Origin of the sequence: Nocardia brasiliensis NBRC 14402, assembly GCF_000308475.2 — a bacterium.
Taxonomy (GTDB): Bacteria; Actinomycetota; Actinomycetes; order Mycobacteriales; family Mycobacteriaceae; genus Nocardia; species Nocardia brasiliensis.
Window position 1 is genome coordinate 1 of the sequence record NZ_BAFT02000010.1, and the last position, 56,633, is coordinate 56,633.

Annotated in this window: 54 protein-coding genes and 1 pseudogene; 29 read left to right on the forward strand and 26 right to left on the reverse strand. The window is 68.6% G+C overall.

The features are described from left to right. Window positions 1-2,159 (reverse strand): sensor histidine kinase (locus tag TY25_RS01655; RefSeq protein ID WP_042253630.1); only part of this gene is annotated, 2,159 nt, incomplete at its 3' end. A gap of 316 nt (window positions 2,160-2,475) precedes the next feature. Here TY25_RS01655 and TY25_RS01660 point away from each other — a divergent pair. The 5 genes from TY25_RS01660 to TY25_RS01680 all read left to right on the forward strand — a co-directional run bounded on the left by TY25_RS01660 (window position 2,476) and on the right by TY25_RS01680 (window position 8,417). Further along, entirely contained in the window at window positions 2,476-4,512 is a 2,037-nt protein-coding gene (locus TY25_RS01660; protein ID WP_042253555.1) for an AMP-binding protein, read from the forward strand. Between the two features lie 157 nt (window positions 4,513-4,669). Further along, on the forward strand, window positions 4,670-5,062 hold the full coding sequence (locus tag TY25_RS01665; protein WP_042253556.1) for a hemophore-related protein: 393 nt from the start codon (window positions 4,670-4,672) through the stop codon (window positions 5,060-5,062). A 27-nt stretch (window positions 5,063-5,089) separates the two neighbouring features. Next, window positions 5,090-5,803: a response regulator transcription factor gene (locus TY25_RS01670; protein WP_014981569.1), complete on the forward strand. Its 714-nt coding sequence runs from the start codon at window positions 5,090-5,092 to the stop codon at window positions 5,801-5,803. Continuing rightward, window positions 5,800-7,173 (forward strand): sensor histidine kinase, encoded by a 1,374-nt coding sequence (locus TY25_RS01675; RefSeq protein WP_081868617.1) that lies wholly within the window; start codon window positions 5,800-5,802, stop codon window positions 7,171-7,173. Before TY25_RS01670 ends, TY25_RS01675 begins: the two co-directional genes overlap by 4 nt. Before the next feature lie 74 nt (window positions 7,174-7,247). Then, a complete protein-coding gene (locus TY25_RS01680) occupies window positions 7,248-8,417 on the forward strand; it encodes a YhgE/Pip domain-containing protein (RefSeq protein ID WP_042253560.1) in 1,170 nt (389 codons plus the stop codon). A gap of 54 nt (window positions 8,418-8,471) precedes the next feature. Here TY25_RS01680 and TY25_RS01685 read toward each other — a convergent pair whose 3' ends face one another. The 4 genes from TY25_RS01685 to pdxH all read right to left on the reverse strand — a co-directional run bounded on the left by TY25_RS01685 (window position 8,472) and on the right by pdxH (window position 12,461). Further along, window positions 8,472-8,831 (reverse strand): FKBP-type peptidyl-prolyl cis-trans isomerase, encoded by a 360-nt coding sequence (locus TY25_RS01685; protein WP_029899899.1) that lies wholly within the window; start codon window positions 8,829-8,831, stop codon window positions 8,472-8,474. 44 nt (window positions 8,832-8,875) lie between these two features. Then, window positions 8,876-10,189, reverse strand: coding sequence for a citrate synthase (locus tag TY25_RS01690; RefSeq protein WP_081868618.1), 1,314 nt, complete (start codon window positions 10,187-10,189; stop codon window positions 8,876-8,878). A gap of 192 nt (window positions 10,190-10,381) precedes the next feature. Then, window positions 10,382-11,662 carry an MFS transporter gene (locus TY25_RS01695; protein ID WP_042253635.1) on the reverse strand — a complete coding sequence of 427 codons (1,281 nt, stop codon included), beginning with the start codon at window positions 11,660-11,662 and terminating at the stop codon, window positions 10,382-10,384. 70 nt (window positions 11,663-11,732) lie between these two features. After that, complete coding sequence (pdxH, locus tag TY25_RS01700) at window positions 11,733-12,461, reverse strand: pyridoxamine 5'-phosphate oxidase (protein ID WP_042253562.1); 729 nt, start codon at window positions 12,459-12,461, stop codon at window positions 11,733-11,735. A 124-nt stretch (window positions 12,462-12,585) separates the two neighbouring features. Between pdxH and TY25_RS01705 the strand changes: the two genes are divergently transcribed. Further along, window positions 12,586-13,734, forward strand: a complete 1,149-nt coding sequence (locus TY25_RS01705) for a citrate synthase 2 (RefSeq protein WP_014981562.1) — start codon at window positions 12,586-12,588, stop codon at window positions 13,732-13,734. 123 nt (window positions 13,735-13,857) lie between these two features. Next, complete coding sequence (locus TY25_RS01710; protein WP_226887072.1) at window positions 13,858-14,739, forward strand: polysaccharide deacetylase family protein; 882 nt, start codon at window positions 13,858-13,860, stop codon at window positions 14,737-14,739. A 9-nt stretch (window positions 14,740-14,748) separates the two neighbouring features. Here TY25_RS01710 and TY25_RS01715 read toward each other — a convergent pair whose 3' ends face one another. Beyond that, window positions 14,749-15,429 (reverse strand): hypothetical protein, encoded by a 681-nt coding sequence (locus TY25_RS01715; RefSeq protein ID WP_042253563.1) that lies wholly within the window; start codon window positions 15,427-15,429, stop codon window positions 14,749-14,751. A gap of 180 nt (window positions 15,430-15,609) precedes the next feature. Here TY25_RS01715 and serC point away from each other — a divergent pair, with 180 nt between their 5' ends. The 3 genes from serC (at window position 15,610) to TY25_RS01730 (ending at window position 19,199) form a co-directional block, all read left to right on the forward strand. Beyond that, window positions 15,610-16,734 (forward strand): phosphoserine transaminase, encoded by a 1,125-nt coding sequence (gene serC / locus TY25_RS01720; protein ID WP_042253564.1) that lies wholly within the window; start codon window positions 15,610-15,612, stop codon window positions 16,732-16,734. 211 nt (window positions 16,735-16,945) lie between these two features. Continuing rightward, on the forward strand, window positions 16,946-18,022 hold the full coding sequence (gene sepH / locus TY25_RS01725) for a septation protein SepH (protein ID WP_042253566.1): 1,077 nt from the start codon (window positions 16,946-16,948) through the stop codon (window positions 18,020-18,022). 433 nt (window positions 18,023-18,455) lie between these two features. Next, window positions 18,456-19,199, forward strand: coding sequence for a DUF6928 family protein (locus TY25_RS01730; RefSeq protein WP_042253638.1), 744 nt, complete (start codon window positions 18,456-18,458; stop codon window positions 19,197-19,199). Here the strand turns inward: TY25_RS01730 and TY25_RS01735 are convergent, their stop codons facing one another. Then, complete coding sequence (locus TY25_RS01735; RefSeq protein ID WP_029899889.1) at window positions 19,200-19,484, reverse strand: DUF2537 domain-containing protein; 285 nt, start codon at window positions 19,482-19,484, stop codon at window positions 19,200-19,202. It lies immediately after the preceding gene. Continuing rightward, window positions 19,481-20,281 carry a TrmH family RNA methyltransferase gene (locus TY25_RS01740; RefSeq protein WP_042253568.1) on the reverse strand — a complete coding sequence of 267 codons (801 nt, stop codon included), beginning with the start codon at window positions 20,279-20,281 and terminating at the stop codon, window positions 19,481-19,483. The genes TY25_RS01735 and TY25_RS01740 overlap by 4 nt, the downstream gene beginning before the upstream one ends. Window positions 20,282-20,466: 185 nt before the next feature. Here TY25_RS01740 and TY25_RS01745 point away from each other — a divergent pair, with 185 nt between their 5' ends. After that, window positions 20,467-21,672, forward strand: coding sequence for a GNAT family N-acetyltransferase (locus TY25_RS01745; RefSeq protein ID WP_042253640.1), 1,206 nt, complete (start codon window positions 20,467-20,469; stop codon window positions 21,670-21,672). Between the two features lie 68 nt (window positions 21,673-21,740). After that, window positions 21,741-22,133, forward strand: a complete 393-nt coding sequence (locus tag TY25_RS01750; RefSeq protein WP_226887512.1) for a YccF domain-containing protein — start codon at window positions 21,741-21,743, stop codon at window positions 22,131-22,133. Between the two features lies 1 nt (window position 22,134). Here TY25_RS01750 and TY25_RS01755 read toward each other — a convergent pair whose 3' ends face one another. Further along, complete coding sequence (locus TY25_RS01755; RefSeq protein ID WP_042253569.1) at window positions 22,135-22,572, reverse strand: Rv0880 family HTH-type transcriptional regulator; 438 nt, start codon at window positions 22,570-22,572, stop codon at window positions 22,135-22,137. 107 nt (window positions 22,573-22,679) lie between these two features. Between TY25_RS01755 and TY25_RS01760 the strand changes: the two genes are divergently transcribed. After that, window positions 22,680-22,931, forward strand: a complete 252-nt coding sequence (locus TY25_RS01760; protein ID WP_042253573.1) for a DUF2530 domain-containing protein — start codon at window positions 22,680-22,682, stop codon at window positions 22,929-22,931. 3 nt (window positions 22,932-22,934) lie between these two features. On the opposite strand, the gene TY25_RS01765 is transcribed toward TY25_RS01760, so the two are convergent. Further along, window positions 22,935-24,992: a neutral/alkaline ceramidase gene (locus TY25_RS01765; protein WP_042253574.1), complete on the reverse strand. Its 2,058-nt coding sequence runs from the start codon at window positions 24,990-24,992 to the stop codon at window positions 22,935-22,937. 125 nt (window positions 24,993-25,117) lie between these two features. On the opposite strand from TY25_RS01765, the gene TY25_RS01770 reads away from it, so the two are divergent. Then, window positions 25,118-25,732, forward strand: a complete 615-nt coding sequence (locus TY25_RS01770; RefSeq protein ID WP_226887073.1) for a TetR/AcrR family transcriptional regulator — start codon at window positions 25,118-25,120, stop codon at window positions 25,730-25,732. 86 nt (window positions 25,733-25,818) lie between these two features. Here TY25_RS01770 and TY25_RS01775 read toward each other — a convergent pair whose 3' ends face one another. Together TY25_RS01775 and TY25_RS43820 are read right to left on the reverse strand one after the other, a co-directional pair. After that, entirely contained in the window at window positions 25,819-28,719 is a 2,901-nt protein-coding gene (locus TY25_RS01775) for a sacsin N-terminal ATP-binding-like domain-containing protein (protein ID WP_042253575.1), read from the reverse strand. Between the two features lie 979 nt (window positions 28,720-29,698). Then, window positions 29,699-30,431 (reverse strand): annotated as a pseudogene (locus TY25_RS43820) (DUF3027 domain-containing protein); the annotation flags it as partial. A 17-nt stretch (window positions 30,432-30,448) separates the two neighbouring features. Between TY25_RS43820 and TY25_RS01785 the strand changes: the two are divergent. The 3 genes from TY25_RS01785 (at window position 30,449) to TY25_RS01795 (ending at window position 33,839) form a co-directional block, all read left to right on the forward strand. Next, window positions 30,449-31,228: a glutaminyl-peptide cyclotransferase gene (locus tag TY25_RS01785; RefSeq protein ID WP_052382737.1), complete on the forward strand. Its 780-nt coding sequence runs from the start codon at window positions 30,449-30,451 to the stop codon at window positions 31,226-31,228. Between the two features lie 162 nt (window positions 31,229-31,390). Continuing rightward, window positions 31,391-33,262: an MFS transporter gene (locus TY25_RS01790; RefSeq protein WP_042253583.1), complete on the forward strand. Its 1,872-nt coding sequence runs from the start codon at window positions 31,391-31,393 to the stop codon at window positions 33,260-33,262. Window positions 33,263-33,326: 64 nt separating this feature from the next. Next, on the forward strand, window positions 33,327-33,839 hold the full coding sequence (locus TY25_RS01795; RefSeq protein WP_042253584.1) for a DUF2771 domain-containing protein: 513 nt from the start codon (window positions 33,327-33,329) through the stop codon (window positions 33,837-33,839). On the opposite strand, the gene TY25_RS42345 is transcribed toward TY25_RS01795, so the two are convergent. Together TY25_RS42345 and TY25_RS01800 are read right to left on the reverse strand one after the other, a co-directional pair. Beyond that, on the reverse strand, window positions 33,797-34,096 hold the full coding sequence (locus tag TY25_RS42345) for a hypothetical protein (protein ID WP_146154096.1): 300 nt from the start codon (window positions 34,094-34,096) through the stop codon (window positions 33,797-33,799). The two genes, TY25_RS01795 and TY25_RS42345, sit on opposite strands and share 43 nt — an antisense overlap. A 140-nt stretch (window positions 34,097-34,236) precedes the next feature. Beyond that, window positions 34,237-34,659 (reverse strand): cold-shock protein, encoded by a 423-nt coding sequence (locus TY25_RS01800; RefSeq protein ID WP_014981543.1) that lies wholly within the window; start codon window positions 34,657-34,659, stop codon window positions 34,237-34,239. Between the two features lie 201 nt (window positions 34,660-34,860). On the opposite strand from TY25_RS01800, the gene TY25_RS01805 reads away from it, so the two are divergent. After that, window positions 34,861-35,091 (forward strand): hypothetical protein, encoded by a 231-nt coding sequence (locus TY25_RS01805; protein ID WP_042253585.1) that lies wholly within the window; start codon window positions 34,861-34,863, stop codon window positions 35,089-35,091. A 405-nt stretch (window positions 35,092-35,496) separates the two neighbouring features. After that, a complete protein-coding gene (locus tag TY25_RS01810; RefSeq protein WP_029899875.1) occupies window positions 35,497-36,129 on the forward strand; it encodes a resuscitation-promoting factor Rpf1 domain-containing protein in 633 nt (210 codons plus the stop codon). 75 nt (window positions 36,130-36,204) lie between these two features. On the opposite strand, the gene TY25_RS01815 is transcribed toward TY25_RS01810, so the two are convergent. Then, window positions 36,205-36,393 (reverse strand): hypothetical protein, encoded by a 189-nt coding sequence (locus tag TY25_RS01815; protein WP_014981540.1) that lies wholly within the window; start codon window positions 36,391-36,393, stop codon window positions 36,205-36,207. Between the two features lie 100 nt (window positions 36,394-36,493). On the opposite strand from TY25_RS01815, the gene TY25_RS01820 reads away from it, so the two are divergent. Further along, a complete protein-coding gene (locus TY25_RS01820; protein ID WP_174484627.1) occupies window positions 36,494-38,896 on the forward strand; it encodes a helicase-associated domain-containing protein in 2,403 nt (800 codons plus the stop codon). Window positions 38,897-38,905: 9 nt separating this feature from the next. On the opposite strand, the gene TY25_RS01825 is transcribed toward TY25_RS01820, so the two are convergent. After that, window positions 38,906-39,415 (reverse strand): LppU/SCO3897 family protein, encoded by a 510-nt coding sequence (locus TY25_RS01825; protein WP_226887074.1) that lies wholly within the window; start codon window positions 39,413-39,415, stop codon window positions 38,906-38,908. A 313-nt stretch (window positions 39,416-39,728) separates the two neighbouring features. Between TY25_RS01825 and TY25_RS01830 the strand changes: the two genes are divergently transcribed. After that, window positions 39,729-40,547: a coiled-coil domain-containing protein gene (locus tag TY25_RS01830; protein WP_042253587.1), complete on the forward strand. Its 819-nt coding sequence runs from the start codon at window positions 39,729-39,731 to the stop codon at window positions 40,545-40,547. A 17-nt stretch (window positions 40,548-40,564) separates the two neighbouring features. Here TY25_RS01830 and TY25_RS01835 read toward each other — a convergent pair whose 3' ends face one another. The 4 genes from TY25_RS01835 to TY25_RS01850 all read right to left on the reverse strand — a co-directional run bounded on the left by TY25_RS01835 (window position 40,565) and on the right by TY25_RS01850 (window position 45,112). Next, complete coding sequence (locus TY25_RS01835; RefSeq protein ID WP_042253589.1) at window positions 40,565-41,968, reverse strand: M1 family metallopeptidase; 1,404 nt, start codon at window positions 41,966-41,968, stop codon at window positions 40,565-40,567. Between the two features lie 73 nt (window positions 41,969-42,041). Further along, a complete protein-coding gene (locus TY25_RS01840) occupies window positions 42,042-42,680 on the reverse strand; it encodes a LysE family translocator (protein WP_042253591.1) in 639 nt (212 codons plus the stop codon). 63 nt (window positions 42,681-42,743) lie between these two features. Continuing rightward, window positions 42,744-43,412, reverse strand: coding sequence for a DUF3239 domain-containing protein (locus tag TY25_RS01845; protein WP_042253592.1), 669 nt, complete (start codon window positions 43,410-43,412; stop codon window positions 42,744-42,746). A gap of 41 nt (window positions 43,413-43,453) precedes the next feature. Further along, the gene (locus tag TY25_RS01850) at window positions 43,454-45,112 is read right to left on the reverse strand and encodes a DNA repair helicase XPB (RefSeq protein WP_029900391.1); all 1,659 of its coding nucleotides are present in this window, start codon (window positions 45,110-45,112) and stop codon (window positions 43,454-43,456) included. 195 nt (window positions 45,113-45,307) lie between these two features. On the opposite strand from TY25_RS01850, the gene TY25_RS01855 reads away from it, so the two are divergent. The 4 genes from TY25_RS01855 to TY25_RS01870 are packed head-to-tail and all read left to right on the forward strand — an operon-like array spanning window position 45,308 to window position 48,043. After that, window positions 45,308-45,619, forward strand: coding sequence for a WXG100 family type VII secretion target (locus tag TY25_RS01855; protein WP_042253645.1), 312 nt, complete (start codon window positions 45,308-45,310; stop codon window positions 45,617-45,619). 12 nt (window positions 45,620-45,631) lie between these two features. Further along, window positions 45,632-45,934, forward strand: coding sequence for a WXG100 family type VII secretion target (locus TY25_RS01860; RefSeq protein ID WP_042253593.1), 303 nt, complete (start codon window positions 45,632-45,634; stop codon window positions 45,932-45,934). Next, entirely contained in the window at window positions 45,931-47,436 is a 1,506-nt protein-coding gene (locus TY25_RS01865; protein ID WP_042253594.1) for an IQM protein middle domain-containing protein, read from the forward strand. The genes TY25_RS01860 and TY25_RS01865 overlap by 4 nt, the downstream gene beginning before the upstream one ends. 13 nt (window positions 47,437-47,449) lie before the next feature. Continuing rightward, the gene (locus tag TY25_RS01870; protein ID WP_146154097.1) at window positions 47,450-48,043 is read left to right on the forward strand and encodes a hypothetical protein; all 594 of its coding nucleotides are present in this window, start codon (window positions 47,450-47,452) and stop codon (window positions 48,041-48,043) included. Window positions 48,044-48,089: 46 nt separating this feature from the next. Here TY25_RS01870 and TY25_RS01875 read toward each other — a convergent pair whose 3' ends face one another. Next, window positions 48,090-48,692 carry a GNAT family N-acetyltransferase gene (locus TY25_RS01875; RefSeq protein WP_042253597.1) on the reverse strand — a complete coding sequence of 201 codons (603 nt, stop codon included), beginning with the start codon at window positions 48,690-48,692 and terminating at the stop codon, window positions 48,090-48,092. Window positions 48,693-48,799: 107 nt separating this feature from the next. Here TY25_RS01875 and sigJ point away from each other — a divergent pair, with 107 nt between their 5' ends. The 3 genes from sigJ (at window position 48,800) to TY25_RS01890 (ending at window position 51,569) form a co-directional block, all read left to right on the forward strand. Beyond that, complete coding sequence (gene sigJ / locus TY25_RS01880; protein ID WP_042253598.1) at window positions 48,800-49,708, forward strand: RNA polymerase sigma factor SigJ; 909 nt, start codon at window positions 48,800-48,802, stop codon at window positions 49,706-49,708. Between the two features lie 68 nt (window positions 49,709-49,776). Beyond that, a complete protein-coding gene (locus TY25_RS01885) occupies window positions 49,777-50,949 on the forward strand; it encodes a pyridoxal phosphate-dependent aminotransferase (protein WP_042253599.1) in 1,173 nt (390 codons plus the stop codon). A 56-nt stretch (window positions 50,950-51,005) separates the two neighbouring features. Next, window positions 51,006-51,569 carry a dihydrofolate reductase family protein gene (locus tag TY25_RS01890; protein WP_042253600.1) on the forward strand — a complete coding sequence of 188 codons (564 nt, stop codon included), beginning with the start codon at window positions 51,006-51,008 and terminating at the stop codon, window positions 51,567-51,569. Here the strand turns inward: TY25_RS01890 and TY25_RS01895 are convergent. Together TY25_RS01895 and TY25_RS01900 are read right to left on the reverse strand one after the other, a co-directional pair. Further along, window positions 51,562-52,254, reverse strand: a complete 693-nt coding sequence (locus tag TY25_RS01895) for a trimeric intracellular cation channel family protein (RefSeq protein ID WP_081868620.1) — start codon at window positions 52,252-52,254, stop codon at window positions 51,562-51,564. The genes TY25_RS01890 and TY25_RS01895 overlap by 8 nt on opposite strands. Window positions 52,255-52,317: 63 nt before the next feature. Then, the gene (locus tag TY25_RS01900; RefSeq protein ID WP_042253648.1) at window positions 52,318-52,962 is read right to left on the reverse strand and encodes a LysE family translocator; all 645 of its coding nucleotides are present in this window, start codon (window positions 52,960-52,962) and stop codon (window positions 52,318-52,320) included. Between the two features lie 115 nt (window positions 52,963-53,077). On the opposite strand from TY25_RS01900, the gene TY25_RS01905 reads away from it, so the two are divergent. Continuing rightward, entirely contained in the window at window positions 53,078-53,620 is a 543-nt protein-coding gene (locus tag TY25_RS01905; protein WP_042253601.1) for a class I SAM-dependent methyltransferase, read from the forward strand. 54 nt (window positions 53,621-53,674) lie between these two features. On the opposite strand, the gene TY25_RS01910 is transcribed toward TY25_RS01905, so the two are convergent. The 3 genes from TY25_RS01910 to TY25_RS01920 form a co-directional block, all read right to left on the reverse strand. After that, window positions 53,675-54,739, reverse strand: a complete 1,065-nt coding sequence (locus TY25_RS01910; protein ID WP_042253603.1) for a 3-deoxy-7-phosphoheptulonate synthase — start codon at window positions 54,737-54,739, stop codon at window positions 53,675-53,677. A 254-nt stretch (window positions 54,740-54,993) separates the two neighbouring features. After that, a complete protein-coding gene (locus tag TY25_RS01915) occupies window positions 54,994-55,464 on the reverse strand; it encodes a carboxymuconolactone decarboxylase family protein (RefSeq protein ID WP_042253605.1) in 471 nt (156 codons plus the stop codon). A 154-nt stretch (window positions 55,465-55,618) separates the two neighbouring features. After that, on the reverse strand, window positions 55,619-56,497 hold the full coding sequence (locus TY25_RS01920) for an oxidoreductase (protein WP_042253606.1): 879 nt from the start codon (window positions 56,495-56,497) through the stop codon (window positions 55,619-55,621). Window positions 56,498-56,633 lie beyond the last annotated feature (136 nt).

Here is a 56,633-nt window from a genome sequence, read left to right on the forward strand (position 1 = left end):
CGGGCCGCAGCGTCGGACCCTGCGCATTCCCCTGTGTCGCGGCCAGTATTGCTGCCCGGCTGCCGCTGCGGCAGCCCGCCCGCGGCCGGAATCGGCGTGCTGGGCGAGGTGTTCGGCTTGCTGACCGGGATCGGTCCGCTCACCCCGGGATCGACGGTGACCATGACGTTGCCGCCGGGAGTGCGGGTGATCGCCCGCATCTGCATCGACGACGGACCGGCCGGGCGCGTGCGCTCGGGGGCCTGTGGCGACGGGGTGACGGGCTGGGCCGTGATCGGCTTGCCCGCGACGATCAGTCCCACCGGGACGTGCACGGTCACGGTGACGCCGGGATCGCGCGCGGTGTCGAAGGTGGGCCGCAGCCGCACGGTGAGACCGTGCCGCTCGGCCAGCCTGCCGACCACGAAAAGGCCCATGTGCCGGGCGGTGTCGGGACCGGGCTCGGCGGTCTGCTCGAGCCGCCGGTTGATTTCGGCCATCTCGGCGGGCGGCATACCGATACCGCGGTCGGCCACCTCGATGAGCATGCCCTGATCGTGCGCCTGCGCGAAGGTGAACTTCACGTCGGTCTCCGGCGGGGAGGCACGCAGCGCGTTGTCCAGCAGCTCGGCGAACAGGTGCGCCATATCGGAGGCGGCGGGCTCGACCAGCGAACCGCGCGGTGTGGCGCCCAGTTTCACCCGCTCGTAGTCCTCGACCTCGGAGATCGCGGCGCGCAGCACGTCGGCGATCTCGACCGGCGCGGACTTGGCGCGGCGCTGCCTGGTACCGGCGAGGATGAGCAGGTTGTCACCGTTTCGCCGCATACGCGCGGCGAGATGGTCCAGCCGGAACAGGTTTTCCAGCAGGCGCGGGTCCTTCTCGTCGTACTCCATCGCCTCGATCAGGCTGAGCTGATGATCGACGAGCGACTTGGAGCGCCGGGCCAGCGTCTCGAACATGTCGTTGACCTGCGAACGCATCTGCGCCTGGTCGCTCGCCAGGCGCAGCGCCTGGCCGTGGATGTCGTCGACGGCGCGAGCCAGCTGGCCGATCTCCTCGGTGCTGCGCACCGGCATCGGTTCCAGCGGCACCTCTTCCGGGGACGCGCCGTTGCGGAGCTGGGAAACCTCGTGCGGCAGGTCGCTTTCGGCGACCCGCAGCGCGGCGAGCCGCAGCCGGTGCAGCGGCACGATCATCGAGCGCGCCACGAATACCGCGAGCAACAGCGCGGCGAGGATGGTCGCGACCACGACCGCGGTGTAGGTCCAGGCGTCGCGCTGCGCGGTGGACACCAGGGAGTTAATCGCACTGTCGATGTCCTTGGTCGCCCGGCTCACCACGAGTTCGTAGACGGCGAGGCTGTCGGTCAGCGACTTCTTCAAGTCGCCCACCGGAATCTGGCCGGCCTGCGACTGCGGACTGCTCAGCAGCGCGACCCGGGTATCGATACCCGCCCGCAGGTCGGCGATCGAGGTGTCCCCGTCCGGGAACCGGTGCGACAGCACGCTGAGCAGCGAACGCTCGGTGTTGGCGGCGGTGAGGAAGCCCTGCACGCCCGCGGTCGGATTGCGCAGCACCTCGGGGAAGGCGGCGACCTCGCCGACCAGCGTGGCACGGGTGTTGAGCGAGTCGACCAGCCGCAGTTTCGCGGTGTCGACCGCGGTGTCGCTGACCTGGCCGACCGTCGTCTCGACGATCCGCACGCTGTCGTTGCGGACCCGGTCGATCAGACCGATGGCATCCGAGGTCGGCGTGGTGCTGACGTTCTTACCCTGCGCCCGAACCGCTTTGGCCTGGGTGAGCATGCTGTCCAGCGCCGCGCGGGCGCCGGCGACACCGTTGAGCCGGTCGGCCGATTTCTCCGCGTTGGCGATCGCCTTGTCGAGATCGGCGAGGTTCTGATCGGTCACCACGGACACGTTCGGCGCGACCGCGATCATCTGGGAACCGACGGTCGTCGCCGTCTGCGCACTCAGCGCGGTGACCGCGGGGATCGCCCCGACGTTCTCCGCGACCCCGGCAAGCCGGCTCGAATCCGCGAACTCTGATGAAATCCTGGACACGCCGAGCCCTACCGCGACCGCCAGCGGAACGGCCAGGACTGCCGTTACCTTCCAGCGCAGGTCCCAGTTGCCGAGCGCCCAGCGCCTTCTGCCGGACCTAGCGGCGTCACGCATCTCCCACTCACTTTCCAAACTGGCCCCAACCACGCGCCATCAGCGAACCTCCACACGCATACTGGCTCGACAGGCGGAGCTGGCCGAGAACTGCGGCTGGCCGAGAAATTGCGTCTACGACGGCCCAAATAAGTGACATCAGATTCTAACGGATCAATAACTTCTTGGGTGACTCCGAGTCAGGCTGCGCCCCTTGACCTGCCCGTTCCAGGCAAAACCAATGGTCACAACACCATCCCGGGCGTCGCGTGAAGTCTGCCACAATCAACCAGATCTATCGAGGCGGGCATCGAGGCGAGGCTAGGGAGTCACGGGTTTGAACGTGCGGCACGAGTACCGACCGGTCTATCAGACCAGCTTGGTCGATCCCGCCGAGTTCTGGGCTGGTGCGGCTGAAGCGATCGACTGGGACGTACCGCCGACCCAGGTCGTCGACACCACCGCGCGGCCGGTGGCCAGATGGTTCCCCGACGCTCGCCTCAACACCTCCTTCAACGCCCTCGACCGGCATGTGCGGGAAGAGGGGGGCCTCGCGAATCAGCCCGCCTTAATATACGACTCCGCTATGACCGGCACCAGAGGCGTTTTCACCTACGCCGAACTGCTGGAAAAGGTAGCTGAGTTCGCCGGTGCGATGCGCCGAATCGGCGTTGTCGCAGGCGATCGCGTGGTCATCTACCTGCCGATGATCCCGGAAGCCGTGATCGCGATGCTCGCCTGCGCGCGGATCGGCGCGGTGCACTCGGTGGTGTTCGGCGGCTTCGCCGCGCCGGAGCTCGCGGCCCGTATCGACGACGCCGAGCCGGTGTTGATCATCACAGCCTCGGGCGGCTTGGAACCGGGCAAGCAGCTCGAATATCCGCCGATTGTGTTGCAGGCCTTGGACCTCGCCGCCACCACCGCACCGCGCACGGTGATCGTGAAGCAGCGCGAGCAGTTCCGCACCATCCACTTCCCCGCGCCGCAGGCCGCCACGGAATCACTACCGAGTTCCAGCGAGACCGTCGCCGCGCAATGGCTCGATTGGGACGACGCTGTCCGCGGTGCGACACCGGCCGATCCCGTGTCGGTCGCCGCCACCGACCCCCTCTACATCCTCTACACCTCGGGCACCACCGGGAAACCCAAAGGGGTGGTACGGGACAACGGCGGACACGCGGTTGCCCTCGCCTGGTCCATGCGCAACATCTACGACATCGGGCCGGGACAGGTCATGTGGACGGCCTCCGACGTCGGCTGGGTCGTCGGCCATTCCTACATCGTCTACGCGCCGCTGCTGGTCGGCGCGACCACGCTGCTCTACGAGGGCAAGCCGGTCGGCACCCCCGACGCGGGCGCGTACTGGCGCGTGGTGGCCGAGCACAATGTTCGCGTACTGTTCACGGCCCCGACCGCGCTGCGCGCCATCCGCAAGGCCGACCCGGATGCCGCGCTGGCGCACCGCAACGATCTTTCGTCGCTGCGCGCGCTGTTCTGCGCGGGCGAGCGCCTCGATCCCGCCACCTACGCCTGGGCCGAGGAGGTGCTGCTCGCCGGGCGAACGGACTGCCCCGTGGTCGATCACTGGTGGCAGACCGAGACCGGCTGGCCGATCTGCGCGAATCTGCTCGGCCTGCAACAACTTCCGATCAAGGCGGGCTCGGCGTCGGTGCCGGTGCCCGGGTACCGGCTGCGCGTGCTCGACTCCGAGGGCAACCCGGTGGCGGCGAACACCGAGGGCAACATCGTGATCGGGCTGCCGCTGCCGCCCGGCACGCTGACCGGGTTGTGGCACGACGACGAGCGCTACAAGCGCTCCTATCTGTCCGCCTACCCCGGCCACTACCTCACCGGCGACTCCGGCTACTTCGACGACGACGGCTATCTCTACGTGCTCGGCCGCAGCGACGACGTGATCAACATGGCCGGGCACCGGCTCTCGGCGGGCAGCATCGAGGCGGCCATCGCCGGGCACCAGGCCGTCGCCGAATGCGCGGTGATCGGCCTGCCCGACGAACTCAAGGGCCACCGCCCACTGGCCTACGTGGTGCTCAAGTCGGGTGTCGAAGTGGACCCGGCGCAGCTGCGCGACGAACTGATCGAACGGGTCCGCACCCAGATCGGCGCGATCGCGACCCTGCACGACGCCGTCATCGTGACCGCGCTGCCGAAGACCCGCTCCGGCAAGATCCTGCGCAAGACGATCCGGCAGATCACCGCCGGCGAGACCTACGACGTGCCCTCCACCATCGAGGACCCCGCGGTGCTCGACGCACTGGAAGCCCAGATCCGGGCGGCCCGGCCGCTGGACGGCCCGGCGCCCACGCCGGACCAGGCGCCGGTCGCCACGCCCGACGTCGGCTCACCCGCCTGAACCGCACTCGCGAAACGACGCGCTCGCGAAAACTGCGCTCTGCCTTGGTGATCGACCGCTACTCAGAGATTCCTTAAGGAACGTTCAAACGGCGGCCAGTGTGACGGCCTAGCGTCGAGGGCGCTGAAGCAACCCCTCGATGCTCTGGAGACAACACATGAAGCGTTCCGTTGGTCGTCCCGCCGTCGCCGCACTCGCCGCGGGCGGACTGGCCACCGTGGCCCTGTTCCTCAGTCCCGCGATCGCGGCCGCCGATCCGATGACGCTGGCCGGGCCGCTGCTGGAGTCGGACTGTACGTTCGCGCAGGTCGACGCCGCGCTGCACGACAAGGCGCCGCAGCTGGCCTCGATCCTGGATTCGAACCCCGCGCAGAAGGCCGAGTTGCAGCGCAAGTTCGATCAGCCGGTCGAACAGCGCCGGGCAGACCTGCAACGCGCCCTCGCCGAGAACCCGGACGCGGCCGCACAGGCCGAGAACGATCCGCGCGCGGCCGGACTCGCCGAGACCCTCCGCCAGGTCGCCGCGACCTGCCACAACTACCCTGCCTGAAGTCCCGGCGCGGCGGGTTAGCCCAAAATGGACGCTGTGACACCTGCTTCTACACCGACCGTCCTCGTCGTCGATGACGACGAGGACGTGCTCGCGTCGGTCGAGCGCGGGCTGCGGCTGTCCGGGTTCCACGTGCTCGTCGCGCGGGACGGGGCGCAGGCGCTGCGCAGCGTGAACGAGCACGCGCCGGACGCGATCGTGCTCGATATGAACATGCCGGTGCTCGACGGCGCCGGGGTGGTGACCGCGTTGCGGGCCATGGGCAACGAGGTGCCGATCTGCGTGCTCAGCGCCAGAGCCTCGGTAGACGACCGCATCTCTGGGCTGGAGTCCGGTGCGGACGACTACCTGGTCAAGCCGTTCGTGCTCGCCGAACTCGTCGCGCGGATCCGGGCGCTGCTGCGCAGACGCACCGACACACCCCCGCCCGCGACGCCCGGCGCGATCACCGTCGGACCGCTCGAGGTCGATGTGGCCGGATATCGCGCCCTGCTCGACGGACACGAAATCGAGCTCACCAAAAGGGAATTCGAGTTGCTGTCCACGCTGGCCCGCAACGTCGGTGTGGTGCTGAGCCGGGAACGGCTGCTGGAACTGGTGTGGGGCTACGACTTCGCCGCCGACACCAACGTGGTCGACGTGTTCGTCGGCTACCTGCGGCGCAAGCTCGAAGTGGACGGCGCGCCCCGGCTGCTGCACACGATCCGCGGGGTCGGCTTCGTGCTTCGGGCGCCCAAATGACCGACGCGGCGGCGCCGAAAACCCGACGGCTGCGGGCGTTTTCGTTGCGCACCCGGGTGGCGGGCGCGGCCGCGGCGGGGGCGATCGTGATCGTCTCGGTGATCAGTGTGATCAGCATTCGCGCGATCGAGCGCAACAACGTCCAGCAATCCGATCAGCAGCTCGCGATCGCCGCGCGCATCGTGCTGGTCGAACCGGTCATCGCGATCCGCTTCATCAGCCTGCTGCCCGGACTGACCAACGACATCGCGGTCACCGTCCGCGACAGCGGGAGCGTCACGGCGAGCACGCCGACCCAATTACCCGATCTGACACCGGGTTCGCGCACCATCCCGGTCGCGGGGACGCCGTATCGCATCCTGTCGACCAGTGAGAGCCAACCCGCGGACCGGGTGGTGTCGATCGGCATCCCCGCCGCCTCGGCGGCCGAGGCGACCGCGGAGCAGCGGCGCTGGGTGCTGGCGGGCGCGCTGCTCGCCATCGCCGCCGCGGCCGCGCTCGGCTGGCTGCTCGCCGGGCGCGCGGTGCGCCCGATCGTGCGGCTCACCCGTCAGGTCGACGCGCGCAGCGCACTGCCCGACCCGCACAACCCGCAGACACCGGTGGACGGCTCGGGCGTGCGCGAGGCGGAAAAGCTGGCGGACGCGGTGAATACGATGCTCGAGCGGGTCGACGAGGCGCAGTCCGCGACCGCCGCGGCGCTGGAGACCGCACGGGACTTCGCGGCGGTCTCCGCGCACGAGCTGCGCACCCCGCTCACCGCCATGCGCACCGATCTCGAGGTGCTGCGCACCCTGGACCTGGACGAGGCTCAGCGCGCGGAGATCCTCGGCGACCTGCAACGCAGTCAGGGCCGGGTGGAGACCACGCTCGCGGCCTTGGAGCGCCTGGCCACCGGCGACCTCACCCACGACCGCGATCACGTCGCCACCGATGTGGGCGACCTGTGCGACCAGGCCGCCCACGACGCCATGCGGCACTTCCCCGGCCTCACCGTGCGCATCGACAGCGACGCCGAGCTGGTGACCCGGGGGCTGCCCGCCGGGCTGCGCCTCGCGGTGGACAACGCGCTGGCCAACTCGGTCAAACACGGCCGTGCCACCCAGGCCCTGGTCACCGCGCATCGGGCACCGAACGGACATATCGTCATCAGCATCGACGACAACGGGCGCGGAATCCCCGAGCACGAGCGGCAGGCCGTGTTCGACCGGTTCTTCCGCGGCAGCCAGGCCAGCAAGGGCGGTTCCGGCCTCGGTCTCGCCCTCGTCGCGCAGCAGGCCCAATTGCACGGCGGGCGCGCCTATTTCGACGACGGCGCGCTCGGCGGCGTCCGTCTCGTGCTCGACCTGCCCGAACGCACCGCGAACTGAGCGGTCCGCTGTCCTTAGCGAACTCTCATAGAACAGCCATGGGCGCGGACGGATCCGAGTTCTAGGGTCGGGCTGTGATCGGAAAACGCGCCCGCTGGGCTCTTCTCGCCGTTGCTCTCGTCAGCGCTGGCGCGCTCGGCGCCGGTGTCACCGCCTGCGGTGGCTCCGACCGCGGCCCGACCGGGATCGCACTGGTCAACGCCGATACCGGCCCGACGGGCGCGAAGGTGGTGAAAGCGCTCGAGGACGCGGGCGGCTACGAATGGACCGCGGCGAAGGCGGGCGAAGCGAGCACCGACGACTACGCGGCGGTGATCACCCTGCCCGCCGACCTCACCGAATCGATGGGCACCCTGGCCGGTGCGCAGCCGCGCCGGGCCAAGGTCACCGTGGCCACGCACAAGAACGCCGACAGCGAGCTGGTGCACGGCGCGGTGACCGAAGTGACCCACCGGGTCGGCGCGCTCGGGGTCGATGCCGCGCTGGCGGCCGTCGCGCAGGCGCGTTCGCAGATGACCCAGGTGCAGTTCACCACCCAGCTGTTGAAGGCGGGGGTGAACGCCGCGGCCTCCGGCGCCGACCAGTTCAGCTCGGGTGCCGATCAGCTGCTCGGCTTCCTCGACTTCGCCAAAGAGGGTTCCGCACAGCTCACGTCGGCCATCGCGCTGCTGAATTCGACTGTGGACGGCGCCGCGAAACAGGCGAACGAACTAGCCACCGCCCTGGATTCGACCGGCATCACGATCGCGCAGGTGGAGCAGACCGCGAACACGGTGAATTCCGGCCTGGATCAGATCATCCCGCTGCTGCGCGCGCTCCCCTTCGCGAACGATCCGGCGCTGGCCGACATCATCAAGAAACTGGAAGGCCTGCAGAACATTTCGGGCCAGGCGGGCTCCCAGCTGACCGGCCTCGGCTCGCTCGTCGGCGGCGCGGTGGACCCGAACACCGATCTCGGCACCCTGCTTCGCACCGTGGTCGACCGATTGACCAGCGCCAGTGCGCAATTGAACGAGGGCGCGAAGCTGGCCGAGGGCCTGCCCAAGCTGGCCGACGAGGGCGGTGCCCAATTGGTCAGCGCCATCAGCCAACTCACCGGCGGCGTCAGCCAGTTGCAGACCATCGTGAACAACCTGGGCACCCAAACCGATAAGGCCGTCGCCGCCCTCCCCCAGCGCAGCAGCACCCAGCAGTCGGCCCTGGCCCTCGCCCTGACCGACCCGGTCGAGATCGTCCGGCAGTAGAAATGCCGGTGGCCCATACCCCTTGACGGGATATGGGCCACCGGGCGCTACAGGTCAGTTGGCGTCGAGCAGGTCGATCACGAAGACCAGGGTCTTGCCCGCGAGGGGGTGCCCGGCGCCCGCGCCGCCGTAGGCCAGCTCCGGCGGAATGGTGAGCTGCCTGCGGCCGCCGACCTTCATGCCCGGGATGCCGTCCTGCCAGCCCTGGATCAGGCCACGCAGCGGGAACGTGATGGATTCGCCGCGGTTCCAGGAGGAGTCGAATTCCTCGCCGGTGTCGAATTCGACGCCGACGTAGTGCACCTCGACGTTGCCGCCGGGCACGGCTTGCTTGCCTTCACCCTCGATGATGTCCTTGATCACCAGCTCGGAAGGCGCGGGGCCGCCCTGGAACTCGATCTCCGGCTTGGTCATTCGGGTTATCCCCTTCGTCGGTGGATGGTGGGTATTACTCGGTACTACTGACGATTGGTGATCTCGCGGTAATCGCGCGCACCGTAGCCGGTGTAGATCTGCCGCGGACGGCCGATCTTCAGCGGCTCGCTGTGCATTTCGCGCCAGTGCGCGATCCAGCCCGGCAGCCGGCCCATGGCGAACAGCACGGTGAACATCCGGGTGGGGAAGCCCATGGCCTTGTAGATGACGCCGGTGTAGAAGTCGACGTTCGGGTACAGGCGACGCTCGACGAAGTAGTCGTCGGTGAGCGCGGCTTCCTCCAGGGCCTGGGCGATATCGAACAGCTCGTCGTTGCCGAGCTTGTTCAGGATCGCGTCGGCGTGCTTCTTGGCGATCGCGGCGCGCGGGTCGTAATTCCGGTAGACGCGGTGCCCGAAGCCCATCAGCTTCACGCCGTCTTCCTTGTTCTTGACCTTGCGGATGAACTCGCGAACGTCGCCGCCCTCGGCCTTGATGCCGTCGAGCATCTCCAGCACGGCCTGGTTCGCGCCACCGTGCAGCGGGCCCCACAGCGCGTTGATACCGCCGGACACCGAGGTGAACAGGTTGGCGTCGGAGGAACCGACGAGCCGCACGGTCGAGGTGGAGCAGTTCTGCTCGTGGTCGGCGTGCAGGATGAGCAGCATGTCCAGCGCCGCCGCGACCTCGGGGTCGACCTCGTAGGGCTCGGCCGGGAAGCCGAAGGTCATCCGCAGGAAGTTCTCCACCAGGCTCAGCGAGTTGTCCGGGTAGAGGAACGGCTGGCCGACCGACTTCTTGTACGAGTAGGCCGCGATGGTGGGCAGCTTGGCCAGCAGCCGGATGGTGGACAGCTCGACCTGCTCGGGGTCGCGCGGGTCCAGCGAATCCTGGTAGTACGCCGACAGCGCGTTCACCGCGGAGGAGAGCACCGGCATCGGGTGCGCGTTGCGCGGGAAGCCGTCGAAGAAGCGCTTCAGATCCTCGTGCAGCAGGGTGTGCCGGCGGATCCGGTCGGTGAAGTCCTCCAGCTGGGCCTGCGACGGCAGCTCGCCGTAGATCAGCAGGTAGCTCACCTCGATGAAGGTCGAGGACGCGGCGAGCTGGTCGATCGGGTACCCGCGGTAGCGCAGGATGCCCGCCTCACCGTCGATGTAGGTGATCGCCGACTTGGTGGGGGCGGTGTTCATGAACCCCGGGTCGTAGGTGACGTACCCGGTGCTGGCGAGCAGCTTTCCCAGCTCGATCCCGTCGTTGCCCTCGGCGGCCTTGGTGACCGTCATCGGGAATTCCCCGCCGGGATAGGTGAGTACCGGCTTGGCGTCTTCGTCGACGTTGATGATGTTCTCAGCGGGCACGGAAGGATCCCTCTCAGGCTAGAACCGTAGGCATCGTCGCGGTCGGCGCACGATGCACTTGTCTCAACGCTAGACGTTCACCGACCCGGACAACCACGGAGGGTAGTCCTGGGGAGGCTCACAATCACTTCCCGGCCAAGTGAGGTCGGCACAGCACATCGCACCACAGTTGCCAGGAATTCGCAGGGCGCTTCACACCACTGTTTCCGCATGTGCGCGGCCCACCCGGTATCGGACGAATGCCGGGAACGCCACCGCCGCGATCACCACGCCGACCACGACCAGTCCGCCGCCGCCCGCGGCCGCCACAGCAGTACCCAGACTCGCGGCCGCGAAACCGTGGGCAACATCACCGATGCGGGGCCCACCTGCGACAACCACGATGAACACGCCCTGCAGCCGGCCGCGCATCTCGTCGGTGGCCACCTGCTGCAGCATGGTGACCCGCAACGCCGCCGAGACCATGTCGACCGCGCCGCCGAACGCCGAGCAGAGCAGCGCGATCCACAGGCCGGCCCTCAGGCTCAGGCCGTGTCCGGTGAAACCGACGGCGAGGCCGAAGCCGACCATGGCCAGGCCCCACAGGGCGATACAGATGAGCACGGCGAGTCCCTGCCGCCGGATCCGCGGAATCCACCCCGAGAACACCCCGCCCAGCACCGCACCCGCCGACATGGACGCGAACAGCAGCCCGAGCGCGACGCCGCCGGTGGTCGGATCGCCGAAGGTCTCGTGCGCGATCTGCGGGAACAGCGCGCGCGGCATGCCGAACACCATCGCGATCACGTCGACGGCGAACGACGCGAGCAGCACCCGCTGCGTCGCCAGATATCCGAAACCGTCCAGCACCGTGCGGAACCCGGCCCTACGGACCGACCCGGTCGGCGGCAGCGCGGGCAGTCGCCAGACCGCCCACAGCGTGGCCAGCAGGAAGACGGCGTCGATCAGATAGAGCATGGACAGCCCGATGACCGGGATCAACGCGCCCGCGAGCACCGGTCCGGCGATCGCGCCGAACTGCATCACCGTCATGCTGAGCGAATTCGCCGCCGCCAGTTGGTCTTCGGGCAGCAGGCGGGGAATGGTCGCGCTGCGCGTCGGCTGGTTCACCGCGAAGAACGCCTGCTGCACCGCGAACAGACCGAGCACCACCCAGACGTTGTCCAGCCCCGCCGCGGCCTGTACCCAGAAGGCCAGCGCGGTGAGCCCGGTGCCGGTGTTGGTGATGAGCATCAGCTTGCGCCGGTCCATCACGTCGGCCAGCGCGCCGCCCCACAGGCCGAACACGATCAGCGGTACCAGGCCGAACAGCCCGGCCAGACCGACGTATCCGGAGCTGCCGGTGATCTGGAAGATCTGCTGCGGCACCGCGACGACGGTCAGCTGGGCGCCGATCATGGTGACGATGCCCGAGGTCCACAGCCGCCGGAAGTCGCTGTGGCGCAGGGGCGCGGTGTCGGCGAGCAGCTTCACCGGGCGCACTGTAGCGAGTCGAACCCGGTTGTCACGACTGGATATTGATCACCCGTGCGACGGGAATAAATCACGGCTGTAGTCGGTCGACCGTCATCGTCGCGTCACGAATGAGCACCCGGATGCGGTTGTGCAACCTGCCGCGGCGCCCCTGCCAGAACTCCACCTCGTCGGGACGCAGCAGGAACCCGCCCCAGTGCGGTGGCACCGGAATGTCGTCGACGTCGGCGAACCGCTCGACCGTCTCGGCCATGAGCCGATCCAGCTCGGCGCGCGAGCCGATGGTCCGGGACTGGTGCGAAGCCCACGCGCCGAGCTGTGAGTCGCGCGGGCGGGAACGCCAGTACACGCCGGTGGTCTCGGCGCCGACCCGTTCGATCGCGCCGCGCACGTGCACCTGCCTGCCGAGCGCGGGCCAGACGAAGGTGGCCGCGGCGAACGGGACGGCGGCGAGCTGGCTGCCCTTGGCCGAGTCGTAATTGGTGTAAAAAGTCACACCTTCAGGTGAGAGTCCCTTGCAGAGGACCGTCCGGGCGACGGGCCGCGGCGTACCGCTCGCCAGAGACACGGTGGCGAGCACCATGGCGTTGGGCTCCGCGACACCGACCGCGGTCGCTTGCTCGATCCAGTGGCGTAACAACGGTTCCCAGCCGCCGGCCAGCCAGGTTTCGTCCAGATCGACGTCTTCGCCACTGCCGAACGAAGCACCGCCGTAGTCGACTCGCATCGCCGCGAGATCGGGGGTCGGCAGGAATCCGGCCGCTTCCTGTCCGTCAGATGAATTGTCCAGGTCACGCATGGGGCAGACGTTACTCCGCAGTAGCAAGGAGCTAAGGTTTTAGTGATCGGCATGTACTCGGCGAGCCTTGCTACCCCTCTTCGACGAGCATCATGCGGCCCGAAGTGCAAGGAGAAGTCACAACATGACCACCACCCCCGCGGTGCCTACTGGGCAGACCGCCGTACCCAGTGATTTCGTCAGCGGCCTGGAGGGCGTGGTGGCTTTCACCACCGATATCGCCGAACCCGACAAGGACGGTGGTGCGCTGCGCTACCGCGGGGTCGATATCGAAGACCTGGTCGAGGGCCGGGTGACCTTCGGTGACGTGTGGGCCCTGCTGGTCGACGGCGAATTCGGTCGCGGTCTGCCGCCCGCCGAGCCCTTCCCGCTGCCCGTGCACACCGGTGACGTGCGCGTCGACGTGCAGGCGGGCCTGGCGATGCTCGCGCCGATCTGGGGTTACCAGCCGCTGCTCGACATCGACGACGAGACCGCGCGGGACAACCTGGCCCGCGCCTCGGTGATGGCGCTGTCCTACGTCGCGCAGTCCGCGCGCGGCATCTACCAGCCCGCGGTGCCGCAGAAGCAGATCGACGAGTGCACCACGGTCACCGAACGCTTCATGACCCGCTGGAAGGGCGACCCGGACCCGAAGCACACCGAGGCGATCGACGCCTACTGGGTGTCCGCGGCCGAACACGGCATGAACGCCTCCACCTTCACCGCCCGCGTCATCGCCTCCACCGGCGCCGACGTCGCGGCCTCGCTGTCCGGCGCGATCGGCGCCATGTCCGGCCCGCTGCACGGCGGCGCGCCCGCGCGGGTGCTGCCGATGATCGAGGGCGTCGAAAAGTCCGGCGACGCAAGGGCTCTGGTCAAGGGCATCCTGGATCGCAAGGAAAAGCTGATGGGCTTCGGGCACCGGGTCTACCGGGCCGAGGACCCGCGGGCCCGCGTGCTGCGCGCCACCGCGAAGCGGCTCGGCGCCCCGCGCTACGAGGTGGCCGCCGCGCTGGAGCAGGCCGCGCTGGCCGAACTGCGCGAGCGTCGCCCGGATCGCGCCATCGAGACCAACGTGGAGTTCTGGGCCGCGGTGATCCTGGACTTCGCCGAGGTGCCCGCGCACATGATGCCCGCCATGTTCACCTGTGGCCGCACCGCCGGGTGGTGTGCGCACATCCTCGAGCAGAAGCAGCTCGGCAAGCTGGTCCGGCCCGCCGCCATCTACACCGGCCCCGGACCGCGTCGCCCCGAGGACGTCGCGGGCTGGAGCTCGGTCCGGCACGCGTAGTCCCGCGGCCGTCGCACGCGCACGGCATGGTGATCGAACCAACACGACACGAGCCGAATGCCCTACACCAGTAGGGCGTTCGGCTCGAGTAGCATCCCCGTGACGTCGAGAGAGAGCTGACGGATGGTGGAAGAGGGAATGTCGCGGCGGCGGATGCTCGGCCTGGGCACCGCGATGGCCGCCGGTTTCGTCGCCACCGGATGCTTTACCGCCCAGCGGGATACGACCGCGACCCCGAATTCCACCGAGACCGAGGCAGCCCCGCCGAGCGACCGGGTCGTCGTCTCGAAAGCCGCTCCCCCGCCGCCGGACAACTCCCCCGCCGCGGTCGCCGCCCGCTATGCCGGTGTCCAGCCGCAGCAGTGGGGTGTGGAGATGGCAGGCATCACAAGCACTTTCGCCGCCGCGGGCAAACAGATGGCGTTGACCTTCGACGCCTGCGGTGGACCGGGCAACAACGACATCGATCAGTCGCTGATCGATTTCCTGGTCGCCCAGCGGATTCCGGCCACGCTGTTCCTGAACAAGCGCTGGATCGACGCCAATCAGGGGCGGGCCGCCCAGTTGGCCGCGAACCCCCTGTTCGAACTGGCCAATCACGGTGTGGCGCACAAGCCGCTGTCGGTGACCGGCCGGGCGGCCTACGGCATCGCAGGCACCGGCTCCGCGCAGGAAGCGGCCGACGAGGTCTGGGCCAATCACGAGCGACTGGCCGGCCTGCTCGGCCGCCCGCCGCGTTTCTTCCGCGCCGGCACCGCGCACTACGACGACGTCGCCGTGCGGATCGTGCGGGAAATCGGGGAGATCCCCCTCGGTTTCAGCATCAACGCCGACTACGGCGCCACCGCCTCCGCCAAGCACGTCGAGACCGCGATGAACGCCGCGGCGCCGGGGGCGATCTCGCTCGCGCACATGCACCGGCCACAGTCGGGCACCGGCGCGGGCATGATCGCGGCGCTGCCCACCATCCGCGCGATGGGCTTCACCTTCGTCCACCTCCCCTGACCGGCACAGTCAGTCCTCGCCGAGCGAGGCGGCCCAGTCGACGGCGACGGACTCGCCGTGGTCGACGGTGAAGAAGGCGACCTCGAGCTGCTCGCCGAGATCGACCAGACCGATCGCGGCCAGCGGCACCGGCTGCACCAGCCGGACCAGCCAGGGCGTCGGCTCGTCCCAGGCGCGCACCTCCAGATCCAGCCGCAGCACCGGATCGTCGCGCCCGGAGTAGTCCGCCGCCACCGGGGTCGCCGCCAGCACGGTCGCGTCGGCGCGGCGCCCGTCGGCGAGGATCTTGGCGATGCCGGCCCGCCCGGTCTCCGCGAAATCCGGTACGTAGAGCACCAATCGGTCCCGGTCGCCCGGATCTATGCGGCAGCACACCACATCTCCGGGCTGCATCCATTCGAGATCGGCCGCGGACACCCGCTGGCGCACCCTGGTCTCGTACGGTGCCGTGCCGTCCACCAGCACCCGGACCCAGAACACGTGCCCCGGTTCGCGCCGCGAGGCAGTGCCCGAATCCGGCTCGCCCGCCTTCGAACTCGGCCGCACGCCCAAAATCGTTGCCGAGCCGAGTGCTCCGTGCATCAGCAACTCGCGCCGCGCCGCGTCCGAGATCGCCCCCACCCGTAGCCCGAAGGTGCGTGACCGGCGACCGCGCAGTCGCCACCCCGAGCTCGCCGACGCCATGTTCATGGGCGCAAAGGTTAGCTGGAGTGTGCCCGGCGACACAGCAATACCACCGCAACTCGAGCACGCCGCCAGGAAATCCGGCAACCGCGCGGGCCCGGCCGGGCCCAGCCCGGTCCGTGGCTTCGAGCACAGCAGCCCACCCGCACTGACAGAGCTGGTCCGACACGCTTTACCCTGTTCGGCATGACCACTGCGTTCCCGACGATTCCCGACGACCTCAAGCCCGCCGACGGACGGTTCGGTTGCGGCCCCTCCAAGGTGCGACCGGAGCAGTTGCAGTCTCTGGTGAGTGTCGGCGCCTCGGTGTTCGGAACGAGCCACCGGCAGAAGCCGGTGAAAGATGTGGTCGCGCGGGTCCGTTCGGGGCTGCGCGAACTGTTCACGCTGCCCGACGGCTACGAGGTGGTGCTCGGCAACGGCGGCACCACGGCCTTCTGGGATGCGGCCGCGTTCGGCCTGATCCGGGAGCGCTCGCTGCACCTCACCAACGGTGAGTTCAGCTCGAAGTTCGCCTCGGTCGCCAAGGGCAACCCGTTCATCGGCGATCCCATCGTGGTCTCGTCCGAGCCGGGCAGCGCCCCCGAACCGGTGTCGGACCCGTCGGCCGACCTGATCGGCTGGGCGCACAACGAAACCTCCACCGGTGTCGCCATTCCGGTGCAGCGCCCGGCCGGCTCGGAGCACGCGCTGATCGCCATCGACGCGACCTCGGGCGCGGGCGGCCTGCCGGTGAACCTCGCCGACGCCGACGTCTACTACTTCGCACCGCAGAAGTGCTTCGCCGCCGACGGCGGCCTCTGGGTCGCGCTGATGAGCCCCGCGGCGCTGGCCCGGGTCGAGGAGATCAAGGCCTCGGGTCGCTGGACGCCGGAGTTCCTCTCGCTGCCCGTCGCGATCGACAACAGCACCAAGGACCAGACCTACAACACCCCGGCCTTGGCCACGCTGCTGCTGTTCGCCGACCAGATCGAATGGATCAACGGCAACGGCGGCCTGGACTGGGCGGTCAAGCGGACGCTGGATTCCTCGTCGCGGCTGTACAACTGGGCCGAGTCGAGCGAATTCGCCACGCCGTACGTCACCGACCCGGCGCATCGTTCGCAGGTCGTCGGCACCATCGACTTCGCCGATTCGGTCGACGCGGCCGCGGTGGCGAAGGTGCTGCGGGCCAACGGAATCGTCGACACCGAGCCCTACCGCAAGCTGGGCCGCAACCAGCTGCGCGTCGGCATGTTCCCGGCGATCGACCCCGAGGACATCAGCCAGCTCACCCGTAGCATCGACTGGGTCGTGCAGAATCTGGGCTGACACACCGGAATCGACGCGCTCCCCGCACGTGACACGCCACACATGACACGCCGTGGAGCGCGAAGCTTCAACTCGAACAGAGCAGATTAGCGGGGTGCGGAGGTCTCCGCGGAGATTTCCGCCCCGCGTGTCCTGCCCCACGGATCCCAGAAGTGCACTACTGTTTCGGAAAGTGGGCGGTGTCGCGAGTCGACGCGGTAAGGAGGTAACGGTGCGTGAACTTCGAGTGATCGGGGTGACGCCCGACTCCACGCACATCGTGTGTATCGACACCGAGTCCGGCGCGAAGTACCGGCTGCCCGCCGACGACAAGCTACGAGCCGCAGCACGCGGAGACCTTGCCCGATTCGGCCAGATAGAGATCGAAATGGAAGCAACTATGCGTCCTCGCGATATCCAGGCTCGAATCCGCGCCGGCGCCTCCGTCGAACAGGTCACCGCCGAGTCCGGCATGCCGGCCAGCCGCGTCGAGCGGTTCGCCTACCCGGTGCTGCTGGAACGCGCCCGCGCCGCCGAACTCGCCCAGAAGGCGCACCCCGTCCGGCCCGACGGGCCCGCCGTGGAAACCCTCATCGACGTCGTCACCGCGGCCTTCACCGAGCGCGGGCACAACATCGAAGGCGCCGAATGGGACGCCTGGAAGGACGAGAAGGGCTTCTGGGTCGCCCAATTGCAGTGGCAGAACGGGCGTTCCGAAATCGCCGCGCACTGGCGCTACCAGCCGGACGCGCACGGCGGCTCGGTCTCCCCGCTCGACGACCCGGCCTCGGACCTGATTGATCCCGACTTCGGCCGCGCGCTACGCGGTCTCGCGACCATCCTGCCCGCCGAGGCCGAGACCCCCGAACCACAGCCCGAGCCGGTCGCCGAACCGCGCCCGGCCCCGGCGGCGCCGCCCACCCGCCCCGCCGCCCGCCAGCAGGGCCAGCCCACGCTGGACGAATACTTCGAGCAGCGGGCCGTCGCGGCCGGCGGCAGCAGCACGCCCGCCATCACGGCGGGCGCCACCGCGACTCCTGCCGCGACCACCACCACGCCCGCCGCCGCGAGCCCCGCGCCGAGCGCGCCCGCGCCGAGCCCCGCCGCGTCGACCGCGGAAAGCACCACGGACACCGCCCCGCCCGCACCCGCCGCGCCGAAGGCACCGGCGGCGAAGGCACCGGCCGCCGAGGAAGCACCGGCCAAGCCCGCCAAGGCCCCGGCCAAGACGGCCCGCACCAAGCGCGGCAAGGCGCCCATGCCGTCCTGGGAGGACGTGCTGCTCGGCGTGCGCAGCTCAGGTCACTGACGCGCACGCCAGTCTCTCTCGTATTCAAGGCTCGCCGAGAACGGCTGGCGCGTTTCGTTCGGGAGCTGCCGCACGATGTTTCGCACTCCGCGCGCGTGTCGCTCAGCTGACACGCGCGCGACGACGGGATGTGCGCGGCTATCGCTCCGACGCACTCGAGTTCAGTTCGTAGGTCGCGCGTCCGGCCGAAATCGGTTTGCTGAAGCCGGAGCTGGTTTGCTGAGCCCCGCGTAGCAACATATTTCGCGGCGCGCGGGCGTGTTCCGGGACCGAAGGACGGTCCGGAACCGCGCACGCCAGGTAGATTTTCAGTGTGGGATCGACGGCGTGCCAGGCATCGGACGAGACACCGACGCGGTGAATTGTCCGACACCCCAGTGCGTTGCTCGAAGTTCGCGGAGCTGATTCGTGCAACCATCGGGAGGTGCCGGAAATGCTATCGAAAGCTTCGTCGCTCTGGTACGTCGACGCATCCGACCCGTTGACGGTACTGCGCGCCAATCACGACCCGGATCCCGATGCCGCATTGGCGCTTGCCAAACAGTTGCACAGCGATCGCGACGTCCTGCCGATCATGGTCGGCACGCTGGCCGGATGCGCGGGCCCGGACCTCGACGAGGTCTACATCGGCTGCTACCCCGGCGTCACCGTGGTGTGCTCGGCGCAGGCCGCCCGCATCCACCCGACCGAGTTGCCGGAACTGCTGGTGCGGCCGCTGGCCTCGGAGCACACCTACTTGGTGTCGTTCGACACCGCGCACGGGTGGGGCGCGTTCGCGCATTGGGAGCGTGGCGAATTCCGCCGGGCGTTCAGCTCGAGCCGGGTCAACATCCTGGAGGACGAGGGACTCCCCCTGGTGTGGGAACGCCCGTACTGGGCGGGTGAGCACCCGGTGCGCTGGCAAGCCGGTGAACTCCCCGACCCGCAGACCCTGCCCTTCGATCCGCCCGACTTCGCCGACGCCGCGAACAACGAATGGCTCGGCTTCCACTACCGCGCACCGGGCCCTGCGGGCGCACTGGTGCCCGGCGATGTGGCGGTGTGCGGATTCACGCTCTACCCGAAAGGGCAGGCGCCCGACCCGGCCACCCTGGTCCCGCCCGAGGAAGAACCGGAGAGCGTCCGCCCTCGGCGCGGCCTGTTCGGCTGGCTCCGCGGCTCCGACCGCGTGTCCTGATCAGCTCGCGAGGCCACCGAGCAGCAGCACCAACCAGCCGAGCCCCACCCCGGCGACACCGCCGAGCACCACCCATCTGGTCACCGGAGCCTCGCGCAACCGCCAAGCGGTCGGCGCGGCGCCGCCGGCCGCGACCACGTTCACCGCGACCGCGAGCAGGGGATGCACCTCGGCGAGCGCCCGCCCGAACGAATACACCGCGATCGCGCTCAGCAGCGCGACCATGATCGTGACGGTCAACCCGGCGCCCCACGGCGCCGGGCTCTGGGTGGGCGGATAGGTCATGTGCGTACCCGCTCGTAGAAGGCCATGGCCGCGGCGGTCGCGACATTGAGCGAATCGGTGCCCGGCGACATGGGAATTCGCGCGCGCACATCGGTGGCCCGCATCGCTTCCTCGGTCAGCCCCGGTCCCTCGGCGCCGAGCAACAGTGCCACACGCTCCCCTGTCATCGCGGCGGCCAGCGTCATCGCCTTCGCGTCGGGGGTGAGGGCGATGATCTGGAAACCTTTGCGCCGCAGTATATCCAGACCATCCGGCCAATCCGGCACGGAAGCGAACGGCACCCGCAGCACATGCCCCATGGAGACCCGCACCGCGCGCCGGTACAGCGGGTCGGCGCACCGATCGCCGAACAGGATCGCCTCCGCGCCGAGCCCCGCGGCGTTGCGGAACATCGCGCCGAGGTTCTCGTGGTCGTTGACGCCCTCCAGCACCGCCACCGTGCGCGCGTGCGCGGTGACCTCGTCCAGACTCAGCGGCGCCGGCCGGGGCGCGACCGCCAGCACACCGCGGTTGAGATGGAACCCGACCACCTCCGCCATCACCTCGGCCGAGGTCCGGTAGTACGGCACCGCGACATCGGCCAGATCCCCGGCGAGCTCCACGCGGCGCTTGTCCACCCCGAACAACGCCGTCGGGGTGAACCGCGAAGCCAGCATCCGCTGGACCACCACCACCCCTTCGGCGATCACCAGTCCACGCCGCCCGGGCAGATCGGGCCGGCGGTCGGCGGAGTTGAGGTCGCGGAAGTCATCCACCCGCGGGTCGGCGGGGTCATCGATATCGATCACTTCGGCCACGGCTACATCCTGCCCGTCCGGGCTACCGCGTGGCGCGACCGGTGTCCGATCCCCGCTACCGGGTGCGCCGGAAGCGGAGCCGTCCGTCGCTCGCGATGCCGCGCGAACGTGGTGGCCGTGCCACTGCGCGCGACCCGGGCGAAAATCGAGTGCGTGGCGCGCTCGGGGCGTGGGAGGGTGCAACGATGACGTTGACTGACGGCATCACCATCCGCTCTGCCACCGAGGACGATCTGAGTTCGATCAGGACGCTGGTGGCGACCTCGTTCGGCGCCTACGGGCCCGCGGGCTTCCGCGAACACAGCCGGCAGCTGTTCGCGCCGGCCGACGCGATCGTCGCGGTCGACGACGGTGTGGTGGTCGGGCATGTGAAATCCCGGCGGATGACGGTGACCGTGCCGGGCGAGCGGGCGGTGGACGGCTGCGGGATCGCCGCGGTCGGTGTGGCGCCGACGCATCGGCGGCGCGGGATCCTGCGGGCGATGTACACCGAGCAGCATCGGCGCACCGAGGCGGCGGGACTGGCGCTGACGCTGTTCACGGCCAGCGAGGGCAGCATCTACGGGCGGTTCGGCTACGGACCGGCGGTGCGGGAGAACGCGGTCTCCATCGATCGGCGTTTCGCCGAATTCCGGCCCACCACACCGGATCCGGGCGGCGTGCTGCTCGCCGAAGCGGCCGAGGTCACCGCGCACGTCGAGGCCGTCTACGACCGGTGGCGCAGGTTCACCCCCGGTGTGCAGGTGCGCCCGGCGGCCTCGTGGGCGATGCTGTTCGCCGATCCGGAGCAGGTCCGCGACGGCGGCTCAGAGCTTTTCGCGTTCACCCATCCGGATGGCTATGCGCTGTACCGGAATCATTTCACCGAGTCCGAGCGCACCGTCGACGTGCTGGAGCTGCGGGCGGTCACCGCCGAGGCGCACGCCGCGCTGTGGCGGGCGCTGCTCGGGCTGGATCTGGCGCAGCGGGTGAAAGCCGTACTGGGCGACAATGATCCGCTGCCCTACCTGCTGACCGATCCGCGGCTGGTGCGCACCACCGCCCGCGAGGACGGACTGTGGTTGCGGCTCATGGACATTCCCGCGGCCTTGACCGCGCGCACGTACCGGCGCGACCTGGAACTCGTGCTGGCGGTACAGGATCCGTTCCGCGACGCGGGCGGCACGTTCGCCCTGCGCGTCCGCAACGGCGTCGCCGAGTGCGCGCCCACCACCCGCGCCCCGCAGCTCGAACTCGGCATCGACGTGCTCGCGAGCATGTATCTCGGCGCCTATCCGGCCCGAGTCTTCGCCGCCGCCAACCGGCTCCAGGCCAAGGACCCCGCCGACCTGGCGGCCCTGCAGGAAGCCTTCGGCACCGACCGCGACGCGGTACTCGGCTGGTTCTTCTGAACCCGGCCGGAGCACACGGCCACGTGTGCTCCGGGCCGAGTGCTGGCATGCTGGTGGGTGTGAAGCCGATTCAGCTCGTCCTCAACATCCTCTGGTTGGTGTTCGTCGGTTTCTGGATGGCATTGGGCTACATCCTGGCCGGCGTCATCTGCTGCATCCTGATCATCACGATCCCGTGGGGCATCGCGTCGTTCCGGATCGCCGCCTACGCGCTGTGGCCGTTCGGCCGCACCACGGTGGAGAAGCCGGGCTCGGGTGCGGGCTCGCTGGTCGGCAATATCATCTGGTTCATCGTCGCGGGCTGGTGGCTCGCGCTCGGCCATCTGCTGACCAGCATCCCGCTGTTCATCTCGATCATCGGAATCCCGTTCGGCTGGGCCAACCTCAAACTGATTCCGCTGTCGCTGTTCCCGCTCGGCCGCGACATCGTCGACAGCGACCAGCCGTTCGGCGCGCGCTGAGTTATTCGGATTGGTCGACGATCTGCTTCATGATGCCGACCGCGCGGGTCAGCACCACGATCTGATCCTCGGTCAGACCCGAAAGCTGCTCGGTCATCCAGGCTTCCCTGGCGTTGGTCTCGTCGGCGATCAACGCGCGGCCCGCCTCGGACAGCGACACGATGATCTGGCGGCCGTCGGTGGGGTGCGGTTTGCGCTCGACCAGACCGAGATCGGTGAGCGAGGCGATGACTCTGGTCATCGACGGCGGCTGGACGCGCTCCTTCGCGGCAAGCGCACCCGGGGTCATCGCACCGTCCCGAGAAAGGGTCGCGAGGGCGGACAGCTGGGTCAGCGAAATCTGCGCGTCGGCACGTCGACCACGCAGATGACGCGTCAGCCGGACCACCGCCAGCGAGAGTTCACCGGCGAGGGTTCGAACATCGGATGGCGTTGTCACAGAGGTGAACGATACGGGACCGGTGGCCGACGGACCGGCGTTCTCGCCGGTACGCGCACAGCCGCAGCCACATCGGCGGTGCGCGGGCCGTCCGGCACGCCGCCGTTATGCTGGGTGACGTGACTCAGAACGTGCCGCAGATCCCGCCGCGGCTGACCGATCCGCGGCCCGTGCTCGCGGTCGGCTGCGTGCTCTGGCTGATCGCCACCGTGGTGGTGTGGGCCGGTGGCGATCGGTGGGCGTCGGTACTGCCGGTCTGCCTGATGGGGCTGGTGGTCGGCGGGCTCGCGCTCGGAATCTTCCTGATCCAGCGGCGCGGTGCGCGGCGCGGCGACAAGGGCGCGCAGACCGGGCTCTGAGCGTCAGCGCACCTCGAAGTCGTTGCTGGTGCCCGTGAACGGGTGCAGCGCGCCGTCGGGGCTCAGGCTGTCGGCGTAGTGCTGCAGCCGGTAGCGGCCCGGCGTGGCATCGGCCGGGATATCCCAGGTGAACCGCGCGACCGAGTCCGCGGCACCGCGCTTGCTCCAGTGGAATTTCACCGCCCACTCGCCCTCGTTGGCCACCCGGATCCAGTCGCCCGCGGGATTCCGCCGCTGCACCTCCAGAAAGGTGCCGTTGCGGCGCGGGTTGTGTTTCGGGTGGGCCGAGACGAATTCGGCGACGACCTGAGCACCCGCGCCGTAAACCGGTGCGGGCTGGATCAATACGTCGCCGAAGGCCCGGCCCGGCGGGGTGGTGTCCGGCCCAGCACCCGGCTGGAAGTTGGGTTGCAGGTGGGACACGTCACGCGGGGCGGGCCCGCGCGGCACCTGCTGCCTGGCCGCGAACGCCGTTGCCAGCCGGGTGAATTCCTGCTGATACGCGCCGAGGGTGTAGCGGCCGAACAACGTCGAGGCGCCCTCGTACTGCTGCGCGTCGTATTCCTCGGGGGTGGTGACGTATTCGTGGTAGGCGTTCGCGTAGCCCTGCATGAGGACCTGTTCCAGCGGGACGCCGAGCGCGTCCGCGACCGCCCGGCGCACCCGCAGTCCGGCGGTGATGGTGAATTCCCCACCGGCGGCGGCCAAATAGAGCTCACCGATCCGGACCAGCTGGATCGGCAGCACGTTCGGCACCCAGGCCACCGGCGGCAGCAGGCCGAGCGGCGCGGCGATCGCCTTGGGCGCCTGGGCATCCGCGAGCCACGCCGGCGCGGGCGTGTTCGGGTCGCCGAGCGCCTGCAGGAACGGATTGCGCACGCCTTCCGGGATGGGCACCCCCGGTAGCCCCGGACCGTCCTCGATGCTGCCCGCGATGAGCGAGACGCCCGCCGCGGCCGGCGCGGTGTGCCTGGGCTGCCCGTCCGGGGTGAAACGGCCGTCGACGGCGATATCGGCCAGGTCGATGTAGCAGAGCAGCGCGTCGACCGGTCCGCTGGTCGAGCGGGCCTGCGCCAGCGCGTCTTTCGACGCCCGGTACTGCCGCTCGCCGATGATCCGGGTGTTCTCGAACTCGTCCTCGGTAGGCCCGGAGCCGGGACGCAGGTTCAGGTTCGGCGACATATCGCCCGCGTTGGTCTGCGCGAAGGCCGCGACGAAGCCGGGGTCGCCGTCGAGGTAGCGGACGCCGTGCTCGAGATGCTCGTAGGAGAACGCCGCGTAACCCTTGTTGTCCGCGCTGATCAGTCGATTCTGGTTGGTCATCGAGGTGTTGTGGGTGGCGAACCAGGTGATCGCGCCGACCTGTCGACCGCCCTTGACGAGGGACAGCACCGTGACCGCCGGGTCGATGGCCTCGGGAAAATGTTGTTTGTCGGCAATCGGATTGAGTTCCCAGGCCACCCTCGACCGATTGACGCTCGCGTCGTGCAGTTCGCCGCGCCCCAACGCCAGCGCGCCGGGACCGAGATCGGCGTGCGCGGCCGCGACGGCCTCGACGATGCCGTTCACCTCCGCGTTGTATACCTGCTGCTGAAAACCCATGATGGACAGGTTGTATGCGTAATCGTTGCTGGAGCCGCCACAGGTCGCGTGCGAATGCGTCGAGGTGAGCAACACGTTCTGTTCGGTGTATTGATCGCCGAAGCGGCGCGCGAGTTCGGTCAGGACGCCGCGGTGCACGGACTGGAAAATCATGCCGTTCTCGGCCACCACGAACACGATTCGCCGGCCGCCCGCGCCGATGATGAACGCTCTGGCTCGCGGACGCAGGTGGATGCCGGCGGTCTGCTGCTCGAACTGCGAATAGCCCATCATTCCGCATTCCGCCGCCGGACCGGTGATGTCGGAGAGACCGACACCGATCTCGTAGCCGCCGGAATCCGGCGCCGCGGCGGCCCGCGCGCCCGAGCGCTCGGCCAGGACAGGCACCGTGGCCGCGGCGGCCAGCGTCGCCGAACCGACTACGGTTCGGGCCAGAACGGTTCTGCGCGACAGCGGCATACACGCCTCCTTCGATCCTGATGGCAGCGAACCACACAACTGGTCACTCGTCCAGTCCAGATTTTTCGACCAGCGAATTGACTGCACGCGCCTAGAGCGCTTAACTCCCTGAGGTGTCCTCCCGATTGAGCGTCGAAGAAAGACGGGCCCACCTTATCGAGGCCGCGATCGGTCTTGCCGAAAAAAAGGGCGTTGCGGGCGTGACCACGCGCGATGTCGCCCAGGCGGCGGGCGTCTCGCTTGGTGTGGTCCATTACTGTTTCGAAAACAAGGACGCGCTGATGACCGAGCTGGTCAAGGCGTTGTCGATGGAATTACGAGATTCCGTCGACGCCAATGAAACAGTGTGGCAAGACGTCGGAAGTGGAAAAGAAGCGCTTCAAAAATTGATCCGCGCGGGACTGGAACTCATGTGGCTCAACATTGAGGCAACCCCGGAACGTCAGCTACTCACTTACGAAACAACAACTTACGCACTGCGCGAAGGCGAGCAAACTCCCGCCAAACTCGCGATCGCGCGCGAGCAGTACAACTTCAACGACTCCACCGTCGCCGACATCCTCGAGCACGCGCGCGACGCGACCGCCAACACCTGGTCGGTGCCGCTGCCGTCACTGAGCCGATTCACCCTCAACGTGATCGACGGGGTGGTGCTGCGCTGGCTGGTGGACAACGACAGCGAGGCCGTCCGCGCCCAGCTGGATCTGCTCAGCCAGATGATCGCGGAGTACGCGTCCTGAACCTGGTGCAGCACAGCCGTTCTCGCGCAATCTGAGTTCCCGCACACCGCGCGGAGTCGGGTGCGGGAACTCGGATCGTGCGTGCGCTACCGCGGCGCGTTCGCGTGCACGGTAGTGCCCTCGCGCCACCACGGGACCGTTGTCGTGCGCTCGATCGCGCCGTGCAGCCGCACGGTCAGCTCGTCGTGCAGCACCAACTCCCCGTCCTGCGGCGGTAGCGAAAGAAGTTGGCGCAGCACAACTCCGAGCGGTTCCCCAGACCACGTGGTGCGCCGGCCGGCACTCACCACCTCGGCGGTGACCGACTCCGAGACCAACGGCAGATCGAGCAGCGCGGCCAGCGCGGGCGCGGTCTCGGCGACGCCGACCACCAAGCGGTCCGGCGGCAGTGCGAGGCCGAACCACGGCTGATCGAGGACCAGCGCGTCGGCCGGATCGATGACGGCGCCGGACAGGGCGCGCACCCGGTCGGGCAGTTCGAGGTCGGTGAGCTCGAGCCGATCCGCCGCCACCGCGGCGGCCAATCGCGCATGGGTCCGCGAAATGACCTCGGGTGTAGGCGTATTCGCCGGATCGGCGAGTGCGTCGAGCAGGGCGGCGGCCAATTCGAGGGTGATCACCGCCGGATCGGCGAGCAAGGCGCGGATCGCGGCGGCGTCGTCCGCGAGGCCGGGGACGGCGAAAGTCGGCAGCAGGCCGTCGAATTCGGTGTCCTCGGGGTGCCGGAGCAGGCCGAGCGGGGTGCCCGAGATCCGGGCGTGGGTGCGCAACCACCACGCGGTGTAACCGTCGTGATCGGTGAGCAACCGCCGGGTGCGCGGCGCGGACGCCAGCTGCCACAACGCTTCCGGCCAGGCGTCGTCGTCGATCAGGTCGAGGTCACGGACCGCGGCCAGCTCCCGCGGCTCCTGCGCCAGCGTCGACCACCAGCTGTCCTCGTCGTCCAGGTCGTGATCGGGCCCGGTCGGATCGGATTCGACGACCAAACTGAAATCCCAGCCGACTCGCACGGCCCGAAGGGCTTGCGCGCCATACTGTTCCACCATGGCGGGATCGATCGTATGGAACGGCGAATCCGCCACCAGCAGTTCGTGCAGCGGTGCGTCGGGCAGCAGCAATTCGTCCGCGGGGTGCAGCACACCGTCGGCATCGGGCAATTCGAGCAGGCCGAGCCAGGTCGGCAGTGCCGCGGCGTCGGCATGGGCGGCCAGGCGCAGCACGGCGTCGACCGTATCCGGATCGTCCGGGTGATCCTCGAGCTCGGCGCGCAGGTCCGGCTCGCGCAGCAGCTCCTCGACGGTGGCCGACCGCGCACCCAGCCGGGCCAGCAGCGGGTGCGCGGCATCCGGATGCACCAACCTGGCCCAGTGCACCGGGATCGCGACCTCGAGCTGATCGTCGAGCACCGTCGTGCGCGGTCCGGTGACCAGGCGTCCGTCGGCCAGCGGCACGGCGAGCGCGCCCAATTCCTCGGCGGCCAGCGGGTCCGCCACGAACTGCTCCAGCGCCTCGTACAGCGCGTACCACCATTGCGGCGCCCGCTCCAGACCGCTGGACAATTCCGCCAATCGTGCCAACCCGACCCGATGCACGTCGAGCACACCCAGCGCCTCGGCGTGCCCGCGCCCCGACAACTCGGGAATCACCAAGGGCCCGATCACATCCCCGAGCAGCGCCGCCAATTCCTCCGTGAGGCCGGTGAACGCACTCGCCCGCGTAGGTACTGCGACCTCCGAGGTGGTCTTCCCTGGGAGGTCGAAAAACCCTGATTCGGTGGGAGTTTCGATGTCCGGGTGGTCCTCGGCGGGGGTAGAGGTCTCCAGCGGTAAAGGGTCGAACGGGGCGGCGTGGTCCTCGGTGTTCGTGGGGAGGACGGGGAGCCAAGGGCTGGTGCGGAGTTCGCCGATCACCGCTTCGCGCAGGAGGGCATCGGCTTCGCTGCGGGCGAAGGCGGGACTGGGGACGAGCACCAGTCGGTCGCGGGGTGGCAGTGCGCGGGCGAAATCGGCATAACCGGAGGCCAATTCGGCGAGGCGGGCGCCGGGCAGCAGACGGCGGCGATCCGGCTGCATCGGGACGTCCGCGATCAGCAGCGCGGGCAACGACAGCTCCTCGTCGGAGCGGGTCGGGGCACGCAGCACATCGGGGGCGACGGCGACCGGCCTGCCGTTGCGGACCGGCAGCAGCCAGCGGGCGCGCGGCGTGCGGTAGGACCACCAGATCCGGCGTTCGTCAGCCGGGCCCTCGACGCAGATCTCTTGGAGTCCGTCACCGAGAACGGCCGTGCGGCTGGTGAATTCCGCGGCTTCGACGGTAATGCTCTGCAACGCAGGCAGTTCCAGCAGTAGGTCGACCGCTTCGGCGTGCATCGCCGTGAGCAGTGCGGCGGCGTCGATCTCAGGACGGAGCGCGAGCACCACCTCGGTGTCGAAACCGTCGGCCGGTTGCTTCTCGCTCGGCCAGGCCAGGCGCAAGGCGGGCGGGGCCAGCGCTTCCGCGTCGGGTTCGCCCTGCGCCAGTTGGTCTGCGGTACCGGCGAGTTCGCCGGATCGCAATGCGTCCCGGGTGCGCGCGCGGGAGAACAGGAGCGAACCCGTGGTGGAGCGCAGTTCGATCTCGTCGCTCACCGCCAGCACCGCGGTGAAACCCACACCGAAACGTCCGACATCCGCTGCATCGGACTTCCCGGACGCACGCAGCGCGGTGAGCGCGTGCACACCCGAGACATCCAGCGGCGCACCCGTATTCGCGACATGCAGGACTGAACCGTCGAGCCACACCCGCAACCGGCCGGGCACGCCAGCTTTGGCCGCGGCGTCGGCGGCGTTCTGCGCCAACTCGGTCAGCAGCCGGTCGCGATAGCCGGCGCGAACCAGATCCGCCTCGGTCGCCGCGTCTTCGCGCAGCCGCGTCGGCGAATCACGCCATGCGGCAAGCACCCCCGCCCGCAACGCGGCAGTACCGAACGGATCGGCCGACCCGTTCACCCCTGTCGCGATGACTCGTCCGCCCCACCCTCAGCCGCGTCACCCCGCCGCTCGGCATCCGAGCCCTGCGCCTCGAAACCAGCGTCGGCGGAACGATCTTCGTCGCCAACCTGCTGCGCGCCCGAAGCGGCGGCACCACTCTCGGCAGCCGCGGCTTCCGCCGCGGCGGAAGCGGCGGCCAATGGCTGCGTCTCGCCCACGGGTGCGAGCGGCTGCGTGGCCTCCGGTGACACATCGGACGAGGCTGCAGTGTCCTCCGTAGTGCGAGCCGAGTCGGCCGCACCGGCCGAAACGATCTCCGCACCGGCGGATTCGGCGTACGCACGCGCCGACTCGGACGCCACCGATGCGGCGGTGTCGTCCGCGGCGACTGCTGCCACGACATCCGCCGTGGGCTGCGCGGCAACGGTGTCAGACGGCGCGGCGGCCTCGGCACCCGATGTGGTCGGCTCATGGGCAGCCGGCGGCGCCTCGACCTCGGCCTGCTGCGTGGCAGGCGATTCCGATCCACCAACCGAAACAACGCCCGTACCAGCGATTTCCACATCGCCGCGCGGCGACGCCACGGGCACCTCGACGGTCGGTTCGCCGTTCGCGACGGGCGCGGCACCGGGCTCGGTGTCCGGAGTTCCCGGCGCGGCGTCGGAGATCGTCGCCTCCTCAGCCGGATCGCCCTCGCCGACAGCCGCCGCTGCGGTCGCGTCAGCCAAGGCCGTGCCGCTTTCGCCAGCCGCAGTGTCGACGTTCGACGTTTCGCCCGGAGCCGTCGTCGTAACCGCGGATTCGGCGGCCGCGCGCGGCGGCACCGCAGCGACCTCAACGGTCGGCCCGTCAGTCGGGTCAGCCGATTCGTGCGCGTTGGCGGCGTCTCCGGCCGGAGCGGACGAGTCGTCCGTCCCGGCAGCACTTTCCGCCGATTGCGCGGGAGCGGCGGCTGGTGTTTCGTCTGCAAGGGATTGGCGGAGGTCCGCGGTCGGGATCAGTTCGACTGCGGCGTCGTCGAAGGCCTCGTAGAGGGGGGAGCCGCCGCCGGTGGGGGCGACGGTGTCGGAGTGGGCGCCGCACCCGTAGGCGGCGTGCACAACCCGGCCGTCGGCGCCCATCGCGTTTCCGCAGACGCCGAAGGCGGCGCGCAGGGAACCCGCGAGCGGGAGGTAGAAACCGCACAGGCCGCAGGTCGAGGGGGCGGCCTTGGCCATTTCGGTGTCGGGGCCGTATTCGGCATGCCAGCGTTCGGCCGCGTCCGCGCGACCTTCGAGGCTCATCACCTGGGTGCGGCCGAGGCCGACCTCGAGGGCGACCTCGTCGACGACCGGGTCACCGTTGGCGACGTAGCCGGGCACCAGGCGCGGATCGTTCGGCGGCGGGGCCAGCAGGTCGCCCGGGGCCAGGTCGCCGGGCCGGATCCGCTGATCCCACGGCACGAAGTCGGGTGCGACCAGTGCGTCCGGGCCGGGCAGCAGTGCCGACTCGCTCACCGTCGCGTACTCGGCCTCCGGCGGTGCGGCCACCACGACCGCCCACTGCCAGCCGCGATAGCCGGGCAGGGTGGCTTCGAAGCGATGGGTCGCCGCGCTCTCGTCCTCGGCAGCCACGCCGAGATGCGCCCCGACGCCGGCTGGTTCCAACTCCAGGAGCGCACGGCGGGCCAGATCGACGGCGTCGGCCAGAATCGGCCGGACACCGGACTCAGAAACAGAAACTGCGCTCACCGCCTACATTTTGCCGTATGAAACGCAATCGGCGTTCGTTGGCTGTCGCTCTGCTGGTCGGTCTGGTCATCTTCAGTGGCTGTGGCGCCGCACAGGAGGCCGCACCCGAGCTGAAGATCGAGGTCGTCGCCGTCAGACCGCATGACCCGACCGCCTTCACGCAGGGCCTCGAGATCGACGGCAATGTGCTCTACGAAGGCACCGGACTCTCGGGCGCGTCGAGTGTGCGCGCGACGGACGTACGCACCGGCGAGCAACTGGCCAGGACCGATCTCCCCGCGCCCTTCTTCGGCGAGGGCCTCACCGTCGCCGGGGACACGCTGTGGCAGCTGACCTGGCAGGAGCACACGGCGTTCGCGAGGGATCCGGTCACCTTGGCCGAGCGCGCCCGAGTGCCGTACGAAGGCGAGGGCTGGGGGTTGTGCACCAGGAACGGCCGACTCGTGATGAGCGACGGCACCGACACGCTGACCTTCCGTGATCCGGTCACCTTCGCGCCGACCGGCTCGATCCGGCTGACCAGCCACCAGAGCGCCCGGCTCAACGAGCTCGATTGCGCCGAGGACGGTTCGGTCTACGCCAACGATTGGCCGACCGACACCATCCTGCGCATTGATCCGGAGTCCGGTGAGGTGCTCGCGCGGATCGATGCGAGCAGTCTGTATCCGGCGGCCGCCCGGGTACTCACCGGCAGCGACGCGCTGAACGGGATCGCACAGCTGCCCGGCACCGACCGCTTCCTGCTCGCGGGCAAGAAATGGCCGAGCATGTTCGAGGTCCGCTTCGTGCCCGCCTGAGCCAGGCGGGGCGAGGAGTTCACCACGATTTCGGTTGTGCTCCGCCGGATCGGGCAGCCTGCGGGTATGCACCGTCGTCCGCGACGCGACAAACGTCACCTTCCGCCGACACCTTCGAGCGCGAGTGAACGCCCAGCAGCGAAGTACGACAGAATTGAGGACGTGACTACTCCCCGCGAACCTTCCGGTCCCGACCGTGATCGGTGGGACGGTGGGGAGTATCCGCCGATCGAACGGCATCCCGGCTTCGACCGGTATCCGCCGCCGAATTCGCCGACGCGCCGCGGTCCGTTGCCGCCGTTGGATCCCGATCGGCTCGGCGGGTCGCAGGCCGAGACCCGGCGGCATCCGGCCGCGGATGCCGGGCTACCGCGGCGGCAGGATCCGCCGGGCCGGACACCGCGCCGCGTCTTCCCGAATCGCCCGCAACCGCCGCACGGACCCGAGCCGGAACTCGCCGCGCCGCCACCACCCACCAAGCCGCTCCCCGAACAACCGGCGGCCGCCGACGCCGAACCGACCCAGCCCGGCCCGCAACGGGTGCCGCGCAAGCTGACGGTCACCCGGGTCGCCGCGATGCGCGGCCGCGAACTCACCGAGAAGGGCATCGCCACCTTCCAGCGCGCGGCGAAGGCCGACGGCGCCGACAAATCCGGCCTGACCGCGCTGACCTACGCGACGATGGCCAACTTCGCCCTCGACGCGGCGGTCGCGGTCGCCCTCGCCAACACCCTGTTCTTCGCCAGCGCGACCGCCGAGAGCAAGACGAAAGTCGCGCTGTACCTGCTGATCACGATCGCGCCGTTCGCGGTGATCGCACCGCTGATCGGGCCGATGCTCGACCGGCTGCAGCACGGTCGACGGGTGGCGCTGGCCACCTCGTTCGCGTTGCGCGCCGTCGTCGCGGTGGTGCTGGTGCTCGAATTCGACAGCTGGGCACTGTATCCGCTGGCCCTGTGCATGATGGTCGGCAGTAAATCGTTCTCGGTGCTCAAAAGCGCGGTGACGCCACGCGTGCTACCACCCGATATCGACTTGGTGCGCACCAACTCCCGGCTCACCGTGTTCGGTTTGGTCGGCGGCACGATCGGTGCGGGTGCGATCGCGGGCATTGCCGCGATGGCCGCCGGGTCCAACGGCGCGTTGATCTTCGCCACGCTGATCGCCTGTGCCGGAACCTATCTGAGCCTGCGCATCCCGTCCTGGGTGGAGGTCACCGAGGGCGAGGTGCCCGCGACGCTGAGCTACCACGGCCCCGACGCGCACACCGAAGTGCTCTCGCCGGACAAGGAATCCGCGGTGCCGCCGCGCAAACGCAGGCAGCCGCTGGGCCGTTCGGTGGTGACGGGCCTGTGGGGCAACAGCGCCATCCGCGTGCTGACCGGGTTCCTCACCTTCTACATCGCCTTCGTCGCCAAGGCCACCGAGCACCGGCCGGTGCAGCAGGCCGCGATGCTGGGCGTGGTCGGCGCCGCCGCCGCGATCGGCAACTTCGCGGGCAATGCCACCGGCGCCCGGATCAAGCTGGGCCGGCCGTCGCTGATCGTGCTCGGCTGCACGGCGGCTTGCGCCCTCGTCGCGCTGTTCGCGACGTTCACCAACAACCTGTTGGGCGCGGCGCTGGCCACCCTGGTCGCGGCGGGCACGAGCGCGCTGGCGAAGGTATCGCTGGACGCGCTGATCCAGGACGACCTGCCGCCGGAGTCGATCGCGTCCGGCTTCGGCCGGTCCGAAACCGTGCTGCAGCTCAGCTGGGTGGTCGGCGGCGCGGCCGGCGTGCTGCTGCCGACGGACTACTGGAAGGGCTTCGCGGTGATCACCGCGGTGCTCGTGGTCGGGTTGGTGCAGACCTTCGTCAGCTACCGTGGCCATTCGCTGCTGCCCGGTCTCGGCGGAAATCGTCCGCAACACGCGGAACAGGAAGTTCCCGCGACCAGGCCGATGCCACAGACTTCGAACGCGTACCGCAAGCCGGGGACCGCCGGGGGCGAGACGACACATATCCAACGAGGGATAGGAGATCCCAGCCAGTGAGCGAGCGAACCTTCGACCCAGCGGCTGTGCCGACGGCAGGCCCGCGCCGCGGCGAGGCAGCGGCGTGAAGCGGCTCAACACGCGCACCGTCGTGGCGCTGCTCGTCGCCGGGCTGCTCGTCGTCACCGTCGCCTTCGTCGGCGTGCTCGTCGTGCTGGTCCGCAACGCGGACGAGAAGGATCCGGTGATCACCGCCTACGCGCACGGCAAGACCGTCACCGTCGAGCCATACGTGTATTGCTCGGTGCAGATGGCGGATTGCCGCTACGGCGAGACCGTGCAGCTCGTGGTGCCGCCGAACTATCCGCTGCAGCTCTCGCTGCCGAAGCAGATCGCCGAAGCGCCGTGGCTGGCCCAGGTCGTCTACGCACTCCCCAACGGAGAACGGGTCGATCGCGTGATCAGCCACACCAACTACCCGCAGGGCGCCATGGCCGTCACCATCGAGTCCCGCCCCGAACCGGACCTGCGCCTCGTCGGCCTAGAACTGCAACTGCCGATCCTGGCCAAGGACAAGGACACCGGCAAGGAGTTCTACCTCCCGCACGCCGCCTGGTCCATCAGCACGGCCCCATAGCGAACGGCCGAAGTCGCCAGCACCGCACCACTGATCGCCGCCAGCACCACCACGGAGCGAGTCTTACCGGCGCCCGTCCACTCACGGCCGAACAGCACCACGACGAAGCGAGTCTTACGAGCGACCGTCCACTCACCGCCGAACGGAACCACCACGGAGCGAGTCTTACGAGCGACCGTCCACTCACCGCCGAACGGAACCACCACGGAGCGAGTCTTACGAGCGACCGTCCACTCACCGCCGAACGGAACCACCACGGAGCGAGTTTTACGAGCGACCGTTCGCGGCCGTCTCGTGTCTCAGCTGTCGAAGCGCATGCGCCGAAGGCGCGAGTCTCGACAGCTGAGACACGAGACAAAGGGGCCGCGAACCACGCCGCGGCCACGCGGCCAATATTTCAGTGATCGAGTTCGCGCGCGACGGCGCGGACTACCTCTGAGATGCGTTGCGCGGTCTTGCGATCGGGGTAGCGGCCCTTGCGCAGGTCCGGCTGTACCGTCGCCTCGAGCAGGGTGATCATGTCCTCGACCATGCCGTGCAGTTCGTCCGGCGTGTGGCGGCGCGCGACGGGCTCCTTGCGGGCGCGCTCACGTTCTTGGCCCTGCCGGACCGAGGGCGGCGCCTCGAGCAGCTTCAGGCTCAGCGCCTGCGGGCCACGACGGCCTGCGGCCATGCCGAACTCGACGCGCTGCCCGGGCTTCAGTCCTTCGACGCCATCGGGCAGCGCGGACGACCGGACGTAGACGTCCTCCCCCTCGTCCTGGGAAAGGAAGCCGAAGCCCTTTTCGACGTCGTACCACTTCACCCTGCCGGTCGGCACTGCGCTCACCCGTTCATCATCGAAAACTCGGACCCCGACGGCCCGAGCACACTGGTCCACGGAACCCGCTGCGGCACAGCGCCACGAGCAGGTTCTTTTCTCTTTGCGAAAAGAACGCGCCCTGCAGGGATGCGGGACGCGAGTGCCTACGAGTCTACCCCGGTGCGAATAACGCAAGCACATCAGTTTTACGGTCGTGCGGTGACGAACCCTTCCGCTCCGCCCCCGCCGCGCAAGCCGGGTGACTGGTTGCTACAGGTCGCGCTGAGCCTGTTCGCGCTGGGATTGCTGGCGATCTTCGCGATCTTCCTGATCCCGGTGTTCTCCGATTCGACGCCGGGGCTGTGGCTCTACTTCGGCGCGATGCTCGTGCCGCTCGGCCTGCTGGTCGCGGTGGTCTACGCGTTGCGCGCCGGCCGGCGCTCGCGCTGACCCAACCGCGTCCGACCGCCGAGGTACGAACCGGTTACCCGAGCCTTTCGTTACCGAATCCCAGTTGTGATCCTCGTCACATAACGGGGAGGTCACGGACCGGTGACGGCCCGACACTGGCCGGACGGCACTGCTTCTAGCTGCGGAGAAGGTCTTTCGCCCGCTCTGATACCGCACCGAGACCCGCTCGTACACGCCGGTTACCAAATGGTGATTTTTCTCCGGGATCGACGTACGGTCTTATCCAGCCGGGACGACCGGCTACCACCGGCCCGCCGCACCGAACCTCGCCCCGCGGGTACCGGACCCCCGACGGAAACGTAGGGGCGAGGGCGGGCATGACGACCTCTCAGTCCAGCCCGATCGATGACCTCGCAGGTGCGCCGAGAGGAAGACGAACCCGATATGAGTGGACGCCATCGCAAGCCAAGCTCGACCGGTCGCACGGTAGCCAAGGTCGCCGTGACCGGCGCGATCATGGGCACCGCAGGTGTGGCCCTCGCAGGCAACGCCAGCGCGGCACCCGACTCCGACTGGGATCGCCTCGCACAGTGTGAGGCCGGCGGTAACTGGGGCATCAACACCGGCAACGGTTTCCAAGGCGGACTTCAGTTCTCGCCCAGCACCTGGAAGGCCCACGGCGGCGGCGAGTACGCGGCCAGCGCCAACCAGGCCACCCGCGAACAGCAGATCGCGGTCGCCGAGAAGGTGCTCGCCTCGCAGGGTTGGGGTGCCTGGCCCAGCTGCTCGGCCAACCTCGGCCTCAGCAGCGCGCCCACGCCGCGCTCCGCGCCCACCACCAGCGAAACCCCGCGCTGGAACCCCGAGCCCGCGCCGCAGGCCGCTCAGGCCGCGCCGGACAGCACTCAGGAAGTCTTCAACGCGGTCGACCGCGCCCTCGCGGTCGTGCAGGGCCAGGGCATCCAGGTGCCCAAGGAAGCCTTCGACTTCTTCAACGCCGCCAAGGCCAGTGGCACCAAGCTCGACCCGAACATCGTGAACTTCTACGAGGCCAACAAGGGACTGCTTCCCTCCTGAGGTACTCATGAAGAAGGGCCCCGCATCCGAGGATGTGGGGCCCTTCTTCGTATCTGCGGACTTTCCGTCCGGAGATCAGCGATTGATCACCGTGTTCGGGTGCATGTAGGGCAGCTGATCCGCCGGGACCGGAAACTCGGTGTCCTCACCGTACGGCGAGAGCCCACCGGAACGGGTCGACGAAAGTTCGGTGACCGCGTGGTCACCATCGGCGACCTTGGGCCAACCGTTGTCGACATACGGTTTCTTCGATTTGTTCACCACGGCCCCCATTCTGGCATGTCCCGCTCGCCGAGCAACTTCGCCGCTGCCTATTAGGCTGGTAAGGATCGGCATGAGACGAAACGACTGATCTCGGGAGCACATGGGTAACTCGTCGGGCACGCCCGAAACCAAGCCAAGCACCGAACCACCGGCCCGCAGCGCAAGTCCCGGGGCACCCAGGACCGGCAGAAGTCGCGGAGAGGCGGGCAAGCCCTCGACCTCCCTTGCCGGATGGCTCGGTGCACGTAGTGATGCCCAATTGGTGACGCTGCTCGAACTCCGGCCCGATCTGGCCGTGCCGCTGCCGTCCTCGATGGCGGTGCTCGCCGCGCGTGCCGAGCAGCGGGCCTCGGTGCTGCGCGCCACCGACGACCTGGACACCCTCGATTTCGCGATCCTGGAAACCCTTGCCGTGCACGGGGTGACACGTACCGAGAGCAACGGCGCGCCGCTGCGTCGGGCCGAGTTGCACGTGCAGCTGAACGAACGCGTGAGCGCCGCGGCGATCGACGCGGCGCTCACCCGATTGACCGATCGCGCGCTGGTCTGGTTTGTCGAGGACGAGCTGCATCTGGTCACCGCGGCCGTCGAGGCGCTGCCGTGGCCGATCGGCAGCACCACCGAGATCCCCGACGCCCTCACCGAACCCGAGGTGCGCACGGCGCTGCCCGAGCTTCCCGCCGCCGCCAGGGCACTGCTCGACAAGCTGGCCACCACCGGCCCGCGGGGGCGCACGAAGGACGCCGCACCGGGCACCCCGGCGGACCGGCCGATCCAGCAGCTACTCGCCCGCAGACTGGTGCATCGCATCGATGACGAGACGGTGGAATTGCCGGTCACGGTCGGCCAGGTGCTGCGCAACGAACCCGTGACGCACCCGCACGCGTTGACCCCGCCCAAGCCGAAAGCCAAGAAGCACACCTCCGCCGAGGTGAACGCGGTGGCCGCGGGTGAGGTGGGCGAGTTGCTGCGGCACTGCGCCGCGATCATCGACGCGCTCGGGCAGGCGCCCGCGCCCGCGTTGCGCGCGGGTGGCCTCGGCGTGCGCGAATTGCGCCGCGTCGCCAAGCAGACCGGGATCGACGAGCCGCGCGCCGGTTTGCTGGTCGAGCTGCTGGCCGCCGCGAAACTGATCGAAAAGGGTTTGCCGGACCCGCCGCCGGAGCTCGATTCGACCGACGATTTCTGGGCGCCGACCCCGGCCGTGGAGGCCTGGCTGGAGGCTCCACTCGCCCGGCGCTGGGCGGCCCTGGCCGTCGCCTGGCTCGAATTGGACCGGATGCCATGGATGATCGGCATGCGCGACGCCAACGACAAACCGCTCGCGGCGCTCGCGCTGGAGCTGCGTAACCCGCACGCGCCGCGCGACCGCCACGCCATCCTCGGCCTGCTCGCCGAGTATCCGTCCGGCAGTGCCCTCACGCCCGCCGATATCGGCCGCGTGCTCGCGTGGCGGCAACCGCGCTGGCGCAGGCACTTCCGGCTCGAGGCGGTCGAGCACACGCTCGCCGAGGCGGCCGCGCTCGGCTTCGTCGGGCGCGACGCGCTCGGCTCCGCGGCGCGGGCGCTGCTGCACGGCGAAGCGAGCAGCGCGGCCGACGCCGAGGCGGAGATGGAGGCGGCGCTGCCCGCCCCGGTCGACCATGTGCTGGTCCAAGCCGATCTCACGGTGATCGCGCCCGGACCGCTGACCGCCGAGCTACAGCACCGGGTCGCGCTGGTCGCCGATGTCGAATCCGCGGGCGCCGCAACGGTTTACCGAATCAGCGAGACCTCGGTTCGGCGGGCGCTCGATGCCGGGTTGACCGCGGCGGAACTGCACGCGCTGTTCACCAAACACTCGCGGACGCCGATTCCGCAGGCACTCACCTACCTGATCGACGATGTGGCGCGGCGGCACGGGCAGCTGCGGGCCGGCATGGCGCAGTCGTTCCTGCGCAGCGACGACCCCGCCTTGCTGGCCCAGGTGCTGGCCGCCCCGGTGGCGGGCACGCTGGCGCTGCGCGCGATCGCACCGACGGTCGCCATCGCGCAGGCGCCGCTCGGCGAGGTGCTCGAGCAGCTGCGGGCGGCCGGTTTCGCACCGGCGGGCGAGGATTCGGCGGGCGTCATCGTGGATCTGCGGCAGCGCGGCGCGCGGATTTCCATCCGGCCCAATGCCAGGCAGCCGTGGCGGCCGACGCCGCCGAGCACCGAACAGCTGGAGTTGCTCGTCACCGAACTGCGGGCGGCCGAACGCGCCACCAGCGCCCGTTCGGCGCAAGCGGTCCGCACGGACGGCACCAGGACCAACACCGCCGCGACGCTGGCGCTGCTGCAATTGGCGGCGCGGGTGCGCCGACCGGTCAATATCGGCTACGTGGACGCGCAGGGCGTCGCGACGCAGCGCGTGGTGGAACCGCTCAAGGTGGGCAACGGCCAGCTGGACGCGCTGGACCCGGTGACGGGGGCGATCCGGCACTTCACGTTGCACCGGATCGCTTCCGTCGCCCTCATCGAATGATCGAAGGGATCAGGCCTGCGGCTTGGCCAGGCAGAAGGTGATCTTCGGCGCCTCGGAGATGAGCCGGAAGCTGGTGGCGTCCGTGCCGCACAGCAGTTCGTCGGCCTCGCCGTCGATCCGCTTCACCACCTTGAAGGTCGCCTCGCTGGACGTGCAGGCCACGTGCTTGTACCCGGTGGTCGTGCTCTCGTTGTAGCAGGCGTCCTGCTTGAAGTTGGGCGCGAGGCACAGGAAAGCGGTGGTGCCGCCGCCCAGGGTCTCCTCGTAGGAGGTGTAGTCGGTCGCGCATTCGACCTTCTTGTCGTTCGACTGCGCGACCTTGTACACGGCCTTCTCCGACGAGCAGTCGATCGGCTCGGTCTTGGCGTCGGTGGACGATCCCGTGATGACGTTGATGCAGTCGCCGACCTTGGCCTTGGCCGTGTCGGACTTGCTCGCGTCCTTGGCCGCGGAACAGCCGACCACCGTGACCACCACCGCGGCCACCGCTACGAGGGCGAGCACCACACGTGCCAGCAACCTCGCTCCTGGAAACTTCACCTGAAAACCTCTCTCACCGAACACATTCACGCCGGTCGCGAACGCGGTGAGAATACCCGGACGCGCGACACGCCCGCATCAACTCCAGGGTTGATGCCCCGCCTCGGCTCACCAGATGGTGCCCCACATGCCGAGCAGCGAGTAGCCGAGGATGCTCGGGAGCAGACGGCCGAGCAATTGGAGTCCAAAGTAATTCACTAGCAATGCCTTTCGCGCATGACCACAACGTGGACACTCGTCCGATACGTGGTCTCTGTCGGTTCCTGCGAGCAAGTCGTTACGCTTGGTCAGTATGACCCTGGACGACATCGCCGTCGACCTGTACGGGCTCCCGCCGAACGAGTTCGTGCCGGCGCGCACCGCCCAGGTCAAGACCGCCAAGGACGCGGGCGACAAGGAACTCGCGGCCGCGATCGGCAAGTTGCGCAAACCGACGGTCACCGCGTGGACGGCGAACCTGCTGGCCCGTGCGGTGCCGGACGAGGTCGAAGCGCTGTTGCAACTGGGTGCCGCGTTGCGCACCGCCCAGCAGCGGCTGTCCGGCGACGAACTGCGCACCCTCACCGGACAACGCCAGCAGGCGGTCAACGCGCTGGCGAAGAAGGCGGGCGCGCTCGCGGCCGAGCAGGGGCACCCGGTGAGCGAGAACGTGCTGCGCGAGGTCGGGCAGACCCTGACCGCGGCGCTCGCCGACCCGGAGGTCGCCGACCTGGTACGCACCGGCACCTTGGCCACCGCACAGACCTACTCGGGCTTCGGCCCGTCCGGTCCCGGCCTCGTGGCGGTCGACGATCCCCCCGCCGAACCGCCGCAGGACACCACAGCCGACGACGACGCACGCCGCGAATTGGACGACGCACTGGAAGCTCTCGAGTCCGCCCGCGCGGCAAAGGATTCCGCCGCCGAAGAGGCCGAGCAGGCGACGAATCGACTGGGCGACATCGATTCCCGGATCGCCGAGCTGAAAGACGCGCTCGCGCACGCCGAGCAGGAGCGTCAGTTCGGCCGCACCGCCGAGCGCGCGGCGCAGGACCGATTACGTACGGCCGAGCGACAACTCGACCGGGTCGAGCGGTGGGTGGCGCGGGCCCGCGAGCGCGTCGCGGACTGACGACAGCGGTGCGCGGCTCAGCTGCGCAGGCTGCCCGGGTAGAGATACTCGTCCGGCGGCGGGGCGGCCTGATCGAGCCAGGCACCGAAGAAGCCGGTGAGATCCGTCGGCGATTTGGACTGCACGAACTTGCGGAACTCCGGCATCGACGCGTTACCGTAGACGTGATTCATGTTGAATTCCCTTACCGCGCCGAAGAACGCGGCGTCGCCGAGTTGCCTGCGCAGCGCGTGCAGGAACAGCGGGCCGCGGTAGTAGACGGAGGTGAATTCGTTTCCGGCGCCCGGGTTCGCCAGCGGGATCTGCCAGAACTCGTTGTTGTCCAGGTACTTCTGCAGCGTCTGGCGATACTCCGCGTCGACGTCCTTGCCCTCCTTCTGCTCCGGCCACAGGTAGTCGGCGGTGTAGCTGGCGAAGCATTCGTTCAGGCAGATATCGGACCACTGGCGCACCGACACCGAATCGCCCCACCACTGGTGTGCGATCTCGTGCACCACGGTCGGCAGATCGGTCCACGGCGCGTAGATCGGCCGGGTCTGGGTCTCCAGCGAGAACATGATGTCGGCATCCACGTAGATGCCGCCCGAGGTCTCGAACGGGTAAGGGCCGTACAGGCTTTCGATGAAGTCGAGGATCTCCGGCAGCCGCTGCTCGGTCTCCCGGTTGCGCTCGGCCTCCGGGGCGAAGGCGCTGATCAGCGGGGTGCCGTCGGCGCGGCGCTGCTCCAGGAAGCTGAACTTGTCGATCGCGACCGTGGTCAGGTAACCGACCACCGGCTGGTTCACCGCCCAGCTGACCGTGCGCCGGTCGCCCTGCACCGCGTCCTGCGTGCGCAGACCGTTGGAGACCACCTCCCACTCCGCCGGGACCGTCGCGTGCAGCGCGAAAGTCGCCTTGTCCAGCGGCGTGTCGTTGAGCGGGTACCAGGTCGAGGCGGAGTGCGGCTCGCCTGCGGCGAAGGCGCCGCCGCTCGGCGCGTAGGTCCAGCCGTCACCCTCGGTGTTCTCGGCGGTGCCCGCGTAGTCCACGGTCACGGTGAACAACAGGCCGGGCAGCAGCGGCAGCATCGGGGTCACGGTGAGTTCGTGCTCGCCGTTGCGGGCGAACGACGCGGGCTGGTTGTTCACCGAGACCCTCCGCACGTCCGGACCCGCGAAATCCAGGTTGAACATGCGCAACGCCTGGGTGGCGACGGCATCGATCCGGGTGGACCCGGTGAGCTGATGACTCGGCGGGTCGTACTCGATGGTGACGTCGTAGTGGCGGGCGTCGTAGCCGCCGTTGCCGTCCAGCGGGTAGTACGGATCCCCGAGACCCGGCGCACCGACCGTCGGATCCGGCGGCGGGTCTGCCGCGGCGGGCACCGAGACGGTGACGAGCGCTCCGGCGACCGCGGCACATACCAAGCCGGCGAACCTCATTCGCACACCACCCCTTTTTCGCCGCCGGGCATTTCGGTACGGGCGTACCGAGCCTCGGTGGATGGTAGTCGGTTCAGTCGGCGCTGCCGGTCAGTGCCACCGACGCGCCGAGGCCGACGATCATCATCCCGCCTGCACCGCCGACCGCTTCCAACCTACGCGGCGAGCGCGCGAACCACGACCGCGCCGAGGCCGCCAGCAGTGCCCACGCACTGTCGCACACCACCGCGATGGCCAGGAACAGCGAGCCGAGAATCAGGAACTGCAGCTGCAGCGAGCCGACCGCCGGATCGGCGAAATGCGGCAGGATCGCCGCGAAGAACACGATGGCCTTCGGGTTGGTGAGCCCCACGAGCACGCTCTGCCGCAGCACCTTCGTGGTGGGCACGACCGGAACGTCGGCGCCCAGCGCGGCGCGCAGCGACTTGCGCTCCCGGATCGCCTGGATGCCGATATAGATCAGATACAGCGCACCGGCGAACTTGATCACCGCGAGCGCCAAGGCCGACGCCATGAGCAGGGTGCCGAGCCCCACCGCGACCAGGAGCAGCACGAAGAAGACGCCGATGCAGTGCCCGGCCACCGAGAGCAGCGCCGCGCGCCGGCCCAGGGTCAGCGCCCGGCCGATGGTGAACAGCACGCCGGGACCGGGCACGATGATGAGGACGACCGCCGCGGCCAGAAACGCCAGCAGGTTGGACAGTGGAACCATCTTCGGAGTCTATGCGCAGTGGCAACCCGAATTAAGGGAGATCAGAAGCGGACTCGTCGCCGGTCAGGAACCCAGGTCGCCGGGCAACTGGTGCGGATCGAGCAGCAGGCGCCGGGCCGGAGCGCGGCGCACCTTGTCGGCGAGCGCGAGATTGTCGGTGAGCAGCCGCCATTCGACGTCGCTGATCGCTTCCCTGGCACGTTCGATGACGGCTGCGTCGGTGGTGCCCCAGGCGATGGGCATCGCACTGACCGACTGCCAGCGCTCCCCCACCTGCCGCGGCGCCCGATCGGTGCGCACCGCGACTGCGGGCACCCGCTCGCCCGCTTTCGCCGCGTGCCCCGGCAGCGCGCGGACCTTACGGATGACCAGCGCGTAGTGCGAGTCGGTGGCGCCCGGCTTGGCCACGTCGACCAGCGCCAGCAGCACCACGCCGGACGGGTAGGTCTCCGAGATGACCGCGGGCACCAGTTCGCCGTCGGCATACAGCTTGTCCATGCTGGCGTGTCGCGAGGTCCAGACGGCCACCCACACCGATACCACCGCGCCGAGCACGAACGCGACCGCCAGCAGATAGGCCCACGGATGGTCGAGCCAGATCAGATACGCCGCGCCGGTGGTCGCGATGATCCCCGCCGCGATCGCCATGATGCGCAGCCGTCGCTGGTCGGCGAACACCTCGTTGACCGCATGGGCATGTTTGCGGTCGACCGGGAATTCGAAGCGTCGCACGTCCCTATTCCTAGCACAGCTTGCGGAGGAATTGTCTCCGCTTATCCGATGGCCGGACCGAGCAGGTCGTCTGCGTCGGTGATGCGATAGGCATACCCCTGTTCGGCGAGAAAACGCTGGCGATGCGCGGCGTATTCGGCGTCGAGGGTGTCTCTGGCCACCACCGAATAGAAATGCGCTTGGCCACCATCGTGTTTCGGCCGCAGCAGCCGACCGAGACGCTGCGCCTCCTCCTGCCGGGAACCGAACGTACCCGAAACCTGCACCGCGACCGAGGCTTCCGGCAGATCGATGGAGAAGTTCGCCACCTTGCTCACCACCAGCACGGGGACCTCACCCTGCCGGAACGCTTCGAAGAGCTCTTCTCGCTCTTTGGTTTTCGTCGAACCCTGGATCACCGGCGCGTTGAGCGCGGCGCCCAATTCGTCGAGCTGGTCCAGGTACGCGCCGATCACCAGCGTCGGCGCGTCCGCGTGCTTGGCCAGAATCGACTGCACCACCGGGATTTTCGTGCGTGCGGTGGAGCACAGCTTGTAGCGCTCCTCCGGTTCCGCCGTCGCGTAGGCCATCCGCTCCGCGTCGGTGAGCGTCACCCGCACCTCGACGCAGTCGGCCGGGGCGATCCAGCCCTGCGCCTCGATGTCCTTCCACGGCGCATCGTAACGCTTCGGGCCGATCAGCGAGAAGACGTCGCCCTCGCGGCCGTCCTCCCGGACCAGGGTCGCGGTCAGGCCGAGGCGCCGACGCGACTGCAGATCGGCGGTCATCCGGAAGACCGGCGCGGGCAGCAGGTGCACCTCGTCGTAGATGACCAGGCCCCAGTCGCGGCTGTCGAACAGTTCCAGGTGCTTGTACTCGCCCTTGGTCCGCCGGGTGATCACCTGATAGGTGGCGATGGTGACCGGGCGGATCTCCTTGCGCTCGCCCGAATACTCGCCGATCTCGTCCTCGGTGAGCGAGGTGCGCGCCAGCAGCTCGCGCCGCCACTGCCGACCGGCCACGGTGTTGGTGACCAGGATCAACGTGGTCGCCTTCGCCTTGGCCATCGCGGCCGCGCCGACCATGGTCTTGCCCGCGCCACACGGCAGCACGACGACGCCGGACCCGCCCGCCCAGAACGAGTCGGCGGCCAGTTCCTGATAGTCGCGCAGATGCCACTTGTCATCGCTGTAGTCCAGGTCGATGGGGTGCGCTTCGCCGTCGACGTAGCCGGCCAGGTCCTCCGCGGGCCAGCCGATCTTCAACAGCATCTGCTTGATCCGCCCGCGCTCGGAGGCGTGCACGACCACCGTGTCGTCGTCCAGCCTGGCGCCGAGCATCGGCGCGATCTTCTTGTGCCGCAGCACTTCTTCCAGCACCGCGCGGTCCAGGCTGACCAGGGTCAAACCGTGTGCCGGATGCTTGACCAGCTGCAACCGCCCGTACCGGGCCATGGTGTCCACCACGTCCACCAGCAGCGGCTGCGGCACCGCGTACCGGGAGAAGCTGACCAGCGCGTCCACCACCTGCTCGGCGTCGTGCCCTGCCGCCCGCGCGTTCCACAGCGCCAACGGCGTCACCCGATAGGTGTGCACGTGCTCCGGCGCCCGCTCCAGCTCGGCGAACGGCGCGATGGCCTGCCGCGCCGCGTCGGCCAACTCGTGGTCGACCTCCAGCAGCAGCGTCTTGTCACTCTGCACAATCAGCGGACCGTCCGTCACAGCCCCTCCTCGCATCGATTCCCCCTATTCTTCCTGAACCCCCCGACACCCGCCCACGGCCGGTACCGTAACTCTCTGGATCGACGCTCGACGGCGGGGAACACGAGTGATCTCGACCTGGAACCGCACGAACGTCTGGCGCGTCATAGTTCATGACCAGGTGATCTGAACCAGGTATTGGAGGGGTGGCTGATCATGGGTGATGGGTCGTGTGTGCGGGTTGATCCTGAGGAAGTCGAGGCGTTGGGGCGTTTGGCGTACAGGATCGCTGAGGAGTGCCGGTCGGGGTATGCGTCGCTGGTCACCGATGCGAAGTCCACGATCGAGGGGTGGAGCGGCAACAACGCGGGTGCGTTCGGGGCGGCGTGGAACGAGTTCCACGAGGGCGCCGATCAGGTGTGGGATGCGTTGCTGGAGTTGGCGGGCGGTTTGGGGGTTACTGCCGAGACTTTTCAGTCGGCTGATCAGTCCTTCGCTTCGGGTGTGAGTTCTCTGGATTTGCCGTGAAGGGGGGCACTGGTGACTGCTGATACGCCGTCGTTCTCGGTCGATCTCGACGCGCTCGAGCAGTTGGCTGCGCGGATGCGTGGATACAAGGCCGCGGTCGCTGATCGGCTGGCCGAGCTCGAGGCGAAAGCCGCAGAGGTCGAAGGTGTGTGGGTCGGTGCTGCGGCGGTGGCCTATAGCGACGCGCACAGGGAGTGGGTCGCGGGGGTGACCGATATGCAGGACGGTCTGGCGGTGTTGGAGACGGCGCTGGCCAAGGCTCACGAAAGCTACACCACTGCCGGTGCTGAAACGCTGCGAATTCTGGGTGTATGAGCAAGCTCGAGGTGGACCCCAAGGTCTACTACCAGGCCGCCACCAACTGTTTCGATGCTGCGGCGGCGTTGAACGACAGCTTCAAATACGTTTTCGGGGAACTCAACAGCTGTGGTCAGATGGCGGGGCGGGACGAGGACGGCCGTGCCTGGGCCGGGTCCTACGATGAATCGGCGCGTGAAGCCGTCGCGTTCTTCGACCAGACCTTCGCGACGTTGCGCGCGTATGGCACAGCTCTCAACGACATCGGTTTCGAACACGCCAAATCCGATGCGGCGCTGAAGGGCACAACTCAGCCCGACCGTCCCCAAGACGCGGCATCGACGGTGACCTTCGGCCCTTACGCGCTGCCGGCCTCAGCTGCCGGGGGCACCCCGCAAGGCCTGGCGAAGACCTCTATCGAGGTCCTCGACGCCATCAATTGCCCGCTCCCGGACGGGAACACCGACACTCTGACCCGGGCCGCCGACGCCTGGAACCGGCTCGGCACGATCTACCAGAACACCAACGCCAAAGACAAGATCACCATCGCGGCAAGCCTTTTCGATGACGTGGTCTCCACGGACGCGATACAGGTCCGCGAAGACCTCGCGACCATCGAGACCTCGATCGCCGGGCTGCTCGACACGTGCAAAGCGATCAGTAAGACCTGCACCGATTACAAAGAATCAATCGTCGAGCTCCGCAACGAGATCAAAGGCTTCATCGAGGCCATCATCCAGGAAGCCGCGATCGACGCCGCGGTCACCGTCATCGCCACCTGCCTCACCGGAGTCGGCGGCCTCATCGCCGGCGCCAAAGCAGTCGAATCCGCCCGCCGCTGGGCCGGGAAAATCAAAGCCGCAGTCAGCGCCTGGCGAGCACGCAAAGCCCTACAGCTCAAAGGCCTCGCCGCAGACGCGAGGGCGGTCCTGGCAAGGGGCAAGAAGGCCATCGAGGATCTGCGAAACCGGCTCCGAAGGAGAAAGGGTGACGACCGCGATCCGAGCAGCCCGGACCACGGCAATACCCCGAAGGTACCGCTGCCGAATTATAAATCGACAGGAATGGATCCACATTACGCAGGCGAAGAAATTCCCGGCAATTCCATCTGGCCAGGATCTCAGGTAAAGTATCTCACCGACGAGGAACGTGAAGCATATCAGCTGACGGTCAAGAACGGAAAAATATACGACGCCACCGGCAGCTTGTTCGACACAACCACTGCACAGACGGCGCACTCGGGCACAGGACGAGCAATATTTGTAATGGACGAGAAAGGCAATCTCTACGCCTCTACAAACCATGCGATAGGCGAGTTCCACCACTCCAGCTTCCTCGGCGGCAAGCCGGTGTCGGGTGCAGGCGAGCTACAAGTAGTAAACGGCGAACTCAAGCTGGTTACCGACCAGAGTGGGCACTACAAACCTTCGCGAGAATACACCGAGCAAGTACTTGACCGGCTCAGGAATCAAGGTGTGTCCATTGACGCTTCACAAGTCAAGATGACCGCCCCCAACTGACAGAGAGGACCAAATGAGTAACGAATGGCGTCCAGTGTTGAATACCGTCCTCTACATGGCACAATTCTCCGAGCTGGACGAGAACGAAGCACGTCGCATTGCCGAAAGTCTTTTGGCCAAGCCGCCGGGGGACTTTACCATCGAAAAGACGTACCAATCTCTTGCCGATGCCATTGCCGCAGGGGAAGAGCTCGACACAATCGTGCAGATGAGACAATCACCTCAGGTCATTCGAAAGTTTCTCGAGCGCATCGTAGACGAACTCGACGGCAAGCGACCGTGGACAATTCCGGCCGTCAGAGAGATTTCGATATCTCGATGGGCCGATTTTGCATCGCTGCAGCCGATCGCGCAGATCTCGACTCCATGGCCCGCCATCGAAGGCAAGGTAGGAAAGACATTCAAGGCGGTCGATGGCGGCGAAGGGTTGATTGTGATGCTGCGCTCGGGGATCACCCTCGGTTTGGCGTGGCCGAGTCGCATCGGCAAATCCGCTACTGACGTACTGGTGCCAGAGGGCTCCGCTGGATCATCGGTGATTGTTCAAGAACTCATCGAATCGACCGCACTGAAAATAGACGACATCACGATACTCGAGCGCGGCTGATCAACGGCGGCTACCGCACACCACGGGAATCGGGGTGGGGGCGGGGTCAGTGGGGGTGTGGGGAGGGTTCGAGGGTGCGGTGGAATTCGGCGGGCCAGTCGGCGACGGGGCCGGCGGGGTCGGTGTTGAGGCGGGCGGCGAGCCAGTGGTCGCGGCGGCGGCCGCGCTGCAGGCTGCCGAGCCGGGACAGGCCCTCGTAGCGGAAGCCGGTGCGGCGGACCACGGCGGCCGAAGGATAGTTGCCGACGAACGCACGCCAGCTGATGCGTTGCAGCGCGAGCCGGTCGGGACGGAAGCCGTAGTCGCAGACCAGCGCGACAGACTGGCTCATCAGGCCGCGCGAGCGGACCCGCGGCGCCAGCCAGTAGCCGATCTCGGCGGACGATTCGTCGCGTTCACCGAGACCGATCATGCCGACGACGGGTCCGTCGGCGCGCTCGCGCACCGCCCAGGTCGGGCTCTTACCCGCCCAACCGGGTCCGACGATGTCCTCGATGAAGGTTTTCGCGTTCTCGCGGGTGTACGGCACCGGAATGGTCACCCATTCGCCGATGGACGGATGCTGACAACACTCGGTGATGGCGTCGATGTCCTCGCTCGTGGGGATCGACAGCCATACCGTTCCGTTCGTCAGCACCTGTGCATCCATCGAGTCATGTTGTCATGAACAGCGCGGACAGTTCACGGGGTTTCGCGCGCGTTGCCCGGACGGCACCGGGGTAAACCCCGTCTAGGACAGATCGTAGAATCGTCTCGATGGTTGCCGCTCTGCTTGCCGGACAGTTCGAATCACATCGAGCGCATCTGCTCTCGGTCGCGTATCGGCTGACGGGCAGCGTCGGCGACGCCGAGGACGCGGTGCAGGAGAGCTGGCTGCGCCTGGCGGGAGCGCATCAATCCGAGATCGACGATCTGCGCGCCTGGTTGACCACCGTGGTGAGCCGGATCTGCCTGGACCGCTTGCGCAGTGCCGCGGTGCGCCGGGAAAGCTATGTGGGCCAATGGCTGCCGGAACCCGTGGTGACCGGCCGCGCCAGGTCGAGCATGCCGGACCCCCTGGAGATCGTGGTCCGCCACCAGGACTACCGCCTTGCGGCAATGGTGGTGCTGGACAGCCTGACTCCGCCCCAGCGCGTGGCTTTCGTACTGCACGAAGGCCTTTCGGTGCCGTTCACCGAGATCGCGCAGCTGCTCGACGTCTCGCCGGAGGCGGCGCGCCAGCTCGCCGCGCGGGCGCGCAAGGCCGTGGCGCACACCCCGCCGCCGGTGCCCGACGCCGAGCACGAGGCCGCCGTACACCGCTTCCTGGACGCGTTGGGTTCGGGTGACGTGCGCGCGGTTGCCGCTGCGCTGCACCCGGATTCGATCGTGATCGGCGACGCCGATGGCACCACGTCCACCGCGATCAACGTCGTGCGGGGCGCGGACCGGATCGCGCGGTTCTATCTGGGCATCGTGCGCAAATACGGCATGACGCCGGACGCGGCGGACCCCATGTTCACCGCCGAACTCGTCTCGGTGAACGGACAGCTCGGCGTCGCGGTCACCGCGGCCGACGAGGAACGCCCGGCGCGGGTGATCGGATTCACCATCCGCGACGGACTGGTCTGGGGTACCTACGACCTGGCGAACCCGGCGAAGCTCACCGGCGTGCGGCTCGGCTGAGGCAACCCCCTATCGTTCGCCCCTCATCCGACGGCCTGCCCCGGCGGTGAATTCACTACGCTGCGGATATGCCTCCGCAACCCGCCACCGTTGCCCGCCTGCGCCCGTTCGCCGCCACGATCTTCGCCGAGATGACCGAGCTCGCGGTGCGTCACGACGCGGTCAATCTCGGCCAGGGTTTCCCGGATACCGACGGGCCCGCGGGGATGCTCGAGGTGGCCCGGCAGTCCATCGCCGACGGCCTCAACCAGTACCCGCCGGGCCGCGGCAGGCCCGAACTGCGCCGCGCCGTCGCCGCCGACCGGGCCCGCCGCTACGGCACCGAGTACGACCCCGACAGCGAGGTGCTGGTGACGGTCGGCGCGACGGAGGCGATCGCCGCCGCGATCCTCGGCCTGGTCGAGCCGGGCGCGGAAGTGGTACTGATCGAGCCGTACTACGACTCCTACGCCGCGGCGGTCGCACTGGCCGGCGCCCAGCGGCGGACCGCGCACCTGGTCGCCGACGGCGACCGCTTCGTGCTCGACCTGGACAGCCTGCGCGCCGCCGTCACCCCGGCCACCAGGATGCTGGTGGTCAACTCGCCGCACAACCCGACCGGCACCGTGCTGGGCCGGGCCGACCTGCAGGCCATCGCCGAAATCGCCTGCGAGCACGATCTTCTGGTGCTCACCGACGAGGTGTACGAGCACCTGGTGTTCGACGGCACCGAGCACATCAGCCTGGCCACGCTGCCGGGCATGGCCGCACGCACCGTCGTGGTGTCCAGCGCGGCAAAGACTTTCAACGTCACTGGCTGGAAGATCGGCTGGGCGTGCGGCCCCAAGGAATTGATCGACGGTGTGCTCGCGGCCAAGCAATTCCTGACCTTCGTCGGCGGCGGACCCTTCCAGCCCGCGATCGCGCACGCGCTGAACAACGAACTGGACTGGGTGGCCGGGCTGCGCGAAGACCTGTCCGCCAAGCGACTTCGCCTCTCCGCCGCGCTCGCCGACACCGGTTTCGACGTCACCTACAGCGCGGGCGGCTATTTCGTCTGCGGCGACGTCACCCCGCTCGGCACGGCCGACGGTCTGGCCTTCTGCCGCGAGCTGCCGAAGCGGCTCGGCGTCGCCGCGGTGCCGCTCAGCGTGTTCGCCGACGACACCGCCGCGTGGAACCACCTCGTGCGCTTCACCTTCTGCAAGCGCGACGAGACGATCGATGAGGGTGTGCGCCGGTTGCGCGCGGGCATTCGCTGATGAAGAGGTGAAAACCTTGACATCCCCTGTCAGTATTTGCTGGCAGGGTAGGTCGCATGGTGACGCAATATTTCACGGCGACGACTCTCGACGGCTATCTCGCGGACGAACACAACTCGCTCGACTGGCTGTTCACGGTCGCGGGCGCCGACGAGATGGCCGAGCAGAACGTCGACGAATTCATCGGCGGCGTCGGTGCGATGTGCATGGGCGCGACCACCTACGAGTGGATCCTGGCCAACGACGAACCCGAGAACTGGCACAAGTCCTACGGCGAGCTCCCGTGCTGGGTCTTCACCCACCGCGAGCTGCCCGCACTGCCGGACGCGAACCTGCGTTTCGTATCCGGCGCGGTCGAGCCGGTGCACCGGGACATGGTCGCGGCGGCCGGTGATCGCAATGTCTGGGTGCTCGGCGGCGGTGAGCTGGTCGGTCAGTTCGCCGACGCCGGCCTGCTGGACGAGATCATCGCGGGCGTCGCGCCGGTCACCCTCGGCGCCGGTGCGCCGCTGCTGCCCCGGCGCATCCTTTCCGATCGGCTGGAACTCGTCGATGTCACCCGGATCGGACAGTTCGCCCAGCTGACCTACCGACTGAAGTCCGAGACCGGGTCTAGGTGAGATGTCCGCGTGGTTCCGGTCGCCGGCGCGCCTGCGGCGCCCGCCAGCGGAAACGCAGGGCGAGAAGGCGAAATCCGATGGCGCCCAGCGCCGCCAGCGCACCGGTCCACGCGCGATACAGCTCGAAATGCAACAGCACCGCGGTACAGATCGCGCCGAGCAGCGCGGGCACGGCGTAGATCTGGTCGGGCCGAAGCACATTCGGCGTCTGGCCGCCGAGCAGGTCGCGGATGACACCGCCGCCGATCGCGGTGACCAGGCCGAGCAGCGCCGCCGAGGGCGCGCCGGCACCCGCGGTGTAGGCGACGACAGTGCCTGTCACACAGAACAATCCGAGGCCGAACGCGTCGGCCACCTCGAGCGGCCCTTTGGTGAGCCGGCGCGGCGGATGCCAGAAGAAGATCACCAAGGCGGCGAGCAGGGCGGTCCACAGATAGCTCAGGTCCACGAAGGCGGCGGGTGGGGTCCGACCGATCAGCAGGTCGCGGATGACCCCGCCGCCGAGCGCCGTACTGCACGCCAGCACGACGATCCCGAAGATGTCGAAATCCCGGCGCACCGCGAGCAGCGCACCCGAACTCGCGAACGCGAACACCCCGAACAACTCCCCGAGATGCTGCACCGCACCGACCGCCGAGCCGAAATACCCGGCCAGCGCCACACTCTCAGCACCGAATTGCACCATGCCGCTCACCGTGCCATACCCGGCCCCGTCCGGCCGCCCGCCACGAGCGGCCGAACGAGCAGGTCAGGCCGGGGTGGGCCGAGCGCGGTCGGTGGCGACGAGCACGGCGATGACGCCGAGCATCGTGCCCATCAGGTAGCGCTGCACGCGCAGCCAGAGCGGACGACCGGTCAGGAACGTCGCGATGCCGCCCGCACCGAGCACGATCAGGCCGTTCACGGTCAGGGCCACCGCGATCTGCACCGCGCCGAGGCACAGGCTCTGCAACCAGACCTGGCCGTGATCGGGCACCACGAACTGCGGGATCAGCGCCATGTACATGATCGCGATCTTCGGGTTCAGCAGATTGGTGACCAGGCCCATGGTGAACAGCCGCCGTGCCGGGTCCGGGGCCAGCGCCGCGGGCGCGAACACCGAGGTCCCGCCGGGTCGCAATGCCTGCCACGCCAGCCACAGCAGATAGGCCGCCCCGGCGAGCTTCACCGCCAGGTAGAGACCGGGCACCACCGCGAAAACGGCGGTGATCCCGGCGGCGGCCGCGAGGAGGTACACCCCGAATCCCGCGGCTACACCGCCGAGCGAGACCAGTCCGGCCCGCCTGCCCTGCGCCACGGTGCGCGACACCAGATACATCATGTTCGGCCCCGGCGTCAGCACCATGCCCAACGCCACCGCCGCCACCCCGAACACCGCCGCCATCTCGATCACGCTGCCGATTCTCGCCGAACCGCGGGCCGCGCGTCGCGGTCCACTTTCCGGTCGCTGGCCTTTCGACCGGCGCAAACGACGCCCGGCGGCGCCGTTCCCGTCGTACATTGCGACCATGGCTGACGACCGGCGGTTCGGATGGATGGTCGATGTCATGGGCGTTCGGCCCACCGAGCTGATCCTCGAAATCGGCCCTGGGTCGAGCAACTCGATCGCCTATCTCGCCGCGCGGGCGACCGACGGGCGCGTCGTGGGCATCGATCGTTCCGCGACAGCGATCCGGCGGGCCACGAAAACCCATGCCGCGCTGATTGATTCAGGGCAGGTCCGGCTGGCGCAGGCGAGCCTCGCCGATCTCGACCCGGCCCGGTTCCTGACCGAGCATGCCTGCGGCGCAGCGGGTTTCGACAAGATCCTGGCGGTCAACGTCAACACGTTCTGGACGAAACGACCGGTCGCCGAACTCGCGCTGCTGCGAAGGCTGCTCGCGCCGGGCGGCATGCTGTGCCTCTTCTACGGTTACGGCGCACCGGAAACCACGAGCACCAGCCCGAAACCCCCGCCCGGCGAGCTCCGCGAACATCTCGCCGACGCGGGGTTCGCCGTGCGCGTGGTCACCGCCGGTGACCTGCTCGGCGTCTTCGCCACTGCGGAATGACCGACGGTCCGGCTGCCCGCGCATACCTGCGGGCAGCCGAAACCGGCACGGCCGTCAACGATTACGGCGCTGCGCGACCGCGTCGGCCAAGCGATCGAGCTGGCTCGCGGTGGTCTCCCAGTCCAGGCAGGCGTCGGTGATGGACTGCCCGTAGGTGAGATCGGCGGCCTTACCGAGGGTGAGGTCCTGCCGGCCCGCCACGAGGAAGCTCTCCAGCATCACACCGACCACGCCGGGTTCGCCCGCCGCCAGCCGCTCGGCGATATCGGTCACCACGTCGACCTGCTTGTTGTGGTCCTTGTTGCTGTTGCCGTGGCTGGCGTCGACCACGAGTCGTTGCGGCAGCGCCGCCTTCTCCAGTCGCAGGCAGGCCTCGGCCACCGAGGCGGCGTCGTAGTTCGGGCCGGTGCTGCCGCCGCGCAGGATCACGTGGCAGTCCGGGTTGCCGGTGGTGCGGATCAGCGCGGCCCGGCCGTCGAGATCGGTACCCGGGAACACATGGCTGGCCGCCGCGGCGCGGACGCCGTCCACGGCCACCTGCACGTCACCGTCGGTGCCGTTCTTGATGCCCACCGGCATGGACAGCGCGCTGCTCAGCTGCCGATGCACCTGACTGGCCGCGGTGCGCGCCCCGATGGCGCCGTAGGAGACCAGGTCCGCGATGTACTGCGGGGTGATCGGATCGAGGAACTCGCACGCCACCGGCAGGCCGAGCGCGGTGATGTCGACCAGCACCTTGCGGCCGATGCCGAGGCCGGTGTTGACGTCGAAGGAGCCGTCCAGGTGCGGATCGTTGATCAGGCCCTTCCAGCCGAGCGTGGTGCGGGGTTTCTCGAAGTACACCCGCATCACCACGTGCAGCCGGTCGTCCAGCTCAGCCGCCTTGGCAGCCAGCCGGCGGGCGTAGTCGAGCGCCGCGGCGGGATCGTGCACCGAGCACGGGCCGACGATCACCATGAGGCGATCGTCGGCGCCGTTCAGTACGTCGACAGTGGCGGCGCGGCCCTTGCGGACGGTGCCGGCCAGCTCGTCGGTGATCGGGTGCACGCGACGGACCTCGGCGGGCGAGCGCAGCGGGCTGACGCTCATGGTGCGTTGGTCATCGAGGTCAGCGTGCATCGCGCAGCGATTCGATGAGGGGTGGTGGCCGGGCGACGGGTGGGCACGCGGATCTATATCGGCAGCTCGTGTCATCGTGGGTTCCTTTTCTTCGGCCGACCCACGGACGTGAAACCCCGTCGAGCCGGTCCATATCCGGCTCGGGGTGGAATGTCGTCAGCGCATGTGGTTGCCGCAGACCAGCCCACCCAGGGCCGGCTTGCTAAACCAGAAATACGCGCGCTGCACGTCGGCGACTGTACCAGGTCTGGAATTCACCCCCATTGACCCGGGGTGTAGTCGCCCGCGGGGGTGCGGGCGATGACGTTCATCCGGTTCCAGGCGTTGATCATCGCGATGGCGGCGATGAGCGCGGCGATCTGGTCCTCGTCGTAGTGCTTCTGCACCTGCTGCCACACCTCGTCGCTGACGCCGCGGCCGTCACCGATGCGGGTGGCCTCCTCGGTCAGCGCCAGCGCGGCGCGCTCGGCATCGGTGAAGACGGTGGCCTCGGGCCAGGCCGCGACCAGATTGAGCCGCACCGAGGTCTCACCGGCGTGCGCGGCGTCCTTGGTGTGCATGTCGGTGCAGTAGCCGCAGCCGTTGATCTGGCTGGCCCGGATCTTGACCAGCTCGTAAGTCGCTGCGGGCAGCGTGGATTCGGCGACCACCCGGCCCGCCGTGTTCATGCGCTTGACGAAGCTGGCGGCGACGCGGTTGCCGAAGAGGTTGAAGCGAGCGCTCATGATGTCTGCCTTCTTTCTGATTCGTGCCGTGCTGGGCGGTTCACAGAGATGACGAAGCAGCGCCGCGAGGTGTGACACCGATCGAGCAGTGACGTGGACCACGCACCGTCATACCGCTGGCAGATGCACCTCGTGACGGCAGACGATGCGGACCCTACCTGCCGAAGTCGTAACTGACGCCGGTCAGTTTTTCCGACAGCTCCCACAGGCCCCGCGCGACGCCTTCGTCCCGGGATGCCCTGGACGAACCCGAGACGCCGGGGTAGCCGCGCAATCCGCCGAACCTGGCCGGTCCGTAGTAGCCACCCGGCTCGACCTCGGTGGTGGCGACGTACAGCGTTGGCAGCGCGCCCATTTCGGCGCTCTGCGCGAGCACCCGGTTACCCAGCCACATCACCCGGTCCTGAATCGACTCGGTGTGCGACTGTAATTCGGTCGAGGCGTAGCCGGGATGCGCGGCGACCGAGATCGTCGGCGAGCCCGCGGCGGTGAGCCTGCGCTGCAGTTCGTAGGCGAACATCAGGTTGGCCAGCTTCGCCTGGCCATAGGCTTGCCAACGCTGGTACTTGCGGCGCTCCCAGTTCAAGTCGTCCAGGTCGATCTTGCCGATCACGTGCGCACCGCTGGCCACGGTGACCACCCGCTGCGAGATCTTGGGCAGCAGTAGGCCGGTCAGCGCGAAATGCCCGAGATAGTTTGTGCCCACCTGCATTTCGAAGCCATCGGCGGTGCGCTGCTCGGGCAGCGCCATCACCCCGGCATTGTTGATCAGCACGTCGGCTCCCGCGGCGGCCGCCGCGAACTCGCGGATCGAGGCCAGGCTCGCCAGATCCAACCGGCGCACGACCGCGCGCTCCCCCAGTTCCGCGGCCACGCGCTCGCCTTTGGCCACGTTCCGGCAAGCCAGCACCACCTGCGCCCCGGCGCGGACGAGCGCCCGTGCCGTGACGGCCCCCAGCCCGCTGTTCGCGCCGGTCACGATGAACGTGCGTCCGGTCTGATCGGGTATATCCGAGGTATCCCACCTGCTCATAGCCGAGAAGTCTAAACAAATTCACGCCCTTTCCCGAGGGTCGCGCGAGCCCCCGCAGCGACGGTCAGAGCCTTCGTAGCAGCACCGACCGCGGTGAGATAGGGTTGCCTAACCTATATGCCGAGATCCTCCATCC

What these genes read in the sequence shown, in the direction of transcription:
- sigJ (WP_042253598.1), top strand. Translation starts at nt 48,800, where the DNA reads ATGGTTGCCGCTCTGCTTGCCGGACAGTTCGAATCACATCGAGCGCAT.
- TY25_RS01905 (WP_042253601.1), top strand. Translation starts at nt 53,078, where the DNA reads ATGGCTGACGACCGGCGGTTCGGATGGATGGTCGATGTCATGGGCGTT.
- TY25_RS01920 (WP_042253606.1), bottom strand. Translation starts at nt 56,497, where the DNA reads ATGAGCAGGTGGGATACCTCGGATATACCCGATCAGACCGGACGCACG.
- TY25_RS01735 (WP_029899889.1), bottom strand. Translation starts at nt 19,484, where the DNA reads ATGACCTATCCGCCCACCCAGAGCCCGGCGCCGTGGGGCGCCGGGTTG.
- TY25_RS01820 (WP_174484627.1), top strand. Translation starts at nt 36,494, where the DNA reads ATGGGTAACTCGTCGGGCACGCCCGAAACCAAGCCAAGCACCGAACCA.
- TY25_RS01715 (WP_042253563.1), bottom strand. Translation starts at nt 15,429, where the DNA reads ATGAACATGGCGTCGGCGAGCTCGGGGTGGCGACTGCGCGGTCGCCGG.
- TY25_RS01745 (WP_042253640.1), top strand. Translation starts at nt 20,467, where the DNA reads ATGACGTTGACTGACGGCATCACCATCCGCTCTGCCACCGAGGACGAT.
- TY25_RS01835 (WP_042253589.1), bottom strand. Translation starts at nt 41,968, where the DNA reads ATGAGGTTCGCCGGCTTGGTATGTGCCGCGGTCGCCGGAGCGCTCGTC.
- TY25_RS01910 (WP_042253603.1), bottom strand. Translation starts at nt 54,739, where the DNA reads ATGCACGCTGACCTCGATGACCAACGCACCATGAGCGTCAGCCCGCTG.
- TY25_RS01765 (WP_042253574.1), bottom strand. Translation starts at nt 24,992, where the DNA reads ATGCCGCTGTCGCGCAGAACCGTTCTGGCCCGAACCGTAGTCGGTTCG.
- TY25_RS01885 (WP_042253599.1), top strand. Translation starts at nt 49,777, where the DNA reads ATGCCTCCGCAACCCGCCACCGTTGCCCGCCTGCGCCCGTTCGCCGCC.
- TY25_RS01870 (WP_146154097.1), top strand. Translation starts at nt 47,450, where the DNA reads ATGAGTAACGAATGGCGTCCAGTGTTGAATACCGTCCTCTACATGGCA.
- TY25_RS01665 (WP_042253556.1), top strand. Translation starts at nt 4,670, where the DNA reads ATGAAGCGTTCCGTTGGTCGTCCCGCCGTCGCCGCACTCGCCGCGGGC.
- TY25_RS01830 (WP_042253587.1), top strand. Translation starts at nt 39,729, where the DNA reads ATGACCCTGGACGACATCGCCGTCGACCTGTACGGGCTCCCGCCGAAC.
- TY25_RS01670 (WP_014981569.1), top strand. Translation starts at nt 5,090, where the DNA reads ATGGACGCTGTGACACCTGCTTCTACACCGACCGTCCTCGTCGTCGAT.
- TY25_RS01705 (WP_014981562.1), top strand. Translation starts at nt 12,586, where the DNA reads ATGACCACCACCCCCGCGGTGCCTACTGGGCAGACCGCCGTACCCAGT.
- TY25_RS01890 (WP_042253600.1), top strand. Translation starts at nt 51,006, where the DNA reads ATGGTGACGCAATATTTCACGGCGACGACTCTCGACGGCTATCTCGCG.
- serC (WP_042253564.1), top strand. Translation starts at nt 15,610, where the DNA reads ATGACCACTGCGTTCCCGACGATTCCCGACGACCTCAAGCCCGCCGAC.
- TY25_RS01710 (WP_226887072.1), top strand. Translation starts at nt 13,858, where the DNA reads ATGGTGGAAGAGGGAATGTCGCGGCGGCGGATGCTCGGCCTGGGCACC.
- pdxH (WP_042253562.1), bottom strand. Translation starts at nt 12,461, where the DNA reads ATGCGTGACCTGGACAATTCATCTGACGGACAGGAAGCGGCCGGATTC.
- TY25_RS01675 (WP_081868617.1), top strand. Translation starts at nt 5,800, where the DNA reads ATGACCGACGCGGCGGCGCCGAAAACCCGACGGCTGCGGGCGTTTTCG.
- TY25_RS01895 (WP_081868620.1), bottom strand. Translation starts at nt 52,254, where the DNA reads ATGGTGCAATTCGGTGCTGAGAGTGTGGCGCTGGCCGGGTATTTCGGC.
- TY25_RS01685 (WP_029899899.1), bottom strand. Translation starts at nt 8,831, where the DNA reads ATGACCAAGCCGGAGATCGAGTTCCAGGGCGGCCCCGCGCCTTCCGAG.
- TY25_RS01875 (WP_042253597.1), bottom strand. Translation starts at nt 48,692, where the DNA reads ATGGATGCACAGGTGCTGACGAACGGAACGGTATGGCTGTCGATCCCC.
- TY25_RS01730 (WP_042253638.1), top strand. Translation starts at nt 18,456, where the DNA reads ATGCTATCGAAAGCTTCGTCGCTCTGGTACGTCGACGCATCCGACCCG.
- TY25_RS01855 (WP_042253645.1), top strand. Translation starts at nt 45,308, where the DNA reads ATGGGTGATGGGTCGTGTGTGCGGGTTGATCCTGAGGAAGTCGAGGCG.
- TY25_RS01785 (WP_052382737.1), top strand. Translation starts at nt 30,449, where the DNA reads ATGAAACGCAATCGGCGTTCGTTGGCTGTCGCTCTGCTGGTCGGTCTG.
- TY25_RS01915 (WP_042253605.1), bottom strand. Translation starts at nt 55,464, where the DNA reads ATGAGCGCTCGCTTCAACCTCTTCGGCAACCGCGTCGCCGCCAGCTTC.
- TY25_RS01840 (WP_042253591.1), bottom strand. Translation starts at nt 42,680, where the DNA reads ATGGTTCCACTGTCCAACCTGCTGGCGTTTCTGGCCGCGGCGGTCGTC.
- TY25_RS01810 (WP_029899875.1), top strand. Translation starts at nt 35,497, where the DNA reads ATGAGTGGACGCCATCGCAAGCCAAGCTCGACCGGTCGCACGGTAGCC.
- TY25_RS01865 (WP_042253594.1), top strand. Translation starts at nt 45,931, where the DNA reads ATGAGCAAGCTCGAGGTGGACCCCAAGGTCTACTACCAGGCCGCCACC.
- TY25_RS01760 (WP_042253573.1), top strand. Translation starts at nt 22,680, where the DNA reads ATGCTGGGTGACGTGACTCAGAACGTGCCGCAGATCCCGCCGCGGCTG.